We start from the raw sequence: 57,671 nt of genomic DNA, 5'->3' as shown, positions 1-57,671 counted from the left end.
ATTCCATCTGTAATTTCACGTCGAAGGGGATGCGGCTATTTTGTCAGAAGTGAGGACGGTTGTCAGTCGCCGCTTACGGTCGCGGCAGTTTTTGACAGGAATCAGGCCGCTCTTGAGGTGAACGGCGGCGGTTATGCTCATAACTCAAGCAGTTGAAAGGAAAGCCATTGACCACCAGAGTGGTGAACGTATAATACCGGGCAGTTTTATGTCAGTTTGTTTTCTCTCGATGCTCCCTTAGCTCAGTTGGATAGAGCAACGGCCTTCTAAGCCGTCGGTCGCAGGTTCGAATCCTGCAGGGGGCGCCATTTCCTGGCGCGTTTACCTGGCGGTATTCAGGCCGGACCGCACAAAGCCGCCATCCGGCGCGAATATCTTCCTGTCACTCTTTATAAAAACTGGCCAGGTCGATGGTATTTTCTTTTACCGCATCCATGGCGCTGATAAATTCATTTTTTTGCGCTTCTTCGTCGCTGCGCGGTAAAGAGTTACCGTAAAAACGGCCATTTTTATGAATGGCCAGTGAGTCACTTTTTACCTGACCATTTACCATTCCCTGCGCATTAATGCTGACTTCGCCGCCGATACAATTGCCATTCAGAACGCCGTCGACGGCAATGGCATAGGCTATAATATCCCCTTCAACGTGACCGCTTTTCAGAATATGAACGGTTTTTTCAGAGCGAATAACACCGTCAATGCGGCCATTTACGTGAATATCGCTGGTGGAGTTAAGCTCGCCCTTAATAATACAGGTTTCCGGGATAACGGCGACCGACGGTTCCAGCGGGCTTTGCTGCGTCGGTTTTACCGTCAATTCCACATCGTCGCCGAGGTAAGAAACCTGAGAAGGGTTAAGAGAAGAGGCGATGTTGATGTCTGCATGAGTGTCGGCAAACGTGGTGTTTTGCTCTTTACGTTTGAACATGGTTCTGATCCCCGTCGATGATAAAATTAAATAAACAGCATAAAATAAACCACAGGTTAAAATAATTATGGCAATCACTTTCCATCGCGATTTTATCGTCAGGTAAAAATGTTGATCACCTACGCCATAATGAATAATGAGATAAAGCCAAAGCCCCCAAATAAGCCACAGGAGGTTATAATGCATAGACCTTCACCGAACCTCCCTTATTATCCTGATCGCTGTTCATCGGTGTCAGGACGGTAACATTCAGTGAATTAATGCACAATAAAAAATAAGAATGACCTTTTTTGCTTTGCAATAATTTGAATTCTATCGATTTAAAAAATGACAACGTGCGATTAACAATAATGACCGTGATCGGACACGCACAAAATTCTGACGGTAATAACGCTATTCTGTTAATAATTTGCCGGATAAATAGTCAGCGGCCAGACATGCCTTTTTTTCGGATTTTTTGTTTCAAAGAAGAATAAAAATTGTGCGCCAGGTGGAATTATTTAGCGTAACCGCATTGGCGTGGTCATAGGTTGACGAAAAGGCGGGCGGAGGAAAAACCGTGACGTCAGGAGCCGTGACGTGTTGGACATCGCCCGCCGGGCAATATCACTATGTGTATGAAATGTTAAAATTTTGTGTGGGTTAAAAATTCACCGCCATTGCCTCCTTTGATTTAGGAGGATTCTTAGCGCTGACGCCACCGGTAGCGACCTGTCAGCGCAGCGCTTTCGGTAAACTCAGCGTAAAGCGGGTCGCGCGGGCGTCAGACGTCACCGACACTTTTCCGTGATGCGCCGTTACAATCGACTTGACGATCGCCAGGCCTATGCCGCTGCCTTCGCCCTTGCGCTGGCGGGAGGGGTCCACGCGATAGAAACGATCAAACAGACGCGGCAGATGTTCCGCCGCAACCGGCGTTCCCGGGTTTTCAACCTCAATGCGCACCCGATCGTCAATCTCTTTTAGCCTGACGATGACGGTTTCGCCGCCAGGCGTATGACGCAACGCGTTTGATAATAAATTGCTCAGCGCTCTGCGCAACATTCCCGGATCGCCGAAAACATGGCACGGGCAGCCCTCAAGGCGCAGCGTGACGCCACGCTCCTCTGCCAGCGCTTCAAAAAAGTCGAACACCTTACTGACTTCCTCGGCCAGATTAAGCGCTTTTTTCTCTGGAATAAGCTGGTGGTTATCCGCCTGGGCCAGGAACAGCATGTCGCTGACCATTTTTGCCATATGGCTCAGTTCCTCAAGGCTGGAATAGAGCACCTCTTCCAGTTCCTTTTGAGTTCGCGGCTGGCTAAGAACAATCTCCGTCTGCGTCACCAGGTTGGTGATGGGCGTGCGGATCTCATGCGCGATGTCGGCAGAAAAATTAGACTGGCGGGTAAAGACATCTTCAATACGTTCCAGCATGTGGTTGAAAGAGAGCACCAGTCGTTCCAGCTCAATGGGGACATTTTGCGGGTCAAGGCGAACGTCGAGATCTTTCGAGGTAATGTTCTGGATCTGTCGGCTAACGCGGCGAATCGGCGCGTGTCCTTTATAGACCGCGAATAAAACCAGAAAGACGATCACCAGGCTAATGATCGACGCGGTCATGATCAGCTTGTTTTTCAGATCGTTAATGTAATGGAGGTGAAAGTCGATCGACAACGCCATGTACAGAGTATATGCCGGTTTACCGTCAATCTGCGGACCGACCGGCAGGCGGATCATGCGCCAGCTGGCGTGGGTGCCGTGTCCGGTCATTTGCTTCGCTGGCTCGTTGATCAGCCAAACGTTGCCGCCGGGAACGGTGGTGTCCGGCTCGGCGGTGGCGAGAAATTGCCGGATGTCCGGCGCGCCAGGCGAATGCAGAAGCGCGCGCCCGCGGGTGTCCTCCAGCGCAATGAGGACGTTTGAATAACCGGCAACCACATTTTGCACAATCTCCAGCCGCCGGGATTCCGGTTCATCGGAATGGCTGAGTATGCGCTCCAGCGTGGCGCTAATTTCATTGAGATCGTTCATGTCCTGTTCGGCAAAATGGACTTTTACCGACTGGATCATGATCCAGGCGAAGGCAAAGAAAGCGGCGACTGTGGCAAGGCTGATGAAAAAAGTCAGGCGTGTCGCCAGGGAAAAAGGTCGCTTACTGCGCATCCGGCACCTCAAGCACGTAGCCCACGCCGCGCACGGTCTGAATCAGTTTGGGTTCGAAGTCATTATCAATCTTGCCGCGCAGACGTTTCACGGCGACATCGATGGCATTGGTGTCGCTGTCGAAATTCATATCCCACACCTGGGAGGCGATCAGCGAGCGCGGCAGTACCTCGCCCTGGTGACGGAGAAAGAACTCAAGCAGGGTAAACTCTTTGCTGGTGAGAGTGATCCGCATTCCGCTCCGGCTGACTTTGCGACTGACCAGATCGACATTCAGGTCCGCCACCTGAAACTGACTTTCAACAATCACCGCGGCGCCGCGCCGCAGCAGCGTTCTGACGCGCGCCAGCAGCTCGGCGAAGGCGAACGGCTTAACCAGATAATCGTCCGCGCCTAATTCCAGTCCCTTCACCCGGTGTTCAATGGTGCCGAGCGCCGTGAGTAACAGAATCGGCATCCCTTTTCCGCCAGCGCGCAGCATACGCACAATATCCCAGCCGTTAACGTCGGGCAGCATAATGTCGAGAATGAGCAGGTCGTAGTCGCCGGTCATCGCCAGGTGATAGCCATTCAGGCCGTTATCCGCAAGATCGACCACAAAGCCCGCTTCCGTCAGCCCTTTGGTCAGATACTCCCCGGTTTTTTTCTCATCTTCGACGATCAGTATCTTCAACGCATCCTCCTTCCGTCGCCTGTTGACGTGGCGTCTCCCAATTCTAGAGAAGTCAGATCGGATAGCAATCGCCTTCCGGGAAAATGACAGCTTTGTCATTTTGCTGTCACCGACTGAACAGAGAGCGCCAGGTAAAGTTACCCGCATCTTTCCTTATGTTAATCAGGCTTATGTGCACATTCAGGTTTTTTACCCTCAGCACGGCGCTGCTGCTGGCAGGATGCTCGCTGGCGCCGGACTACCAGCGCCCGGCCTTACCGGTGCCGCAGCAGTTTTCGCTGAGCCACAACCGTCTGATGACCGCGCCTGCGAACTATCAGGACAGCGGCTGGCGGCAGTTTTTTGTTGATCCTCAAGTCAAAACGTTTATTAGCGAAGCGTTGCGTAATAACCGGGATTTACGCATGGCGACGCTGAAAGTGCAGGAGGCGAGGGCGCAGTACCGGGTCACCGACGCCGACCGCTATCCGCAGTTGAACGCAGAAGGCAGCGGAAGCTGGAGCGGAAATCTCAAGGGCGACAGCGGAACCAGCCGCGAATACGACGCGGGACTGAATCTCAGTGTTGATCTGGATTTCTTTGGTCGGCTGAAAAACATGAGCGAAGCCGACCGGCAAAACTTTTTTGCCAGCGAAGAAGCCCGTCGGGCGGTCCATATTTTGCTGGTTTCGAACGTGGCGCAAAGCTATTTCAGTCAGCGTCTTGCGGCGGCTCAACTTCGGGTTGCCGAAGAAACGTTAGGCAATTATCAGCGTTCTTATGCGCTGGTGGAAAAGCAACTGGTCACCGGTACCAGTAATGTGCTGGCGCTGGAACAGGCGCGCGGCGTTATTGAAAGCACCCGCAGCGACATCGCCAAACGTCAGGGGGAACTGGCGCAGGCCAATAACGCGTTACAGCTTCTGCTGGGCGCCTATGCCCGGCTACCGGAGGAAAACGCCGCTGGCGAGGGCGATCTCCATGCTGTAACTCTGCCGCCTGCGCTGTCGTCGCACATCTTATTGCAACGACCGGACATTATGGAGGCAGAGCATACGCTGATGGCGGCGAACGCCAATATTGGCGCGGCGCGGGCGGCGTTTTTCCCCTCCATTAGCCTGACCAGCGGCATTTCCGGCAGCAGCAGCGATCTGACGAACTTATTCAGCGCGGCGGGCGGCATGTGGAGCTTCATCCCAAAGGTGGAGCTGCCGATTTTCAATGCCGGTCGTAATCAGGCCAGTCTCGATCTGGCCGAGATCCGTCAACAGCAGTCGGTGGTCAATTACGAGCAAAAAATCCAGAACGCGTTTAAAGAGGTCGCTGACGCGCTGGCGCTGCGCCAGAGTCTGGCCGGGCAGATTCGCGGCCAGCAACACTACCTCGCGTCGCTGCACATTACCCTGCAACGCGCCAGAGCGCTCTATCGCCACGGTGCGGTGAGTTACATCGACGTGCTGGACGCGGAGCGTTCGTTGTTTTCAACCCAACAAACGTTGCTGGACCTCAATTACGCCCGCCAGGTTAACGAAATCAAACTGTATACCGCCCTCGGCGGCGGCTGGGTGGAATAAATCCCCCGGCAGCGGGCCAGGCCTCCTGTAGCCGGTTCAGGCGCCAGTCGCCGTCCGGCAAAATTCACTCCTTCTGAAAGGTGACTTATGAACAATCTCTTTAAAGCAGTCGTCATAACGGTTTTCTCTGTGCTGGCAGCCCATGTTCAGGCCAGTGAACATCATCATGACGGGATGATTGCCGCTGAACACAGCCCGGTGGTGAGCGCAACGGGAGTCGTCAAAGCCATAGACGGGGAAAGCAAGAAGGTCACCATTGCGCACGAGCCGATCCCGGCGCTGAACTGGCCGGCCATGACCATGCGCTTTACCCTCACGTCGCAAACGCAGCTTAACGGGATCACGCCTGGCGATAGCGTCACCTTTCATTTTGTCCAGCAGGGGAATCTTTCGTTATTGCAGGACATTAAGCGTCAGTAATTTTTCTTTATTTCAACGTTGGGCATGACCTCATGAAAAATATCGCGCTGATTATCGGCTGCATGGTGGCTGGCGGACTTATCGCCGTGGGCGGTTACGCGTATTTCACAGCCGATCGCGGGCCTGACGATGCGTCGTCTACCGCACAAAACGACGCCCGCAAGGTGCTGTTCTGGTACGACCCGATGTACCCGAATACCCGCTTCGACAAGCCGGGAAAATCGCCCTTTATGGATATGGACCTGGTGCCGAAATACGCCGATGAAGAAAGCGCAAACGCCGCCGCGCCGGGCGTGCGGATTGACCCCACACAGACGCAAAACCTCGGCGTGAAAACCGGGGTCGTTCGCCGGGGGGCGCTGACCTTTGCGCAGACTTTCCCGGCGAACGTCAGCTACAACGAATATCAGTATGCGATTATGCAGGCGCGCGCCGCCGGGTTTATCGAAAAAGTCTGGCCGTTGACCGTCGGCGATAAAGTGAAAAAGGGCGCGCCGCTGCTTGAGCTGACCATTCCTGACTGGGTGGAAGCGCAAAGTGAGTATCTGCTGCTGAAGGAGACTGGCGGAACCGCCAGCCAAGTTGAGGGGATCCTTGAACGCCTTCGGCTGGCCGGCATGCCGGAAGCGGATCTTCGCCGCCTGATTACCACCCGCAATATTCAGACCCGCTTCACCCTCACCGCGCCGATCGACGGCGTGATTACCGCCTTTGATTTACGCGCCGGAATGAACATCAGCAAAGATAATGTGGTGGCGAAGATTCAGGGAATGAATCCGGTCTGGGTAACGGCTGCCGTGCCGGAGTCCATTGCGTGGCTGATTAAAGACGCCTCGCAGTTTTCACTGACCATACCGGCCCGTCCCGACATGCATTTCACCTTCCGCAAATGGACGCTGTTGCCGAGTGCGGATGCCTCAACCCGTACCCTGCAACTGCGTCTGGAAGTGGACAACCCCGACGAAGCGCTGAAGCCAGGCATGAACGCTTTTCTTAGCCTCAACAGCCAAAGCGAGCCAATGCTGCTGATCCCGACAAAAGCGCTGATCGACACCGGCAGCGAACAGCGGGTGATTACGGTTGATAATGAAGGGCGCTTTGTGCCGAAACGGGTGTCGGTATTCCAGTCATCGCAGGGATTAACGGCAATCCGTTCCGGCTTGCAAGAAGGGGAAAACGTGGTTTCCAGCGGTCTGTTTTTGATTGACTCCGAAGCGAATATCGCTGGCGCGCTGGATCGAATGCGAGCGGCGTCCACTCCTGACACATCCACGCCCGCCGCGCATGCGCACTGAGGAGAACGCAGATGATTGAATGGATAATCCGCCGCTCGGTCGCCAACCGTTTTCTGATCGTCATTGGCGCGCTTTTCCTTGGCGTCTGGGGAACCTGGACCATTGTGAATACGCCAGTGGACGCGCTACCCGATCTCTCCGACGTGCAGGTGATTGTCAAAACGCGTTACCCAGGGCAGGCGCCGCAAATCGTGGAAAATCAGGTCACGTATCCGTTAACGACCACGATGCTGTCCGTGCCGGGCGCCAAAACGGTGCGCGGCTTCTCGCAGTTTGGCGATTCGTATGTGTACGTCATTTTTGAAGACGGCACCGATCCGTACTGGGCGCGTTCGCGAGTGCTTGAATATCTTAATCAGGTGCAGGGAAAACTTCCCGCCGGAGTGAGCGCGGAAATGGGACCGGACGCCACAGGCGTTGGCTGGATCTTTGAATATGCGCTGGTCGACCGCAGCGGTAAGCACGATCTGGCCGAATTGCGTTCGTTACAAGACTGGTTTCTGAAATATGAACTTAAAACGATTCCCGACGTGTCGGAGGTGGCTTCGGTCGGCGGGGTGGTGAAAGAATATCAGGTGGTCATTGATCCGATGAAACTTGCCCAGTACGGCATCAGCCTGGCGGAGGTAAAGGCCGCGCTGAGCACGTCAAATCAAGAGGCGGGCGGGTCGTCGGTCGAACTGGCGGAAGCGGAATACATGGTGCGCGCCAGCGGCTATCTGCAATCGCTGGAGGATTTCAATCATATCGTCCTGAAGACGAATGAAAACGGCGTGCCGGTGTATCTGCGCGATGTGGCGAGGGTGCAAATCGGTCCTGAAATGCGCCGGGGGATCGCCGAACTGAACGGCGATGGCGAAGTGGCGGGCGGGGTGGTGATCCTGCGCTCCGGGAAAAATGCGCGCGAGGTCATCTCCGCCGTGAAGAACAAGCTGGACACCCTGAAACGCAGTTTGCCGGAAGGGGTGGAGATCGTAACAACCTACGATCGCAGTGGGCTGATTGACCGCGCCATCGACAATCTTAGCGATAAGCTGCTGGAAGAGTTCATTGTCGTGGCGCTGGTCTGCGCGCTGTTTCTCTGGCACCTGCGTTCCGCGCTGGTGGCGATCATTTCTTTGCCGCTGGGGTTGTGTATTGCTTTTATTGTGATGCATTTTCAGGGGCTTAACGCCAATATCATGTCGCTTGGCGGTATCGCTATCGCCGTTGGCGCAATGGTCGACGCTGCGATTGTGATGATCGAAAACGCCCATAAACGGCTGGAGGAGTGGGCACATCAGCATCCGGGGAAAAACATCGATAACGAGACGCGCTGGCAGGTGATTACGCAGGCCTCCGTCGAGGTGGGACCTGCGTTGTTCATCAGTCTGTTAATTATTACCCTTTCTTTCATCCCTATCTTTACCCTGGAAGGCCAGGAAGGGCGTCTGTTCGGGCCGCTGGCGTTCACAAAAACCTGGGCAATGGCCGGTGCGGCGCTGCTGGCGATTGTGGTGATTCCTGTGCTGATGGGGCTGTGGATCCGCGGCAATATTCCGGCGGAAAGCCGCAATCCCCTGAACCGCTTGTTGATCCGTCTTTACCATCCGCTGCTGCTGAACGTGCTGCGCTGGCCGAAAACCACGCTGCTGTTGGCGCTACTTTCTGTCCTGACGGTTGCCTGGCCGCTCGGCAAAGTGGGCGGCGAGTTCTTACCGCAGATTAACGAAGGCGACTTGCTGTATATGCCTTCCACGCTACCGGGGATCTCGGCGGCGGAAGCGGCCAGCATGTTGCAGAAAACCGATAAGCTGATTATGAGCGTGCCGGAAGTGGCGCGGGTTTTCGGCAAAACCGGCAAAGCAGAAACCGCAACGGATTCCGCACCGCTGGAAATGGTGGAAACCACCATTCAGCTTAAGCCGCAGGATCAGTGGCGTCCGGGGATGACGATGGAAAAAATCATTGAGCAACTGGACCAGACCGTTCGTCTGCCGGGGCTGGCAAACCTGTGGGTGCCGCCGATTCGTAACCGCATCGATATGCTTTCCACCGGCATCAAAAGTCCCATTGGCATCAAAGTGTCCGGCAACGTGCTGGCGGATATTGACGCGATGGCCGAACAGATCGAGAACGTCGCGAGAACTGTACCGGGGGTAACCTCTGCGCTGGCGGAACGTCTGGAAGGCGGACGTTATCTCCATATCGACATCGATCGGGAAAAAGCGGCGCGCTACGGGATGACGGTCGGCGACGTACAGCTGTTCGTCTCCTCTGCGATCGGCGGGGCGATGGTGGGGGAGACCGTGGAGGGCATCGCCCGCTATCCGATTAATCTGCGTTATCCGCAGAACTATCGCGACGGCCCGCAGGCGCTACGGCAGTTGCCGATTTTGACGCCGTTAAAACAGCAAATCACGCTGGCTGATGTGGCGGAGGTCAACATCACGTCCGGCCCGTCGATGTTAAAAACGGAAAATGCGCGCCCCACCAGTTGGATCTACATCGACGCCCGCGACAGGGATATGGTTTCCGTGGTGAACGATCTCAAGCAGGCGATTGCGAAAAACGTGCAGATGAAGCCCGGCACCAGCGTCGCGTTTTCCGGACAGTTTGAACTGCTGGAGCGGGCGAATCATAAGCTTAAAATGATGGTGCCGATGACGCTGATGATTATTTTTGTTCTGCTGTACCTGGCGTTCCGTCGCGTTGGCGAGGCGCTGTTAATCATTACCAGCGTGCCGTTTGCGCTGGTGGGCGGGATCTGGTTTCTTTACGGGATGGGGTTCCATTTGTCGGTGGCGACGGGGACCGGGTTTATCGCCCTTGCCGGCGTCGCCGCTGAGTTTGGCGTGGTGATGTTGATGTACCTGCGTCATGCCATAGAGGCCGAGCCAGCGCTGAATAATCCGCAGACTTTCACGGCAGAGAAGCTCGACGATGCGCTTTATCACGGCGCGGTACTCCGGGTGCGGCCGAAAGCGATGACCGTGGCGGTTATCATTGCCGGTCTGCTGCCTGTTTTATGGGGCACAGGGACCGGGTCAGAGGTGATGAGCCGCATCGCCGCGCCAATGATTGGCGGGATGATTACCGCGCCGCTATTGTCGCTGTTTATTATTCCCGCCGCCTATAAGCTGATGTGGTTGTGCAGGCATCATGCCGCAGGGAGGAGATAATCTTATTCACATTATCCGGCCTGGTGTCACCGCACCGGTCGGATACCTTCATTTCGTTTGAATGAAATCCCTCGCCGTTTTTCCTCTCCTGTAAGCGTTTTTTTCATCATTTTTTGTATTTATTTTCTCCTGAAAGAGCGGATTAATTCCGCTCGACGTGACTGAGGACATATTCAACAGCGTGTTGCGCAGAAAAACAGCGATGTTTATCGCGTACTGAAAGCCCTTCCTCTCGTCCATTTTTTTATTTCATGGTGCTTCGTTTTTTAGCCGAATTATCCCTTTTTGTAATGAAATTTTCGTTAAGTTGGGATTTTTGCACGCATAAAGTGGGCCAGTTTTACACTTCACTGAATGTTTTTACAAATCAATTAATCAATAAAAATAGCTAAAAACTTAATATCGTGCGAAATATCTGAAAGAGAATCCCTTATGGTAAACAAAAACTATCAGTCAGGAAAATTCTCCTTCTTTTTTATTTTAATTAAATGAGAAGTATCTGGATTACGAAAAATAAGGATTGACTATGGGATTTGGAATGGCAAAGGAAAATAAATTTGAAATCGTGGCCATTATTCGTGAAGAACTTCTCAGAAAAACCAAACTGGAGTTGAAATTCAAGGAAAACAGTGTGGTCACGCAGCTGGAAAAGGTGGACTTCGATTATTTCGTTATTGTTGAACGCAGCGAGGTTATGCCTTCTTCGATCCAGCATTTCATTCTGCATAGCGAAAGAGGCATTATTAAGTTTAACGCCAGGTTTAGTCCCTCGCTGACGGCTAAAATGAAGGGCGGACTGGCGTATTACATTCCTGACGTCATTTTTTTTGTGCAACGTCGGCAACATCAGCGCTTTTCCTTTCTGAAAGGCCAGCATTTTTATTGTCTGGGTCGTTATAAAAACGGCGAAAATTACAGTCTACAAATCAAAAATATCTCCCGCGGCGGCTGTGCGCTAATGTCACCGAGTGTGAATACGCGATTTCTGTATAAAGACGCGCTAATCAAAGGGGCATTACTTGAATTTGAACAGTTCGGTTCGCTCCACCTGGATCTCAGAGTGGTCAACGTCGTACCCATACAAGAATTTGACGAAAATAATCAGCTTTATGCCAGTCAACAAATCTCCTGCAAATTTCAATTCAAACATCCTCGTGAGGAGTGCGGGGTCGAAAAAGTCATCATTAATATTTTGTTGAGTAATAAGCTTAAAAGTTTATAAAAATTTAAACCAGAAGGGAGGCTCTCATGTTAATGAGTGGATGTGGAGATTTTGTGGGTCAGGGCATCTCTGACTATTTAAAAAGTAAACATGTTGAAGTCACGCCTGTCCCCTGGCGGGTTATGGTCAATAACGCCGCGCGTTATCGCCATCGTACGATGATTTTTAATCTCACCAGCCATAAACACGCCTGTGCGGACTTTGTGAATTATTTAAATAAAAACAGATTTAACGTTCACGACAATACGGTGGTGGTTATCGCTGACAGTCGTCTGGCAAAACTGTGCACCGAGTTATTGTATGTTGAAAAGGCCATCGTATTGACAGATAAATCGCCGCTGCGGGATTACCGACGACTGGCCACACTGGCGAGCGAGTACTGGAGCCCGCAGTTATTTCGTTCACAAAAAAGACTCACCGACCGCGAGCGGCAGGTTCTCCGTTTACTGGTGGGCGGTTATTCACCGCAGGAGATCTCAAGCCTGGTCAGCCTGAATTACAAAACCATCCAGACGCATAAGATGAAAATTATTGAGAAGCTGGGTTTGGCAAACTCTGCGGAACTGAATAAATTGATAGTCAGATTCAACCATCGCTTATCCTTCCTGTCGTAAGTTTGCCTGTAATATTTCTGGTTCAGGTACGACTTCGCGAGGGCGATGCGCGCGGCGTGGTACCCAATGGAAGGATAACATCAGGAGGGAAAAGTGGCAGATTCCGGCGCCGTGCTGAAAGCGTTAAAAGGCGCGAAACAGACTCAGCAGCTTTATATGGTATATCAGCCGATCCTTAATTTGCGCACCGGACGCATTTGCGCATTCGAGGCGTTGATGCGCTGGAACAGCCCGGAAATGGGAATGGTGCCGCCGGATATGTTTATTTCACTGTTAGAAAACAGCGGTCAGTTCCTGGCCGTGGAAGAGATGGTGACGAAAACGCCGTGGGAGACGGCGGCAGGCTGGCCTGAATACCTGTCATTGTCGATCAATTTCTCGGCCCTTGAACTATGTGACCCGCAATTACCCGCGCGGGTCCAGCATAATCTTGCGAAATACGGTCTGGACCCGCGGCGCTGTGAAATTGAGGTCACGGAAACACAGCCTCTGTACGAATGCCAGATCGCGGCGAAAAATATGCGTGAGCTGAAGGCGCTGGGGATCACCTTCGCGCTGGATGACTTTGGCACCGGACACGCCAATCTTGACTATTTGCTGCGCTATCCCTTTGACACCTTAAAGATGGATAAATCGTTTCTTGCGGCGGTGCCGGAAGGGGCGAGATCGGCGCAACTGGTGGAGGGGATAATTTCTCTGGCGCATAACGTTGGGGTTGAGGCTCTGGCGGAAGGCGTCGAAGAGGAAGCGCAAAACGATTGGCTGATTGGGATGGGCTGCGATAAAGCCCAGGGATTTTATTTTTCACCGCCGATCCCGCCGGAGGCGATCCCGGCCTTATTAAAACGTTATTCATAGTACAGAGTAAATGGCTGTGCGTTCAGATGACTCCACGGGAAAAAAAATCCCTCTGCATCACTGAGGGATTCTGCGTAGAGTTGCGCTAAGCCGTATGCCGCTTAAAACGTTTTCTTAATGCCAATTGAGGCGTTTATCGGGGCTTCAACCCAACAGCAGGGATTTTGTAACACACCGACAAAACGTTGCGGTTAACCTGCCAGCAGTTCCTGCTCGACGTGTTTTACCTGCACTTCCAGCGTATCGCGAAGCGCAGCTAATGCGCGCTCCTGCTCAGCGAAATACGCTTCTTTGTCCTGTACCGATGTCGCCAGACGCCAGGCGTTTTCCGCTTCCAGTTCCGCAATCTCTTTCAGTAACGCTTCTATCTGGCTGCGCAACTGGCGAATTTTTTTCTGCAAATGTTCCAGATTATTCAGCCTGTCGCTGGCCATCATCGGCTCCAGACCGCTTTGCAACTGCGAAAGCAGCGAACGAATTGCCGCCAGATCGGCATTCTGCCGCGCAAGGTTAAGCTTCACCATCATCTGATGCGCCTTCTCTTTAAGATCATCGGCGACCACGTCAGGATGACACAGGCGGCTGGCTTGTCGCCACAGGCGCTTAAGCTCACTGCGTTCGTCTGCGGAAAGACGCTGGTCGCGGGCAAAACGGTGCAGGGCGTCCTGCTGCTGTTCCTGGTATTCCTGATATTCATGGGCCGCGTCTTCCTGCGCCTGACGGGCCGCGCCGTCATCATGGTGGGTGGCGTCGCTTTCCAGCTCGCGGATTTCAGCGAGCAGATCGGCAATCAGTTCCGTTTGCTGCTGAATACGCTCTCGCACTGTTACGGCTTCGCGGGAGGTTGAACTTATCGCCATCCATTGCAGTTTGAGCTGCGCTAACCTTTCGATAGCCAGCGAAATATACTGCTGGCAGGCACGATAATCCTTTTCACGCCGTTGACGTTCCACTTCCTGTTTGCGCCGGGCGCTGGCCGCCAGTTGTTGGCGCAACGCCAGAATCCGGCTCATCAAGGGGCCAAGACGCAGGTGATACTGGTCATTAAATTCGTCGAGGATCTGAATGCGGGTATTACGGGTGTCGATCAGCTCGCGCAACTGGGCTTCCAGCGCCTTAAGCTCCAGCTTGCTGGCGGCAATGGCCGGGTCCTGCCAATGGGTGAGGGCACGTTGATTTTGCAGCCAGGCGGCGATGTCGCGCATGGCATCGCTGAATCGACCCGATTCAATGGCGAGGGCAATGGCGTAAAGAGCAGGATCGCCAGCCTCTTGTTTTAAATGCACAAGCTGCTGCTGGATAATCTGCTGATCTTCAAGTTCGATAGCGCTTTTAACGATTTCGAGTCGTTTAATGATCTTATTCATGACACCCGTAGCCTGGCGTAACCATCCCAAGAATGACGCGATTTAGGTTAAGTCATACTTTTGATATTTATGGAAAAAACAGCAATCTGCATTTTGTGGTCTGTCATGCCTTTTCGTCCAGAATAATTCGCAGAAATTCTCGATTCGCCCATTTTTCGGTGGGACTCCTCACATTCCGAACCCCTGTTTCAAAAAGGGTCTTTTTTAAGCGAAATTTGCTTGCGATGAAAAAGAGAATAAGTATAGTTCTCATTCTCTTTATTATTTTAATGCATTACCTCTTTCGGTAAGGAACCCGGCATGAAAAAGACCACCACCGTCCTCGCGCTGCTGATCGCGGCGGCGTTAACCGGCTGCGCCACGACGCCGTCGGCCACCGCGACCCCGGCAACGACAGAAAATGTGGCCGCGTCAGCGGCTGCGACGGATCTTATTAAGCGCGATCTGGCGGATGGCCTGTACGAAATGGCGCTAAACCCGGCAGGCGATGCGCTGTACGTCGCCAGCGCAGAAGGCTTTAAGGACGTGCAGGGCGGCGTGGTCTATAAGCTGGATGCTAACACTCTGCAAACTCTGGGTCGCAGCCATACCGATCTGAAAAACTTCGGTATGGCGATGTCAGCGGAGGGGAAAACGGTTTATGTCACAAATTCGCTGGACGGCGGGCTGAGCGCAATCAATACCGCAGACGGCAAAGTCAAAAATCGGATTCTGTTCCCGGAGCGTAACCCGGAAGGCTTCCCTTACGGCGCCCGTCAGGTGCTACTGCATAACGGGCTGCTGTATGTGGGCGCGGTTGCCGATCCGGCAGTGATTTGGGTGGTGGACGCCGGTACGCTGAAGCTGAAAACCCGCATCAAAAACACCGGTAAATGGATGACCGGATTGCACTACTCAGACACCACGCAGCGTATTTATGCCGCGAACGGCGGCGGCGAGATCCTGGTGATCAACCCACGCAATCAGCGCGTCGAGAAGCGCTGGAAGCCACTGGGCGACAAACCGGCTCTGCTGCTGAATATGGCGGAAGATCCGCAAACCGGTCGTCTGTTCGTTACCGACAACTCGAAAGCCAAAACCACGCTGGTGCTGGATATCCACAGCGGCAAAGTGCTGAAGCAACTGGACGTGGGGGATTCCTTAGCCGTGACGTTCAACCCGAAACGTAACGAGATCTACATTACCCAGCGTGAATCCGGAAAATTGCTTAGCCTCAACGCGACTGATTACCGCCTGAAAAAAAGCTGGGATCTGCCGCCGAATCCCAACAGCCTGCTGCTTTCTGCGGATGGTCAGACCCTCTACGTCACCGTAAAGCAAAAATTCAATAAAGACCATTCCACCGACGCGCCGGACAGCGTGGTGCGCATTGCGCTGAACAAATAATAACAAGGCCGGGCAGGATGCTGTCCGGCACCGTTTTTTCTTATTTCTATGGCATTCACATGAACAACACCAAAACAGCTCTGGCGCTGACGGTCAGCGCGCTCTCAGTCTCCGCATGGGCGGCAGAAAAGGCGGTTAACCCGGAAGACACCATCGTAGTGCAGGCGGCCACGCGCGGCGACTTCGTTCCCGGTGGCGACACGCCGATGCCTGCGTTTCTTGACGGTCAGGTTGCTAACGGCGGCAGGCTGGGGATGCTCGGTCAGCAGAACGCCATGGATGTGCCGTTCAGCATCATCAGCTACACCGCGAAGCTGGTGGAGGATCAGCAGGCAAAAACCATTGCTGACGTGGTGGCTAACGACGCGGGCGTACAGTACGTTCAGGGGTACGGCAACAGCGCCGAAACCTTCCGCATTCGCGGCCTGAAGTTTGACGGCGATGACATGACCTTTGGCGGACTGTCCGGCGTGCTGCCGCGTCAGGTAGTGGATGCCCAGATGGTCGAGCGCATTGAAATTTTCAAAGGGGCAAATGCCCTGATGAACGGCGCGGCAAGCTCCGGCGTGGGCGGGATGATCAACCTTGAGCCAAAGCATGCGGGCGACGCGCCGCAGGCGAAAGTGGGCGTGGACTACACCTCCGATTCACAGATTGGCGCCACGCTCGATGCAGGCCGTCGCTTTGGCGACAACGACCAGTTCGGCGCGCGCGTGAACCTGGTTCACCGCGAAGGTGAAACGACCATTACTGATGACCGCCGCCGTACCACGCTGCTTTCTTCCGGTCTGGATTACAAAGGCGACAATTTCCGCACCTCGCTGGATCTGGGCTATCAGAAAAAAACCTTCCACGGCAGCCCGACCAGCGTCAATATCTCCGTGGTCGATTTCATTCCTGCCCCCCCGAACAATAACCGCAATTTCTCGCAGAAGTGGGCCTACAGCGATATCGACAACACGTTCGGGATGTGGCGTAGCGAGTACGACATCACCGACAGCTGGACGGCGTATACCGGTCTCGGCGCGCAGCACGCGCACGAAGAAGGCATCTACAGCGCGCCGAAGCTGTTGGACAAGAGCGGCAGGGCCATGGTCAGCCGACTCGACACCAATCGCATTAGCGACACAGTGAGCGGAATGGCTGGCCTTCGCGGGCAGTTCGACACTGGCTTTGTTTCGCACAAGGTGAACGTTGGTTATTCGGCGCAAAGCAAAAACGAAAAGATCGCGTGGAAAATGTCGAAAACGGCGGAGAATCCGTACACCAATATTTATCACAACGGCGGGGTGGCCGCTCCGGACAGCACAAACTCGAACGGGAAGGGGGGAGATTATAGCGACCCCCGAACCAGCGGGCGTACCCGCACACAAGGCTGGTTGCTGAGCGATACGCTGGGCGTATTCGACGTCAAACTGTTGTTCACCGTCGGTGCCCGCCATCAGAAGGTGGTGATTCGCGGTTATGACAAAATGACAGGGGCGGAAAACCCCGCTGACGGTTTTGACGGCAGCCGCTGGATGCCAACCTATGGCGTGGTTTATAAACCGTGGGAGGAAATCTCGCTCTACGCCAACCATACCGAAGCGCTACAGCCGGGAAAAACTGCGCCCAACACCGCCGTTAACTACGGTCAGAGCACCGGCATCGTACATTCTAAGCAAAATGAGGTCGGCGTGAAGGCGGACTTTGGCCGCGTGGGCGGCTCGCTGGCGCTGTTTGAGATAAAAATGCCGACGGCCATCCTCGACAGTGAAACCAAACATTACGGGCTGGATGCAGAACAGCGTAACCGCGGCGTGGAGCTGAACGTATTCGGCGAACCGACGCTGGGGCTGCGTCTGAACGCCAGCGCCACCTGGCTGCAGGCAACGCTGACCAAAACCAACAACGGGGTGAATCAGGGGAATGAGGCGATTGGTGTTCCGAACTTCTATGCGGTACTCGGCGCGGAGTATGACATTAAACCGGTTGAAGGGCTTACCGCCACCGCGCGGGTGAATCATTCCGGTTCGCAGTATGCCGATCTGGCCAACAGCAAAAAGCTTAATGACTACACCACGCTGGATCTCGGCGTGCGCTATCGTTTTGCTGTCAACCAGAGTCAGAATCAAATGGTGGTTCGTGCCGGTATTGATAACGTCACCAACGAGAACTACTGGGCGAGCGTGGACGATTCCGGCACCTATATCACGCAGGGCGAACCGCGAACCTTTAAGGTTTCGGTGGGCTACGAGTTCTGAGGTTCCACCTCGTTATCCGGGGCAGGGATGCCCCAACCCCATCTCATTGTTATGAAAATGTAACAAAAGCTTCTTACACTGGTCGCCAACTCTTTACCTCTTGACCAATGACAGGAAGCCGCTATGGGCAGACCCCTCAAATCCGTTTTTAAAAAAGAACATCGTGACGATATCAACAACCGCAGCGCTAACCCGGTATTCTCTGAGGTGGCGGAGGTATTTCTCTCCCGTCGCCGTTTTTTACAGGCGGGCGCCGTTGCGGGAGCTGCCGTTTCATTCCCCTTTCTGATCAAACCCGAAAATGCCGTTGCCGCGGTATCGAAGCCTTCCGCGCTGGCCAAAGCCGTGTCGCTTGGGTTTACCAGTATCGCTGTCTCAACGGAAGACACGGTAAGGGTACCGGAAGGCTATATTGCCCGCCCGTTCTATCGCTGGGGAGACCCGACGGGGATCAAAAACAGTATGCCGGCATTTAAGCCGGATGCCAGCAACACCACGGACGAACAGGCCGTGCAGGCGGGCATGCACCACGACGGCATGGCGTGGTTCAGCCTGCCGCAGGGGGAGCAAAACCCGGAGCATGGCCTGCTGGCGATGAACCATGAATACATCGACAACGGAATGCTGTTTACCGACGGTACGGCGAACTGGAGCCTCGACAAGGCCCGCAAGGGGCAGAACGCGATGGGCGTGTCGGTGGTGGAAGTGAAAAAAGCGGGCAGCGGCTGGGAGGTGGTTCGTCCGTCTTCGTTCGCGCGCCGTATTACCGTCAATACGCCAATGCAGCTTACCGGCCCGGCGCGGCATCAGGACTTAATGAAAACTGCCGCCGACCCGCAGGGGGAACGCGTGCTGGGCACGATGCAAAACTGCGCCAACGGCCATACGCCGTGGGGCACTTATCTCACCTGCGAGGAGAACTGGTCGGATATTTTTGTCAAAAAAGCCGACCTCAACCCGATGGAAAAACGCTACGGCATCAGCGACAGCGATGAATCCTACCGCTGGAACGAGGTGGATGACCGCTTCAGCGTCGATAAAACCCCTAACGAGCCCAACCGTTTCGGCTGGGTGGTAGAAATTGATCCCTACGACCCCACCTCCACGCCGCGCAAGCATACCGCTTTGGGCCGCTTCAAGCATGAGGGCGCTGCCGTCACGCTCGCCGCCGATAACCGCGTGGTGGTCTACATGGGGGACGACCAGAAATTTGAGTACATCTATAAATTTGTCTCGGACAAAAAATACGATCCCGCGAACCGTGAAGCCAATATGAACCTGCTGACGTCCGGCACGCTGTACGTTGCCCGGTTCAACGAGGAGGGGAGCGGCGACTGGCTGCCGCTGATCTTCGGGCAAAATGGGCTGGATAAAAGCAACGGTTTCGAAAGCCAGGGCGATCTGCTGATTAAAACCCGCCTGGCGGCCGACGTGGTGGGGGCGACGAAAATGGATCGCCCCGAGTGGATAGCCGTCGATCCGCACGCCAGCGGCAGCGTCTACTGTACGCTCACCAACAACAGCGATCGCGGGAAGGAGGGCAAGGCGCCGGTCGATGCCGCCAACCCGCGCGCCAACAACGTGTTTGGTCATATTATGCACTGGCACGAAGACGGCGCCGACCCTGCTGCCGCTCGCTTCAGGTGGGATATTCTGGTCATGGCAGGACGCACCGACGGCGACGATCCTAAGTCTAAAGGCTCCATGCAGGGCGCGGCGTTCGGCAGCCCGGATGGGCTGTCGTTCGATCACCAGGGCGTATTGTGGATCCAGACCGATGTCTCCTCCAGCACCATCAATAAGAAAGCGTACGAGGGGATGGGCAATAACCAGATGGTGGCAACCATTCCGGGCACCAATGAGTATCGCCGCTTCCTGACCGGCCCGCGCGGGTGCGAAATCACCGGCATTGCGTTTACGCCGGACAACCGCACGCTGTTTATTAACATTCAGCATCCGGGAGAGGGCGGGGATGATATTACCGATCCGGCCAATCCGCGCGCCGTTTCTAACTGGCCTGACGCCAGCCCGAACGGCCGCCCGCGATCGTCAACGGTGGTGATTACCAAAGCGGACGGTGGGATCATCGGGTCGTAACGTTTATCCGCCGGGCGCATGCGGTAGCCCGGCGTTAAACTTGCTACCTCCAGCATGAAGTGTTAAAACGTGCCCCTTCTAAAAAAGAGACAGGGGTAGGGCGTGAAAGACGCGTCATCCGCTTCAGGCCGTGGTTGCGCTGAAGCCGCGTCGGATCAGAATCCGACGCTGCAACGTGGTTTGCAAAATCGACATATTCAGTTAATTGCTCTTGGCGGCGCGATCGGTACCGGGCTGTTTCTCGGTATCGGCCCCGCCATTCAGATGGCCGGCCCGGCGGTTCTGCTTGGTTACGGTATCGCCGGGATCATCGCCTTCCTGATCATGCGCCAGCTCGGCGAGATGGTCGTTGAAGAGCCGGTGTCAGGCTCGTTCGCTCACTTTGCGTATAAATACTGGGGCCCGTTCGCAGGCTTCCTTTCCGGCTGGAACTACTGGGTAATGTTTGTGCTGGTGGGAATGGCCGAGCTGACCGCCGCAGGCATCTATATGCAGTACTGGCTGCCGGACGTGCCGACATGGATTTGGGCCGCGGCCTTCTTCATCATTATTAACGCCGTTAACCTCGTGAACGTGCGCCTGTATGGCGAAACCGAGTTCTGGTTCGCGCTGATCAAGGTGCTGGCGATTATCGGCATGATCGGCTTTGGCCTGTGGCTGCTGTTCTCCGGCCACGGCGGCGAGCGGGCGACCCTCGACAATCTGTGGCAGCACGGCGGCTTCCTGGCGACCGGCTGGAAAGGGCTGATCCTCTCGCTGGCGGTGATCATGTTCTCCTTCGGCGGGCTGGAGCTGATTGGCATCACCGCGGCGGAAGCGCGCGACCCGCACAAAAGCATACCGAAAGCGGTCAACCAGGTGGTGTACCGTATTCTGCTGTTCTACATCGGCTCGCTGGTGGTGCTGCTGGCGCTCTACCCGTGGGTGGAAGTGAAATCCGACAGCAGCCCGTTCGTGATGATTTTCCACGATCTGAACAGCAACGTGGTGGCGTCGGCGCTGAACTTCGTTATCCTGGTGGCATCGCTGTCGGTGTATAACAGCGGGGTGTACTCCAACAGCCGCATGCTGTTTGGTCTTTCGGTGCAGGGTAACGCGCCGAAATTCCTCACCCGCGTCAGCCGTCGCGGCGTGCCGGTCAATTCGCTGTTCCTTTCCGGCGCGATTACCTCGCTGGTGGTGTTGATCAACTACCTGCTGCCGAAAGAGGCCTTTGGTCTGCTGATGGCGCTGGTTGTCGCCACGCTGCTGCTGAACTGGATCATGATCTGCCTGGCGCACCTGCGCTTTCGCGCCGCCATGCGCCGCAAGGGACGCGAGACGCAGTTTAAATCGCTGCTCTATCCGGCGGGGAACTATATCTGTATCGCGTTCCTGGCGCTGATCCTGGTGCTGATGTGCACCATGGATGAGATGCGTCTGTCAGCGATGCTGCTGCCGGTGTGGGTGGTGTTCCTGTTTGTGGCGTTTAAATTATCCCGAAAAAAGTGATCTGCTTTTCTCCCTCTCCCTCAGGGAGAGGGGCGGGGTGAGGACACCCAGCCGCACCCGTTTTAAGCCTGGCGGTACTGCGCCTGCCGGGCCCTTAATGTACCGCTCCACCTTTATCGTGACCCCCCTCTCAATTCTGTTTCGATTCGCAGGAACTTTAATTTGTAATCGATTACTTTTTATTTGTTGCATTTTGTAATCGATTACTTTTAAGGGTGAGGCTTATCATGGTGTCAACTGAAAGTAGTGAAAAGGCGATAACACAGCACCGGCTGCTGGTGCCGCGTCTGTCGCTAATGATGTTTCTGCAATTTTTCATCTGGGGGAGCTGGTCGGTCACGCTCGGCCTGGTAATGACCCGGCACAACATGTCTTTGCTGATTGGCGATGCGTTCTCCGCCGGGCCAATCGCCTCCATTCTTTCGCCGTTCGTGCTCGGGATGCTGGTGGATCGCTTCTTCGCCTCGCAGAAGGTGATGGCGGTGATGCACCTGGCCGGCGCGGCAATCCTGTGGTTCGTGCCGGGCGCGCTGATTGCCGAAAACGGCGCGCTGCTGATTAGCCTGCTGTTTGGCTACACGCTCTGCTACATGCCGACACTGGCGCTGACCAACAATATCGCCTTTCACAGCCTGGCGAACGTGGATAAAACCTTCCCGGTGGTGCGCGTGTTCGGCACCATCGGCTGGATCGTGGCGGGCATTTTTATCGGCGTCACCGGCGTGGCGTCCAGCGTCACCATCTTCCAGGTGGCGGCGGCAAGCTCCGTGCTGCTGGCGATCTATAGCCTGACGCTGCCGCACACGCCAGCCCCGGCGAAAGGCCTGCCGGTCAGGGTGCGGGATCTCTTCTGCGCGGATGCCTTCGCGCTGCTCAAAACCCGCCACTTTTTCGTCTTCTCCGTCTGCGCGATGCTGATCTCCGTCCCGCTGGGAACCTACTACGCCTACACCGCCTCGTATCTGGCGGATGCCGGCATTGCCGACGTCAGTACCGCCATGTCCTTCGGGCAGATGTCCGAAATCTTCTTCATGCTGGTCATCCCGCTGCTGTTCCGCCGCCTGGGCGTGAAGGTGATGCTGCTGATCGGCATGCTGGCGTGGTTCGTGCGTTATGCCATGTTCGCGCTGGGCGTCAGCGAGGAGGGGCGCATCCTGCTCTATCTCGGCATCCTGCTGCACGGCGTCTGCTACGATTTCTTCTTTGTCGTCGGCTTTATCTATACCGACCGGGTCGCCGGTGAAAAGGTCAAAGGTCAGGCCCAGAGCATGATCGTAATGTTTACCTACGGCATCGGCATGCTGCTCGGCTCGCAGATTTCCGGCGCGCTCTATAACCGCCTGGTGGCCGGGCAGACCGTGCCGCAGGCATGGGTGACATTCTGGTGGATCCCGGCGGTGGCTGCCGCAGCGATCGCGCTGATTTTCCTTCTCACGTTTAAGTATGACGATGACAAGGCGTAATGTTCAGGAGGGGGTATGAGGACGATAAAAGGGCCCGGCATATTTTTGTCGCAGTTTATTGGTGAGAACGCGCCGTTCAACACGCTCGACGGGCTGGCCGAATGGGCAGCGGCGAAGGGCTACAGGGCGGTGCAGATCCCCTGTAACCATCCGCACATTTTTGATGTCGAGAAAGCCGCAGAAAGCCAGGCCTACTGCGATGACATCACCAGTAAGCTTGCCGCGCATGGGCTGGTCATCAGCGAACTGTCGACCCATCTGGAAGGGCAGCTTGTGGCGGTAAACCCGGTTTACAGCGAGGCGTTTGACCACTTCGCGCCCGCGTCCGTGCGCGGTAACGATGCGGCGCGCCGGGCGTGGGCAACAGAAAAGCTGAAGCAGGCGGCGGTGGCGTCCGCCCGGTTAGGCCTGAAAGCCCATGCCACCTTCTCCGGCTCGCTGGCGTGGCCGTTTTTCTACCCGTGGCCGCCGCATAACGAGCAGCGTTTTCAGGAAGCGTTTCAGGAACTGGCAGACCGCTGGCGGCCAATTCTGGACGCCTTCGACGAGCAGGGCGTTGACGTCTGCTTTGAGCTGCATCCGGGGGAAGATCTGCATGACGGCGTGACCTTCGAGCGTTTTCTTGCGCTGGTGGATAACCATCCGCGCTGCAACATACTCTACGACCCAAGCCATATGCTGTTGCAGCAGATGGATTATCTGGCTTTTATCGACATCTACCATACGCGTATAAAAGCGTTTCACGTTAAGGACGCCGAGTTCCGCCCCAACGGGCGCAGCGGCGCTTACGGCGGCTATCAGCCGTGGATCAACCGCGCTGGCCGCTTCCGGTCGCTCGGCGACGGGCAGATTGACTTTAAAGGTATCTTCAGCAAGCTGACCCAGTACGACTACGACGGCTGGGCGGTGCTGGAGTGGGAGTGCTGCCTGAAGGAGGGCGATACCGGCGCCAGGGAGGGCAGCGCGTTTATCCGCCGCCACATCATTCCCGTTTCCGGACGTGCGTTTGATGATTTTGCCGCAGGGGGCAACGATGATTAATGTCGGCATTATCGGCAGCGGGTTTATCGGCCCGGCGCATATCGAGGCGCTCAGGCGCCTCGGGTTTGTGCAGGTGGTGGCGCTCTGCGACGGTGTGTTTGCCGGGGCGCAGGAGAAAGCGCGCCAGCTTAACGTGCCGCACGCCTGCGCCAGCGTGGAGGAACTGCTCGCGCACCCTGATTTGCACGTGGTGCACAACTGCACGCCGAACCACCTGCACGCGGAGATCAACCGCAAGATCCTGCGTGCGGGTAAGCACGTATTTTCAGAAAAACCGCTGTGCATGACCCCGGACGAGGCGCGCGAGCTGGTGACGCTGGCGGAGCAGGCGGGCGTGGTGCACGGTGTGAGCTTCGTCTATCGCCAGTTTGCAATGGTGCGCCAGGCGGCGAGTATGATGCGCGCGGGCAGCATTGGGCGGCTGTTTGCTTCGCACGGCAGCTATTTGCAGGACTGGATGCTGCTGGAAACCGACGACAACTGGCGGGTGGATGCCGCACTGGGCGGCGCATCGCGGGCGGTGGCGGATATCGGCTCCCACTGGTGCGACACGGTGCAGTTTGTCACCGGCAGGCGCATTACGGAGGTGATGGCCGATCTCGCCATCGTCTGGCCGACGCGCAAGTCTAACGTAGCGGGTAATCAGACCTTCACTCAAGACGAAAACGCGCAGTACGAAGACAAGCGGGTCACCACCGAAGATTATGGTTCGGTGCTGTTCCGCTTTGACGACGGCAGCAAAGGCAGCTTTAGCGTCTCGCAGGTGAGCGCCGGGCGCAAAAACCGCCTGACGTTTGAGGTAAATGGCAGCGAGCGGTCGGTGGCGTGGGATCAGGAAATCCCGCAGCGGCTGTGGATCGGCCATCGCGCGCAGGCCAATCAAACGCTGAGCGACGATCCAGGGCTGATGACCCCTGACGTGGCCGACAGCGCCCACTTTCCCGGTGGACACATTGAAGGCTGGCCGGATGCCTTCAAAAATATGCTGGCGCAGTACTACCGGGCAGTGCAGACGGGAGCGATGCCGGAGGCGCCGCAGTTCGCAACCTTCCATGACGGCGCTAACGTGATGTATATCATTGACGCCATTGTGAAAAGCCATCAGCAGCAGCGCTGGATGCGCGTTGAACAATGACTCGTCGCCCGGTTCGCCGGGCAATAAATTTATGATAGCCTGCACAAAACGCTAACCGCAGGATGTGTCGTCGTTATGTCTATTCAGAAAATCGCCAGGCTGGCTGGCGTGTCGGTGGCTACGGTGTCGCGCGTGCTCAATAACAGCGATACGGTGAAGGCGAAAAACCGCGAGCGGGTGCTGCAGGCGATCAAAGAGAGTAACTATCAGCCAAACCTGCTGGCGCGGCAGTTACGCACCGCACGAAGTTATATGATTCTGGTGATGGTCTCTAATATCGCGAACCCGTTTTGCGCTGAAGTGGTCAAAGGCATTGAAGAAGAGGCGGAGAAAAATGGCTACCGGATTCTGTTGTGCAATTCCGGTTCCGATATCGAACGTTCCCGTTCGGGCCTGAGCCTGCTGTCCGGCAAAATCGTCGACGGCATTATCACCATGGATGCCTTCTCGAAACTGCCGGGACTCGCGGAACTGATTGGCAACGCGCCGTGGGTACAGTGTGCGGAATACGCCGATGCGGGCGCGGTTTCCTGCGTGGGAATTAACGACGTCGATGCCTCGCAGCATGTGGTCAGTCAGCTTGCCGACAGCGGACGGCAGCGTATTGCGCTTATCAACCATGACCTGAGCTATAAATACGCCCGCCTGCGTGAGCGTGGCTATAAGAGCGTTATTCACCTTCGCGATCTCGATTACCAGGCGGTGGAATACGCCAGCGATCTCAGCTCCGGCGCGGGCAGGAAGGCGATGCAAGCGTTACTCCAGAATACCCCGCCGGATGCGGTATTTGCTGTTTCCGACACGCTGGCGGCAGGGGCGCTACGCGCCATTGAACAGGCCGGGCTGCGGGTGCCGGAAGATATCGCCGTGGTAGGGTTTGACGGCACGGAAGTGGCGGAAATGGTCTCACTGACCACCATCGAACAACCGTCGCGGGATATCGGGCGCAAGGCGGTCGAGCTGCTTTTAAATAAGATCGATAATCCGGATGCGCCGACGGAAAGGGTGATGATGAACTGGCGCTATGTTTCGCGCGCCAGTACCTGAGTTATTTCGGCAATGCGCTGGCCAGCGAGCGAATATCGTTGCCGGTCGGCGACTGATGAATGCGTAAACCAAACTCTTCCACCACCGAAAAAATGTGGTCGAAAATATCGGCCTGAATACTTTCATATTCCAGCCAGACCACGGTATTGGTGAAAGCATAAATTTCCATCGGCAGTCCGTGATCGTCCGGGGCGAGCTGGCGCACCATTAACGTCATATCCTGGCGAATGCGCGGATGGTTACGTAAATACTCGTTCAGATAGGCGCGGAAGGTGCCGATATTGGTCATCCGGCGATGGTTTAATACGGATTCCGGCGCCTTGCGCTGCTGGTTCCAGGCGTCAATTTCCTGATGACGGGTATCTAAATAGGGTTTCAGCAGTTGCGCTTTATACAGGCGCGCTTTTTCATCTTCATCAAGAAAATGAATGCTGGTGGCGTCAATGTTGATGCTGCGCTTAATACGCCGACCACCGGAAGCCGACATGCCGCTCCAGTTTTTGAACGAGTCAGAGACCAGCGACCAGGTCGGAATGGTGGTGATGGTGTTATCCCAGTTACGCACTTTTACGGTCGTCAGTCCGATGTCGATCACCGCGCCGTCCGCGCCGTATTTCGGCATCTCCAGCCAGTCGCCCAGCTTAAGCATGTCGTTGGCGGACAGTTGGATCCCGGCGACCAGCCCCAGGATTGGATCTTTAAACACCAGCATTAACACCGCCGCCATCGCGCCCAGGCCGCTTATTAAAATCGCTGGCGACTGGCCAATTAACAGCGAAATCATCAGAATGCCAACGATAATCGCGCTAATCAGTTTGATTCCCTGAAAGATGCCTTTGAGCGGAAGCTGAGATGCCGCCGGTAATTTCTGCGACAAATTAAAAATCACGTCCAGCAGGGAGAACAGCGACAGCAGGGCATACATCATGATCCACAGCTGCGCGCAGGTGGTTAACATTTCTGCCGCCTCGCTGCCTTTTTGCAGCCACAGCGCCGCCTGGATATTGACGATGATCCCCTGAAGGGTAAACGCCAGGCGGTGGAATAATTTATTTTGCGTAATAATTTGCAGCCACAGGCGCGAACTGGCGGTGGCGCGTTTTTCGAATGTGCGTAGAACCACCCAGTGCAAAATGATATGCACAATCACGGCGGTAAGGAAAATAATGCCAAAAATCATCACCAGCGACGTGGTGTGATTCATCTCTATACCCGCTAAATCTTCGACCTGGGTAATTAAATCCTGCATAACGTCTCCTTTATAAAACAGCGGCCTATGATGACCGCTGTACGGAGTTTATGCAAATTTTGCCAGCTTCAGGCTCCCGCGATATCAATTCTGGCGAAAAAGAGAGTGAGTGGGGAACATGATATAACCCCGGAATAAATCATAAGTGTATTTATTCGCCATTACGGGTGCGAGTAAACTCTGATCCAGTTCAGGACTTATGGCGCGGGGAAGTAATGAGGAATGTCCTGATAATTTGCCAGCCAGCAACGGACTGCTGCCTGGCATTCTTATCTCAATAGTTACACTTCCGTCAGGGTAGTGGATAACGGCAGGCGGGATTTCGGCAGTGAAGCATTGAAATCTTCGACGCTGTGATGACCGACAGGGACCACGACCACGCTGGTGAACCCTTTATCTTTCAGGCCAAATTCGGCGTCAAGGATCTCAGCGTCAAAACCTTCGATAGGTACGGCGTCCAGCCCCAGCGCGGCGACGCCGAGCAGGAAGTTCCCCACGTTCAGGTAAACCTGTTTTGCCATCCAGTGCGCATCATCGTGAAGGGTTTTACGGTGCATATCGGCGAAGAAGGTGCGGCCTTTGTGGTTAGCCGCTTTTGCTTCGGCGTTCGGGAAGCGACCATCCGCCTCCTCCTGATCGACCACGCGCTCCAGCCAGGCGTCGTCCATCGCCGTTTTGGCGCAGAACACCACCACGTGTGAAGCGTCGAGCATTTTGCGTTCATTAAACACATAGTTTCCGGCGGCAGACTTCGCGACGCGCGCCTTGCCTTCGTCGGTGCTGGCGATAATAAAGTGCCACGGCTGAGAGTTGGTGCTGGACGGGCTGTATTGCAGCAGCGTTTTTATCTTTTCTGCCTGTTCAGCGGTCAATTTTTTGCTGGGGTCGAAGGCCTTGGTGGAATGACGTTTTAAGGCAACTGATACGATATCCATAACTACTCCCGGTTTGTTTTATTACCCCGCAGGGTACAAGGTTCTCCGGCAGATGATAAGTGAGAAAATGCGAAAACAGTTATCGTCTGTCACGACCAATCAGCGCGGGCGGATCCGTTTTTGGTCGCGCTTCGTCAGACCGTCAACTACCAGATTCCACGAATCGTTAACCAGTTCTTCCAGCAGCGACTCGCTGATATCGTCGCCGGGCGTGACGGAAATCCAGTGCTTTTTGTTCATGTGGTAACCAGGCGTGATGCTCGGGTATATCTGCTGATTTAACAGCGATTTTTGCGGATCGGACTTCAGATTAATCACTCTGCGATTGTTCACGTCGGTGGCAATCATGAAGATCTTACCGCCCACTTTAAAGACGTCATATTCTGGGCCAAACGGCCAGCAATGTTCGGTAAACGGAAAAGCCAACGCCAGACGGCGCGCGCAATCATACAGCGTTTTATCATTCATCAGAATTCCTCGCGGGTGAGGGCGCGCCACATCGCTTCAAAACCGAGAGAGATAAACTCACTGGCGCGAGCCGGTTCGCGAGTGGCAAACTCCATGGTGGTTTCGGCCAGGGTTAAAAACAGCGCGTCGCCGAAGGCGCGATATTCGTCTGACATAAAGACCGGCAGGACCGCACGATGGCAAAGATCGTGCAGCTCAGGAAACATGGCGTCGGCCTTTTGTTCTGTCTCTTTGGTGATTTTCTCGCTGACCGCCAGTTGGCGTATCGCGCGGTGCCCGTGCGTCTGTTCCAGCCCCCAGCGGATATAGCTGCTCCAGATATAAAAGGTCATCGCTTTGGCGTCGGTCAGCGAGCGATCCAGCCTGGCGATCATTGACTGACACAGGCTGTGCTTAAGATGGAGGTAAAGTTCGTTAATTAACTCGTCTTTGGTCGCGAAATAGCGAAACAATGTTCCTTCCGCCACGCCTGCATTGCGGGCAATCACGGCGGTAGAAGCCGCGATCCCGGACTGCGCGATTGCCGTGGTTGCTGCCTCCAGTAATGCCAGTTTTTTGTCTTCACTCTTCGGACGAGCCACTACATTTTACCCTTATCAGTCTAAAACCCGAATTGAAACACGGCCTTTGCAGCGCCGCAACGGGGAATGTCAAAGATTGAAAAACGTCTTGACGCGAAATTTCCGATTTCTATAATGAGTGCTTACTCACTCATAATCAAGAGTCAGCCGCGCAGACTACCGGACGGGAGCGCGTTTTCAGGTCAGGATATGAAGCGTCTCACAGTTTGTGTGGTTGTTATGATGATCATTGCCAGTGCCGCAACGTTACCGTTTGTCCTCAATGCTGGCTTCGGTCAGGCGCCGCAAGGGGCTCAGCTCAGCCAGTTTGAACAGTCCGTCAATTATCGTGATGGGCAATTCCATAATCAGGTGCCAGGGCCGGGCTATACCGGAAATAAAAGTCTGCTGGCGGCCTGGTGGGAATTCCTGGTCGCAAAGCGAGAGAACGCGCGACCGGCGCAGCCGTTGCCGCTGGTAGCGACCGATATTGCAGCTCTGCCCGCGGACAGGGACACGCTGATCTGGCTCGGCCACTCGTCGTGGTATTTGCAGCTCGGCGGAAAACGCATTCTGATCGACCCGGTCTTCAGCCGTTACGCGGCGCCGTTTTCTTTTCTCAACAAAGCGTTTGTCGGCGATTACCCCTGGACCGCCCAGGCAATGCCGGCGATCGATCTGCTGATCATTTCTCACGATCATTATGACCATCTGGATTACGCCACCATCAAGGCGTTGATGCCAAAAGTGAAGCGGGTGATTACGCCGCTCGGCGTCGGTTCGCATTTGCGGTACTGGGGTATGAACGGCGACATCATTGAAGAGCGTGACTGGCACCAGTCTGTGCGGGTGGATGACGGGCTCTATATTCACGTACTGCCCGCCCGCCATTTTTCCGGACGCGGCATCAAGCGTAACCAGACGCTGTGGGCCAGTTTTCTGTTTGAAACGCCGGAACAGAAAATTTACTACAGCGGCGACTCTGGCTACGGCCCGCACTTTCGGGCGATTGGCGAACAGTTTGGCGCGATCGATCTGGCGATCATGGAAAACGGTCAGTACGACCCGGACTGGAAATACATCCACATGATGCCGGAGGAAACCGCTCAGGCGGCACAGGATCTGCGCGCCAGAGCCATCTTACCGGGGCATGCCGGACGTTTTGTGCTGGCGAAACACACCTGGGATGATCCTTATAAGCGGCTGGCGCTGGCCAGCCGTCATAAACCCTACCGCCTGCTCACTCCGACGCTGGGCGAACCGGTAAAGCTCGACGATCCGGCGCAACAGTTCACGGCATGGTGGGAGAACACGAGCAATTTGCAGGAGAGGAGTGCTGAATGACCATTTCTGCTCAGGTAATCGACACCATTGTCGAATGGATTGATGAAAATTTGAATCAACCGTTGCGTATTGACGATATCGCCCGCCACGCGGGGTATTCCAAGTGGCATCTGCAGCGTCTTTTTATGCAGTACAAAGGGGAGAGTCTCGGACGCTACATCCGCGAGCGCAAGCTGCTGCTGGCGGCGCGGGATTTGCGCGAATCCGACGAAAAAGTATACGATATCTGTTTGCGCTACGGTTTTGATTCGCAGCAGACGTTTACCCGCATCTTTACCCGCACGTTTAATCAGCCGCCGGGCGCCTACCGCAAAGAGAACCACAGCCGGACACACCCGGCATAGTGTTATCAGGCCGCGACAGGCAGAATAACATTCCGCTTACAAATCTTATTGCAAATCATTCCCATTTACATTAGCGTGGCTGACACATTTCTTCAGGAACGGTTAGCCAATGAAAATGGCGTGGAGTGGTTTGCTCCTGGGGCTGGGAACCCTGTCGGCTCAGGCGATGTCCTGTTCGACTCCCTCGCTCCACGGCGAGCAGCAGGGAAAATTTGATGCCAGCGGCGAAGTCTGTTTTGTCCTTCCTCCGCTAAACGAAAACTATGTTTCCGCAACGCTGTCCGGCGTCACCGATGCCCGTCTGCTCGACGGTCAAAACCGGCGTATCCGCACATTACTGGAAGACGGCCCCGACGATGGCGAGCATCATTTGCTGTTTTCGTTACCCGTACAGCAAACTACCTCGCTGGTGCTGCATGGTAACGAAGGCGCGCGCTGGCAGTTTAGCTGGCAGATGAAAGAGACGACGCCGCTGCCGCGCACGCAGCGAATTTCCCCGGTCAGCCCGACGCTACAGCGGCTGGAAAAAGCGATTGCCGCCGGGGCGGGAACCGCGGATTTCTGGCAGGATCGGCAGCGTTACGGTACGCCGCTGGTCGAACCTGTCGACGCTAACCATAAACGGATCACCTTTCTCTGGCGCGGCGCGAAGCAAAACGTTTTTCTGTTTGGCTCGCCGGCAGGCGAGCACGATCCGCTGTTTCGACTCGGCCATTCCGACGTCTGGTTTCGCAGCTATGTTGTGCCTGCGGATACGGTTATGCAGTACAAACTGGCGCCGGATGTGCCAAAAGTCAGTGGTTCGCCCCGCGATCAGCGACGCGCGATTCTGGTCAGCGCGCAGGCCGATCCTTATAACCCGTTGCGGATCGGCGATAAGCATGCAGATCGCTGGAACCAGTCGTCGTTAATCGATCTTGGCCCGCCGCGTTTTTGTTCGGCGCAGGCCGCTGCACAGCCGTTGACGCACGGCGCGCTAACCCGTCAGATGCTGAAAAGCGAACGGTTAGGCAATCGCCGGGAAATCGCTCTCTACCGTCCTCGAGTGGCGCAGCCGGCGCGTTGGACGTTGATCCTGTTTGACGGTAAAACCTACCTTGATGACTACCATATCGACCGGATAGTTGACGGTCTGATTGCCCGCCATCAGCTTCCGCCGATCAATGTGGTATTTGTGGACTCGCTCGATCATCCGCGTCGTGGAAAAGAGCTGCCGCCAAACCCGGACTTTGCCGATTTCATGGCGCACGAGCTGACGCCCTGGCTGGCGCAGCGGGGCATATCCCTCCAGCGGCAGAAAACGGTGCTGGCCGGGTCCAGCTACGGGGGACTGGCGTCGTCGTGGGTGGCGCTGCGCTACCCACGGCTGTTTGGCAATGTGCTGAGTCTTTCCGGCTCCTACTGGTGGGCGCCGCACGGGGAGACGCCCGCCTGGCTGACGCGGCAGTATCAGAACTCGCCGCGCTACCCGATTACCTTCTGGCTACAAGCCGGGCGTTTTGAACAGGAAGGGCCGAACGGCGGCATCTATCGCAACACGCTGGCGTTTGAAAAGGTACTCAAAGAAAAGGGCTACACGGTCAGTTTTCATCCGTGGTCGAGCGGGCATGACTACACCGCGTGGTGCGAAGCGCTGGTGCACGGCATGCGCGACTTCACGGGCTTAACCGGCCAGCGAAAACCAGCGACGCCAGACGTAGCGGAGCACAAAATATTCGACAGCGCCAAGCGCTAAAAACCACAGGCAGAACAGCAGCGTATAAAGCTGGTTGAGATCCATCAGATGAAAGGCGTCAACCAGCTTTTGCGCCAGCGTCAGTCCCAGAGACGGGGCGGGCAGCAACAGGCAGGACAGAAAAGCCATCAGCAAAATACCGGCGGCAGTCATCAGCGATTCAAGCGGGTGTTTCATGGCATTGTTAAATGTGAGTTAAAAAAGCCATTGTCCGGGATTACGCCGGACAACGCAAACGCCGTCCTGTTACCCCGCCCAGATCTCGCAATGTTTTTTCACCAGACCAATCAACGACCCGCCATCGGCGACAAATTCCCGCATCTTTTGCGCTTCGCTGCCGCCGTTTCTCACCTGACGGGTCAGGGCCTCGATCGCGCTGCCTGCGCCCACTTTATCCGCCGAGGGGGCGACTTTCTCCAGCAGACGCAGGGTGTCCTCTGACAGTTTATGATGATCGCCGGTATGTACGTCGGTCAGAATGCCGTCCAGCCCGTAACGGCAGGCCTGAAAGCGGTTGAACTTATACAGCAGGTAATCGCGTTCCTGGTGTTTAAATGGTCGCTCGGTCAAAAGCCAGTGCGCGGTCGCCTGAATCAGTCCCGCGATGTTGACGGCATGAGACAGGGTGAGCGGCGTATCCATCACCCGCACTTCCACGGTGCCAAAATGCGGACTCGGTCGGATATCCCAGTGCAAATCTTTAATACTTTCGATCATGCTGGTGTAACTGAGCCGACGGAATAGCCCCTCAAATTCCTGCCAGTTACTGACCCACGGCATCGGACCGTTGTCCGGAAAACCGGAGAAAATATTCAGCCGCGATGAGGCGAAACGGGTGTCAGAACCCTGCATATAAGGCGAAGCGGCAGAGAGCGCGATAAAGTGCGGCACGAAGTGTGACAGCCCGTGCAGCAGATAGATCGCGTCGTCACCGCTGGCGCAACCGACGTGTACGTGCTGACCAAACACGGTCGCCTGCTGAATGAGGTAGCCAAAATTCTCCAGCGTCCGCTGATAGCGCTCGTTATCGCACACTTCCTGCCGCTGCCATTTTTGAAACGGATGGGTGCCCCCGCCACAAATCTCAATATGGTGCTCCGCCGCGGCGTGGAGAATCACCTGCTGCATGGCGGAAAACTGTGCGGCGGCCTGGTCGATGTTGTGACACACATCGGTCGCCAGTTCCAGCATGCTTTCGGTGATGTCATGTTTGACTTCACCGGCGGTGACCCGGTCTTTCACGGCGGCAATCAGCCGCGAAGAATCCTGGCTCAGGTCATAGCCCGGTGGATTAACCACCTGCGTTTCCAGCTCAATGCCGAGGGTGTAGGGTTCGGAGACGTGAAAATCGGGTAACGGCATAACGTTCTCTTTTAAAGGAATGTCTTTTCAGTATAGAAGCGTTATGGGTATTCGGAAGCGGCCTGATACGCGCCGCGTTATCAGACCGTACAGACCGTTACCGCCGTGGCGCCTGGCGCACCGGCGTGTCGCCCGCCACGTAATAGCTGGCTGTGCTTTTTGCCAGCGGGGCGCGACCGCGAATAGCATCGGCAAGCTTTTCGCCAATCATGATTGTGGTCGCGTTCAGGTTGCCGGTGATGATTTGCGGCATGATTGAAGCGTCCACCACGCGCAGGTTTTCCACGCCGTGAACCCGGCCTTCGCCGTCCACGACCGCCATTTCATCAAAGCCCATTTTGCAGGTGCCGCAGGGATGAAACGCCGTCTCGGCGTGCTCGCGCACAAACGCGTCCAGTTGTTCGTCGCTCTGGCAGTCGCTGCCAGGGCTTATTTCCCGTCCGCGAAAGGGATCCAGCGCGGGCTGGTTGATGATTTCACGGGTAATGCGAATGGCGTCGCGAAACTCCTGCCAGTCCTGGTCGGTCGACATGTAATTAAACAAAATTGCCGGGTGCTCGCGCGGATCGCGTGATTTAAGATGGACGTGGCCGCGGCTTGGCGAGCGCATAGAGCCGACGTGGCACTGGAAGCCATGTTCTTTAACCGCGTTCGAGCCGTTGTAATTGATCGCGACCGGCAGAAAGTGATACTGAATGTTTGGCCAGGTAAACGCGTCCCGGCTGCGGATAAAACCGCCCGCTTCGAAATGGTTGCTCGCGCCAATACCGGTGCCGCCAAACAGCCATTCGGCGCCGATCTTCGGTTGATTCCACCATTGCAGAGCCGGGTACAGTGAGATCGGTTTTTTGCAGGCGTATTGCAGGTACATCTCCAGATGATCCTGCAGATTTTCGCCGACGCCGGGCAGGTGATGAACCAGCGGAATAGCAAACGCTTTCAGCAACGCCGCGTCGCCAACGCCGGAACGCTGCAGAATCTGCGGCGAAGCAATCGCCCCGGCGCATAACAGCACCTCTTTTTCCGCTGTGGCGGTGGTCGGAATGGTGCCGTCGCCTTCCAGCCACTCCACGCCCACCGCCTTTTTGCCATCAAAGATGATGTGATCGGTCAGCGCGTGGGTGATTATCGTCAGGTTAGGACGTTTTCTTGCCTGGTCGAGATAGCCGCGCGCGGTGCTGGCGCGACGTCCTTGCGGCGTTACGGTGCGATCCATCGGGCCAAAGCCTTCCTGCTGGTAACCGTTAAGATCGTCCGTGCGCGGATAACCGGCCTGTACACCCGCCTCGATCATCGCGTCGAACAACGGATTCACATGGGGTTTCGAGGTGGTCACGCAGACCGGGCCGTCGCCGCCGTGATAGGCGTTTGCGCCGATATCGCGCGATTCCGCCTTACGGTAGTAGGGCAGGCAGTGGAGATAGCTCCAGTGTTCGAGTCCGGGTTCGTTTGCCCAGTTGTCGAGATCCATCGCGTTGCCGCGAACATAGCACATGCCGTTAATCAACGAGGAACCGCCCAGTCCTTTGCCGCGTCCGCACTCCATCCGGCGATAATTCATGTGCGGTTCCGGCTCTGTTTCATACGCCCAGTTATAGCGTTTCCCCTGAAGGGGATAGGCCAGCGCCGCGGGCATCTGAGTGCGAAAATCCGTACGGTAGTCCGGGCCGCCCGCCTCTAAAAGCAGAACGGTGGTATTGCTGTCTTCTGTCAGTCGTGTTGCCAGTACGTTGCCGGCAGAACCGGCGCCAATAATGATATAGTCAAAATGCAATGAGACCTCCTGGTTAAAAGACGGACTGGAAGGGGGCCATCTCGATCTGGATGGATTTTACCTGGGTGTAGTTTTGCAGCGTCATCACGCCGTTTTCACGACCAATGCCAGAGTGCTTATAGCCGCCGACCGGCATTTCCGCCGGGGATTCCCCCCAGGTGTTGATCCAGCAGATCCCGGCCTCGAGCTGGTGGATAACCCGATGCGCACGGTTGAGATCCTGCGTGACCACGCCTGCCGCCAGACCATAGTCGGTCGCGTTGGCGCGGCGAATTACCTCGTCTTCGCGTTCATAGGTGAGAATTGACATGACCGGGCCAAAAATTTCTTCCCGTACGATGGTCATCTCGTCGCGACAGTCGGTGAACACCGTTGGCGCAACCCACGCGCCATGTTCAACGTCGCGGCCTTTCAGTGCGCCGCCGCCGCACAGTAGCGTTGCCCCTTCGCGCTTGCCGCTTTCGATATAGCGCAGAACGTTTTCCCGATGCGCGAAGCTGACCAGAGGCCCGAAGTTAGTCGCCGGATCAAACAGATCGCCTGCGCGAATTCGCGCCACGCGGGAGAGGATCGTCTGTTCAAAGGCGCTTTTCATCTTTGTCGGGATAAACACGCGGGTGCCGTTGGTACAGACCTGCCCGGCGCTGTAGAAATTCGCCATCATGGCGATGTCGGCGGCCAGATTAACGTTGGCGTCCTCGAAAATAATCAGCGGCGATTTACCGCCCAGCTCCATCGTGACCTCTTTCAGTGAGGAGGCCGCGGAATGCGCCATCACTTTTTTGCCGCTGGCAACCCCGCCGGTAAACGACACTTTGGCAATGCCGGGATGTTCGGTCAGATACTGGCCCGTTTCCGCACCCGCGCCCGGCAACACGTTAAATACGCCGTCCGGCAGACCCGCTTCGCTGTAGATTTCCGCCAGCTTTAACGCGGTGAGCGGCGTCACTTCGCTGGGTTTGAAGATCATCGCATTGCCCGCCGCCAGCGCCGGAGCAGACTTCCACAGCGCGATTTGAATCGGGTAGTTCCATGCGCCGATCCCTGCCACCACGCCCAACGGCTCGCGGCGAGTGTAAACGAAAGCGGACTCGCGCAGCGGGATCTGGCTGCCTTCCAGTGACGGGATCAGCCCGGCGTAATACTCCAGTACGTCCGCGCCGGTCACGATATCCACGCTGGCGGTTTCGCTGAACGGCTTTCCGGTATCCAGCGTTTCCAGTCTGGCCAGCTCGTCATTGCGTTCGCGCAGAATATCCACCGCCCGGCGAAGAATGCGCGAACGTTCCATCGCGGTCATCGCCGCCCAAATTTTTTGTCCGCGTTGGGCGCTTTTTACGGCGCGATCAACATCGTCACGCCCTGCGGCGTGAACCGTCGCCAGAATATCGCCATTGGCAGGATTGATGGTATCGAAGGTGTGACCGCTGGCGGCGGCGGTATAACCACCGTCTATATAAAGCTGTTGTTCTGCCATTCGCGACATGCGTTCTCCTCGTTTAGTCAGTGGCTTTCGGCAAATGCTGACTGATGAAATGGGTGGTCAGCGCCTGGGCGAGACTCAGATTAAACGGTTCGCCGCTCAGCGCGGCGCGTAGCCAAAGTCCGTCAATCAGCGCCGCCAGTCCGTAACCCGCCTGCTGCGCCTGTTCGCGCGGCAGTTCACGCTTAAATTCGTAGACGATATTCGACAGCAGGCGCTTACTGGCAACCTGCTGAAGGCGATACAGCATCGGCTGATGCATACTGCTGGCCCAGAAGGCCAGCCACGCTTTCATCGCCGCGTGGCTTATCTGCGTGTCGTCAAAATTCCCCGCGACGATGGCCCGCAGGCGCAGTTCGGCACGGGCGCCCTGGAGCGCACGCAGCCGATGCAAAACCGCATGGCGGAGCTGGCTGGTGATGTCGCGCATCGTCGCCTCCAGCAATCCATTCTTATCCCTGAAGTAATGGCTGATGATGCCGGTCGAAACCCCGGCGCGACGGGCGATCTGCGCGATCGTCGCATCGTGCATTCCCACCTCATTGATCGCTTCCAGCGTGGCGTTAATCAGCTGCCGTTGCCGAATCGGTTGCATCCCCAGTTTGGGCATTTTCGGACTCCATTCATCAGTTTTGTTTATCTATTAGAACGGTTTTTGATTGAACGTTCAATATAAATGTGTATTAATTGTTACGTTTTTGATTTCAAATAGTTGCAATAAAAGTGAGGATACTGGATGTCAGACCTTCCCTCGTGCAGAGAAAAAGACAAAATCAATCCGGTTGTTTTTTATACTTCCGCCGGGCTGATTTTGTTGTTTTCCCTGACCACGATCTTCTTTAGTGATTTCTCCGCCGCCTGGATCGGCAAGACGTTGAACTGGGTATCGAAAACCTTCGGCTGGTATTATCTGTTGGCCGCCACGCTGTATATCGTCTTCGTCATTTTTATCGCCTGTTCGCGCTTTGGCTCAGTGAAGCTCGGACCTGAGCAGTCCAAACCAGAATTCAGCCTGTTAAGCTGGGCTGCGATGTTATTTGCCGCCGGGATTGGTATCGACCTGATGTTTTTCTCGGTCGCGGAACCGGTCACGCAGTATATGCAGCCGCCGGAAGGGGTGGGGCAGACGGTCGAAGCGGCTCGCCAGTCGATGGTCTGGACCCTGTTTCACTACGGTCTGACCGGCTGGTCGATGTATGCGCTGATGGGCATGGCGCTGGGCTACTTCAGCTATCGCTATAACCTGCCGTTGACCATTCGTTCGGCGCTCTATCCCATCTTTGGTAAACGAATCAACGGACCGATAGGACACAGCGTGGACATCGCGGCGGTGATTGGCACTATCTTCGGCATCGCCACCACCCTCGGGATTGGCGTGGTGCAACTGAACTACGGGCTTAGCGTGCTGTTTGATATCCCGGACTCAATGGCGGCAAAGGCGGCGCTGATAGTGCTGTCGGTGATTATCGCCACGATTTCTGTCACCTCGGGCGTCGATAAGGGCATTCGCGTGCTGTCCGAACTGAACGTTGCGCTGGCGCTGGGGCTGATTCTGTTTGTGCTGTTTATGGGCGATACGTCATTCCTGCTCAATGCGCTGGTGCTTAACGTGGGTGATTACGTGAATCGCTTTATGGGCATGACGTTGAACAGCTTTGCTTTTGATCGCCCGGTCGAGTGGATGAACAACTGGACGCTGTTCTTCTGGGCGTGGTGGGTGGCGTGGTCACCGTTTGTCGGCCTGTTCCTGGCGCGTATTTCGCGCGGGCGTACGATTCGTCAGTTCGTTTTCGGCACGCTGATTATTCCGTTCACCTTTACCCTGCTGTGGCTGTCGGTGTTTGGCAACAGCGCGCTGTACGAAATTATTCACGGCGATGCAGGCTTTGCATCCGAAGCGATGGCGCATCCGGAGCGTGGATTTTACAGCCTGCTGGCCCAGTATCCGGCGTTCACCTTCAGCGCCTTGGTGGCGACAATCACAGGCCTGCTGTTCTATGTGACCTCCGCAGATTCCGGCGCGCTGGTGTTGGGTAACTTTACTTCAAAGCTAAAAGACATTAACAGCGATGCGCCAAACTGGCTGCGCATTTTCTGGTCTATCGCCATCGGCCTGCTGACGCTCGGCATGTTGATGACGAATGGTATTTCCGCGCTGCAGAACACCACGGTCATCATGGGGCTACCGTTTAGCTTCGTCATATTCTTTGTCATGGCCGGGCTGTATAAATCGCTGAAGGTCGAGGATTATCGCCGGGAAAGCGCCAGCCGACACACCGCGCCGCGTCCGATGGGCGTACAGGATCGGCTGAGCTGGAAAAAACGCTTATCGCGGCTGATGAACTATCCGGGCACGCGCTATACCCGCCAGATGATGGAGACGGTATGCTTCCCGGCGATGGAAGAAGTGGCCCAGGAGCTCACACTGCGCGGCGCCAGGGTAGCGCTAAAAAGCCTGCCGCCGGAAGAGGGCGAAAACCTCGGCCATCTGGATCTGCGGGTATACATGGGCGACGAACGGAATTTTATCTACCAGATCTGGCCGCAGCAGTACGCAGTGCCAGGTTTCACCTACCGTGCCCGCAGTGGTAAATCGACCTACTATCGTCTGGAAACTTTCCTGCTGGAAGGCAGTCAGGGTAACGACCTGATGGACTACAGCAAAGAGCAGGTAATTACCGATATTCTCGACCAGTATGAACGCCATCTGAACTTTATTCATCTGGATCGCGAAGCGCCGGGCAACGGCGTACTGTTTCCCGGCATGTAGATCTAAACGTTATCTGAAAAAAGGACGCCTACTGTTTACATACACAGTAAGAAGAGATGAGAAGAGTCGGGTAACCGCGGCGCCTGACGCTTTCCGGCTTCAGGCCATTGCTGAGATTCAGAAAAATGAAAGCCCGCAGTCTTCACTGGCTGCGGGCGAATGTTTACCAGCAGATAAACCCGCCATCCACCACCAGATCTACCCCCGTGCAAAACGACGCGGCATCGCTGGCGAGAAACAGCGCCGGACCGGCCATCTCTTCCACCTTCGCCATACGTTGAATCGGCGTCTGGCTTTCAAATTCCCGCGTCTGATGCACCATTTCCGGGCGGGTATTCATTGGCGTGGCGGTATAACCCGGGCTGATGGAGTTGACCCGAATCCCTTTCTCAATCCACTCCATCGCCAGACTTTTCGAAAGATGGATCACGCCGGCTTTCGAACTGTTGTAATGCGCCTGATCAAGGCCCCGGTTCACGATGATCCCGGACATAGAGGCGATATTAATAATGGCGCCGCCACCGCTTTTCAGCATCAGTTCCGCTTCGGCTTTGCACGAGTTCCACACGCCCGTCAGGTTGATATCAATCACCCGCTGCCACTGCTCGCTTTCCATTTCCAGCGCCGGGTTAGCGTTCGCGATCCCGGCGGCGTTAACCGCGATATCGAGGCGACCAAAACGTTCGTGGGTGAAAGCGATGGCCGCGCGCAGGTCGCTGAGTTGCCGGACATCGCCCGCGTAGAGGGCGGCCTGCCCGCCGATGGCCTCGATATTCTGTACGGTCTCTTTCAGCCCGCCGTCTTCCCGCAGGTCAAAACCGACCACGCGCGCGCCCGCGCTGGCAAGGGCCCAGGCTATCATTTGGCCGATACCGCTACCCGCGCCGGTAACGAAGGCGACGCGCCCTTCGAGGTTAAATAACTGCCGGGCAAAATCTTTTGCGATCATAGTGATTTCTCTCCACATAGTCCCCGGCGGGGATTACGACATGATCAGGCCGCCATCAATATTAATGGTCTGCCCGGTAAGGTAACGCGCATCGTCAGAGGCAAGGAAAGCCACCAGCCCGGCGACATCCTCGGGTTTCCCGGCCCGTTTCATCGGGATCCCTTTCACCCATTCCGCCATCAGTTCCCCTTTGCCGTAGCGTTTTTCTTCGCTGCTGAGAATCTCGCCCCATACGCGATCGTTGTAATCCCACATTTCGCTTTCGATAATGCCCGGACAGAAGGCGTTGACGGTGATATTCCACGGCGCCAGCTCGTGCGCCAGGCTCTGGGTGATACCGATAACACCCATCTTGCTGGCGGCGTAATGCGGGGTATAGATAAAGCCCTGCCGCCCCTGACCTGACGAGGTGTTGATCAGGCAGCCCTGATTCTGTTTAACCATGTATTTTGCCGCTTCACGACAGCACAGCCATACCCCGGTAGTGTTTACCGCCAACACTTTTTCGAAATCCGCCTTCGGCATCCGGTCGAAATAGTCGATGGTGATGACTCCGGCATTCTGGATGGATACATCGATAGTCCCGAAGCGGGCGGCGGCCTGCTCGTACAGCGACTGCACCTGCGCCTCATCGGTCACATCGACCTGCAGTGACAGGATATCCGCCTGATAGCGCTGGCGCAGTTGCTCTGCGGTGTCGTGGACGCGCTCCGCGTTGGACACCATCACCAGATTTGCGCCGTCGCGGGCGAAGCGTTCGGCGATGCCGGCGCCAATTCCCCGACATGCCCCGGTGATAACCACGGTTTTCCCCTGAAAATTGCGTTGCATATTTTTTCTCCTGTTTAAGCCGGGCAGCCTCCGCCCGGCGGAATGATGCGGTTTAGCTTGATGCGGTTTTTGCCGAGGGCGCCGCCGCCAGCTTTTCTTCATGGCGGCGCATCAGAATGACCTTGTTCTGGAGCTTTTGCTGGAACTGATCGACCACCACGGCGGTGACGATAACCACCCCTTTAATGACCATCTGCCAGAAGTCACTGACGCCCATCATGACCATCCCGTCGGCGAGAAAGACGATGACGAAAGCGCCGATAATGGAACCGGAAACCCTGCCGCGCCCACCTGCCAGCGCGGTTCCGCCCAGTACGGTGGCGCCAATGGCGTCCATTTCAAACATATTGCCGGTCATCGGATGCGCGGTTTGCAGCTGCGAGGCGACAATCAGTCCGACAAAGGCCGCGCACAGTCCGGAGAAGGCGTATACAAAGACTTTTGTTTTAACGATCGGCACGCCGGCAAGGCGCGCGGCGGACTCGTTGCCGCCGATGGCGTAGATATAGCGGCCAAGCGGCGTTTTGGTGGTGATCCAATAACCCAGCAGCAGGAAGCCAATCATCAGCCAGATAGGCAGATAAATGCCCAACAGGGTGCCGGAGCCCAGCGTGGCGAAACCGGTGTTGCCCAGCGCCTCCATCCCGTTGAGGTTGGGGTAGGTGCTGCCGTCGTTAAACAGCAGGGCGGAGCCCCTGGCGACATACATCATGCCGAGGGTGCAGATAAACGGCGCCACGCCGAAGCGGGTAATTACCGCGCCGTTGATGAACCCGACGAGGATGCCGAACAGGGCGACGCAGAGGATCACCTCCGGCACGTTAAAAAAGAGGATATTACCGCCCCAGATGGGCAGGCCGTTGGTCAACAGCGCGCCCGCCACCATGCCGCAGATCCCGGCAACGGCGCCCACGGACAGGTCGATGCCGCCCGTCAGGATCACCAGCGTCATGCCAATGGCCAGAAGCCCGGTGATTGCCACATGCTGCGTCATAATCAGCAGGTTAGACGTGGTCAGGAAATTCGGTACCATCACGCTAAAGAACGCAATCACCAGCAGCAGCGCGATGAATGTTCTGGCCTTTAGCAGGTACATATAAATCATATATTTCTGGTTCATGATGGATTCCAGCCTGATTAATCTTGTGGGGTAGACGCGGCGATTAACGCCTCGCGCGTGACGGCATCGCGGGGGACATCGGCGGTAATGCGGCCATCGGCCATAACCAGAATGCGATCCGCCAGCGCCATCACTTCGTCGAGTTCAGATGACGAAAACATCACTGCCAACCCTTGCTGCGCCATTTTGCCGATAAGGTGATAGACGTCGGTTTTCGCGCCCACGTCGATGCCGCGGGTCGGTTCATCAAGAAACACCACCTGAGGCTGCGTCATCAGCGCCTTGCCCAGTACCACTTTCTGCTGGTTGCCTCCGCTCAGGGAAGTAATGGGCAGTTCGGGATCGCTGACCTTAATTGCCAGTTGCTGGATCATCTCCTTCACGCTGGCCTGCTCTTTATGCGGGTTCAACCATTGCCAGGCCCGACGAAACCCCTTCAGGCTGAAGTCTGACAAGGTCATGTTGGACTGGATCGACATCATCTGCACCACGCCTTCACCCTGTCTGTCCTCTGGCACCAGCGCCAGCCCTTTTTTCAGTCGCGACTGGAAGTGGGCGTTATCAATGCGTTCGCCGTTGAGGTCTATCTTTCCACTCTGGCAGGGCATCAGGCCTACCAGCCCCTTAAACAACTCAGTGCGCCCGGCGCCCAGCAGACCGTAAATGCCGATCACTTCGCCTTTGCGTAAGCGAAACGAAACGTCATTGAGTTTGTAGCCACCGCTGGGGTGAAGCGCGGTCAGGCCTTGTACGGCAAGCACGGTGTCGCCGTGTGGCGCGGCCTGGTAATCGAAATGTTTTTTCTTGTCGCCCACCATCTGTTCGATGATCCACGGAATGCTGGCGTCACGAACGGGGCGTTCGCTGATAAACCGACCGTCGCGGAAAATGGTGATGTTGTCGCCAATTTCCATCAGTTCTTCCAGACGGTGGGAGATATAAATAATGGTCACGCCGCGCCGCTTCAGCTGTTCGATCACGTTGAACAGCACTTTCACTTCAGACTGGCTGAGGGCGGAGGTGGGTTCATCCATGATCAGCACTCGCGTGTCTTTAGACAGCGCGCGGGCGATTTCCACCAGTTGCTGGTGGCCGATGCCGAGTTCCCCTAGCGGCGTATAAGGGTCAACGTCCAGCTCCAGTCTTTCCAGTAAAGATTTCGCCAACGCATACTGATATTTTTCGTTGATTCGTCCTTTCTGGAAAAATTCGTTAGCCATGAAAATATTATCCATGACGTTCATATTGGGAAATAAATTCAGCTCCTGAAAAATAATGCTGATCCCCAGTTTCTCCGCCTGATGTGTCGAATTTAGCGAGACAGGTTGACCATCAAGAAACAGTTGCCCGGAGGAGGGCGTTTCCACCCCGGCGAGCATTTTCATCATGGTCGATTTACCCGCGCCATTTTCGCCAATCAGTACATTGACCTTATTCCGGTAGACCCGATAATTCACATTATCTAACGCCACCACCCCGGGATAAACGCGCGACAGCGCACGGGTTTCAATAATCACTTCAGACTCAGCGCAGTCGGGCGCGACGCGATTATGCGGCTGCATATTATTCCCCTCCTGCCAGGTCGATTTTGGCGGGCGTAATCGCAGGCAGTGTTTGGGGAATATCCCAACTGGAAAATACGCCATACACCTCGACGGATTCGCCGGTTTTCAGCGGCGCCGCCTGGATCATGTTGACGGCCTGCTCGTTAATTGCCCGGCCATATTCGCCGAACAACACCTGGTCGTTGAAATCACCGTAGCTGGCCCCTTTATACGCATCGCGCAACTGCGTGCCGCGCAGCGTCGGACCGATCTGGACGACCACATCGCTGCCGCTCTTATCCGCGACCGTCATCTTGCCGCTGCGTGACGCCGTGTCGAGTTGGCTGATCTTTCCTGCTACCTTGACGTAAAAGAGGCAGGGATTCTCATCCTGAGAACGAAAGCCCAGCTTTTGACAGGCGCTGTCAATGTCTTTTTCCGCGCCCAGCGCCGCCATCAGTTCGGCGACGGGACGCGCCTGCCCGACAATCTGCGGGACAATCTGGTTTTGCCACGTTTGGTCAATGTTGGCCATATGGGGGTTGGGGGGAGATTTAAGGTCCGCCAGTTCCTGTTGCGAGACGATGCGGCACCCTCCCATGGTCAATACGGCCAGCGCCAGCCAGGCTTTTTTAGACATAATGTTCTCCTCTGCGCCTCGTGAGAGGCGCAACTCCCCGGGATCAGGACTTGATGTTGAAATCCTGGACTTTATCTGCGTTATCTTTAGTGATGAGAATGCCGCGGAACATCACGCGCTGTTTATCGGGCTTCACGCCGTTTTGCAGGTAGTTATCCAGATCGGTCACCCCCTGCGCCGCGATGGCCTGAGCCTGAAGCATCACGGTAGCCTGCAGCGAACCCGCTTTCACCGCGTCGCGTTCGTCGTTGCTGCCGTCAATGCCGACGACAATGACGTCGCTGCGGTTAGCGGCTTTCAGGGCGGCGATAGCGCCAAGCGCGACGGGGCCGTTTCCGCAGATTACGCCTTTCACGTCAGGGTGCGCTTGCAGAATGCTGTCCATGATGCGTTTGCCGTCAATCAGCGTGCCTTTAGCATCCTGTTTCGCGACGCTGACCATATCCGGGAACTGGTCGATGACCTGGTGGAATGATTTGGAACGGGTGACGCAGTTATTATCCGCGAGGTTACAGGTCAGCTCAGCGTATTTGCCTTTTTCACCCATTTTTTCCACAAATACGTTGGCGACTTCCGAACCGGCCTGGAAGTTATTATGGGTAATCTGCACCAGCGCCACATCATCTACCGGAATTTCACGGTTGATTAAGACAATCGGTATTCCCGCTTTTTTCGCTTTTTCAATTGCCGCAACGCTGGCCGTTGAGTCAGCGTTATCAAGGATAATGCCCTGAACTTTTTTACCGATGGCGGTATCGATGAGCTCATTTTGTTTTTTCACATCTTCGCTGTGCGAAAGAATTGTGGTCTTGTAACCTAATTCTTGCGCTTTTTCGCTGGCGCCTTTCGCTTCAGAGGCGTAATACGGATTATCCAGCGAGTTGACCATAATCATAATTGTCCCTTTTTCGACGGCATGCGCGGCAAAGGACAACGCGGTCAGGGTAGCAGCGGTTAACAGCGTTAAACGTAATTTCATGACAATGTTCTCTCTGTGTTGTTATTGTCGGGTACGGTGAAACAACGTAAAGCCAGATTTGTTATGGGCCGGAGTCCTCCTTTGTTGAGTGAATGTATTCAGTCAGCCGTTATTCCCTGGTAAGGCGTCAGACCGACGAGGCCGGTTTCCATAATGTTCTGTTCACCGCATGGCGCCATGCCTGCCATCGTTGTTGCAGTCGACGGTGGCGCGCCATGTCGGGCTGAAAAGTACTGTGCTCGGTTAAGAGGTCTTTAAGATCGCTCAGCGAGCCGGGGTGAAGCGCTTTGCGCGCCAGCAACGCTGCGCCGATGGCGGAAAGTTCCGGCACATCGCTGCGCATCACCGGACAGCCCAACAGATCCGCCTGGTATTGCATCAACCAGTCATTTTTTGTTGGACCGCCGTCAACCATGAGCGCCGTTAAGCTGAAATCGTCGTGCTGTTGCATGGCAACGACCACGTCTGCAATCTGATAGGTAATAGACTCGAGGGCGGCGCGGATCAGATGCGCCCGCTTTACCCCGCGGCTGAGTCCGCAGATCACGCCCCGCGCGCTGTCATCCCACCAGGGCGCGCCTAGCCCGGTCAGCGCCGGGACAAAGTAAACGCCGAGGGTCGATTCAACGGAAGCGGGAAGGGTGTTAAGTTCATGCGCCAGCTCGTCGTCAGGCAGTTCGCTCAGTCCGGTGCTGTCCGCCATCCAGGCAACCGCGTCGCCGGTATGCGGAATGTTGCCTTCCAGACCGTAAATAATGCGTTCGCCATCATGCCAGGCGATGGTGGTCGCCAGCGCGTGGATAGCGCACTGCGCCGACTTCACTGGCGCCATGACTGAGGAACCCGTGCCGTAGGTAGCTTTAACACACCCCAGTTCGCCAAGCGCATGACCAAACAGGGCGGCGTGAGAATCGCCAACCATCGACATCACCGGAATACCATCCGGGATCCCGGCCAGCCCACGGGTATGACCAAACAGGCCGCTGGAGGGTTTGATTTCCGGCAGCGCGACGCGGGGGATCGCGAACAGCGCCAGCATCGCCTCATCCCATTGCCCGGTTTGCAGGTTAAGCAGTTGGGTGCGGGCGGCGTTGGAGTAGTCGCAGGAGAAGGCCTCGCCGCCGGTTAAGTTCCACAGCAACCAACTGTCGATGGTGCCCAGGCAAATTTTTCCCTGTTCCGCCAGTCGCGCACCGTCAGGTATCGATTCCAGAAGCCAGCGCATTTTAGAGGCCGAGAACAGCGGGGCGATGGGCAAGCCGGTTGTGGCTTTAATCAACGGCTCCTGGTTATCCTGGCGCAGCGCCTCACACCAGGCCGCGCTGCGCGTACACTGCCAGGTGATCGCGGCATTCAGCGGCTTACCGCTGTCGCGATACCAGCCGATGGCGGTTTCACGCTGATTACTGATCGCCAGCGCAACGACGTTGTCTGCGCCGACATGCTGAATGGCCCTGGCGATCACGTCCAGGGATGCCTCAATCAATACCTCGCCGGATTGTTCCACCCAGCCTTCCCGCGGCGTTTGAATCGCCAACGGCTGAGAGTATTTCGCGACCACGTTGCCCCTGTCGTCTAGCGCGACCGCTTTCGCGTTGGTGGTGCCTTCATCCAGCGCGATAATGAACCCTTTCTTCGCTGTACACATAGATTGTCTCCTGAGTCACATTGCGTCCCGGCGTAGAAGGCAGAATGGCATCCCTCGTTGTCGCGTTTTACTTCATCAGGCTGGCTGTGACGTCGCGTATTTTTGTTTGTGAATATATATTCGATATTGATTATTTATTTAATACCTTAGCCACAATCGTTGGGCTGAGCTACCGAAAAAATCATCAATTGTGCTGAGAATCACACTTAGAGAGTGGGCAGAATAGCAAAGACCGGTGAAAATTACGTGGAGGTGAATCCTTTCAGTTTATTGAAATTTAAAGATTTTTAATGCCTTTGCGCACAAGAAACGCAACGCAAAGGCAGTACAGTGAGGCGGAATTCAGGCGGTGACCAACTGGCGAGCGGTGGGATAGTCGGTGATCAAAACGTCAATATAGCCGCCGTTCAGCGCCCCCTTAATGGCCGCGACTTTGTCGGTACCGCCAGCCAGCGCCACGACGTTTGGGCATTTTTTCACTTTGTCGAGCGCCATGCCGATCACCGGATCTTCGTCGTCCTGTAAAACAGGTTGACCGTTTTTGTCATAGTAGTGCAGGCAGATATCCCCAACGGCACCGCGATCGGCCAGCACCTGGAGCATATCTTCGTGATAATAGTTCCCGGAGGTTTTGAGGAGCTGCGACGGTTCGAGAATGCCGATGCCGACAATGGCGATATCAACGTTATCGAAGCGTGAGATCACATCGGCGACGTCTTTGCTGGCGATAAGCCGGTTTTTCTCTTCCACTGAACCTTCGATACTTTGCGAGGGCAGAAGCCAGGCATCGCAGTTCAGGTGCTGCGCCAGCGTTTGGGTGAGGATGGTAGCCTGCACGTTGCCGTTTGGTCCGACGCCGCCGAGAAGTTGAATGACGCCGCCCGCCTTCAGATTTTGTGTATGGACTTCGTCGACCATTGCGCGGATGGTTGAACTCCACGACGAGACGCCAACCAGATCTTTAGGCCGCAGACGGGTTTCAAGATAGTGGGCCGCGGCGGAGCCTATGGCGCGTTTAAGGGCGTGATCGCTGGCATCTTCTTCCGTATCCACCACGATGGCTTGTTTCAACCCGTAGCGTTCTTCGATGCCTTTCTCAAGATTAAGAAAAATATTGGACGGTTGAACGACGCTGATTTTCACCACGCCCTCTTTTTGACAGCGGGTGATTGCGCGGGAGATAAACGACTGAGAAAGCGAGAGAAGCTGAGCAATATCGGACTGTTTGCGACCCTCGAGATAGTAAAGGGTTGCGATTTTAACCAATAGCCGTTGTTCATCCTGCTTTGCCATAGTATTCCCCAAAAAAATTCATCATAGCCAGACACATACGTTCCGTACCGCCATTATCTTAGAGGGTATTATCATACGCGAAAAGACAAAGCTGGTAAGTGTGACAAAGCTCTAAGTTTAACCAATCCTCAAAAACAGCATTGGACAAAGCTGAGAAAAAGGTCGCATAATTGAATAAAGAATCAAGTATGAATATATATTCAGTGACGCATTAAGTCAATTGAATATGTCATTCGTTAATCCAGTTGCGGTAAGGAGACAGAATGTTCCTGAGTATCCTGCAGCGGCACAAGCCATGTCATGCAACGCCTGGGGATGTCTGGTTTTTTTAGTTCCTGGTGGAATAAATATTCCATGTTGAAAATAAATTCAGAGGTATTAAATGAATCCCTACAATTACGATATCCAGACGCTTGAGCGCAAGGCGCGAGCCGTGCGCCGCCACATTGTCAGACTCAACGCCAACAGTCCCGCAGGCGGCCATACTGGTGCCGACTTGTCTCAGGTTGAACTGCTGACCGCGCTCTACTTCCGTATTCTCAACGTTGCGCCGGATCGCCTGGACGATGACCAGCGCGACATCTACATCCAGTCTAAAGGGCACGCGGTGGGGTGCTATTACTGCGTGCTGGCAGAAGCGGGATTTTTCCCCGTCGACTGGCTGGAAACCTACCAGCATGCCAACTCCCATCTTCCCGGACACCCGGTTCGCCAGAAAACCCCCGGCATTGAGTTGAACACGGGCGCGCTGGGCCACGGTTTGCCTGTTGCGGTGGGACTGGCGCTGGCAGCCAAAAAAAGCAACAGCGCCCGCCGCATTTTTTTGATTACCGGCGACGGCGAGCTGGCAGAAGGCAGTAACTGGGAAGCCGCGCTGGCGGCAGCGCATTACGGGCTGGATAACCTGATCATCATTAACGATAAAAACAATCTTCAGCTTGCCGGGCCGACCCGCGAAATCCTGAATACGGACCCGCTGGCCGATAAATGGCGGGCGTTTGGTATGGCGGTAACGGAGTGTGAAGGCAATGAGATGGCGTCGGTGGTTGCCGCGCTGGAAGGGCTGAAACAGGCGGGTAAACCCAATGTCATTATCGCCAACACCACCAAAGGCGCAGGGATCTCCTTTATTCAGGGACGTCCGGAATGGCACCACCGCGTACCGAAAGGCGAAGAAATCGCACTGGCACTGGAGGAACTGAAAGATGAGTAATGCAGAACACCTCGCGAACGTGATGGTTCAGGCGTTTATTGATGCCGTGGAAAAGGGCGTCGACCTGGTGCCGGTGGTGGCGGACTCCACCTCGACGGCGAAGATTGCCCCGTTTATCAAACAGTTTCCCGGCAGGCTGGTTAACGTGGGGATCGCCGAGCAAAGCATGGTCGGTACGGCGGCAGGGCTGGCGCTGGGCGGGAAAGTCGCCGTCACGTGTAACGCCGCACCGTTCCTGATTTCCCGGGCTAACGAGCAAATCAAAGTCGATGTTTGTTACAACAACACGAACGTGAAGCTGTTTGGCCTGAACGCCGGGGCCAGCTATGGGCCGTTGGCCAGTACCCACCATTCGATCGACGATCTCGCTGTTATGCGGGGGTTTGGCAATATCCAGATATTCGCCCCTTCGTCTCCGCGCGAATGCCGTCAGATCATCGACTACGCCCTCGGTTATGTCGGTCCTGTATATATCCGTATGGACGGCAAAGCGCTGCCGGAGCTGTATGGTGAGGACTATCGCTTTGCGCCTGGCGCGGTTGTGACGTTACGCGAAGGTGACGATCTGGCGCTGGTGGCGACAGGGTCGACGGTGCATGAAGTGGTGGATGCCGCCTCGCTGTTAGCCGACGCCGGTATCCATGCGACGGTAATTGGCGTGCCGTCAATCCGCCCTTGTGATACACAGGCCCTGTTGGCTGCGCTGAAAGGGTGCAAGGCGGTAATAACCGTTGAAGAACATAACGTTAACGGCGGGCTGGGCAGTCTGGTGGCGGAGGCGCTGGCAGAAGCGGGCAGCGGCGCGGTACTGAAGCGGTTGGGTATTCCGGACGGTGAATACGCTGCGGCGGCGGATCGGCGCTGGATGCGACAACACCACGGCTTTGACGCGCAGTCTGTGGCGAATCAGGCGCGCGAGTTGCTCAACGGTTAACCGCGGGCCAGCGTGATCAGATGCTGTTGGGTGAGATGCCACTGCACGCGCCAACGCAGCGCGCGGTGGCGCAGACGCAGCAGGTTTGCCTGCACGTCGACAATCTCATAGTGGTGAAACCCGGCGTGATGCTGCTCTGACGCTGGCGTGGCTTTAAAGGCGCTCTCTTTGGCGGAAAAGGCCAGCGTCAGCGCCTGTTCAAAGGGCAGGCGACACGCTTTCAGACGTTCCTGCTCAGTCTCCGAAACGAGACTTCTTACCAGTTCTTCCGCCGTCTGCGGCGAAAGCAAGGCTTCTGTATCAACCCCCACCGGCTCTCTGGCGACTACCGCCAGCGCGGTATTGCCGCAGTGGCTGATGCTGCCGAACAGCCCTTCCGGCCATAGCGGCTGACGCCGATCGCCGATGCCCGGTACGCTTTTGACGCCATACTCCCTTAACGCATGTACGGCGGCAATCCGGCCTGCCAGATGCTCGCTTTTACGCTTGCGTCCGGCGTTCATCAGACGCGTGTAGTGAGGGAGCCACAGCAGGTCGCTTTCCTGAAAGCTGGCGGGATCGAAAGTGACGACGTGCAGCGTAAGGTCGGCGAAGGGGAGACGAGAATGGGTGATTTGCATGGGGTGATAATAACACCCTTCCGCCCGCGCGGAAGGGTGTGCTGATATCAGAAGTGGGTGTTTACGCTCATATACCACGTACGACCCGGTTCGTTATACGTGTACGCGCCTGCGCCACGCATATACGAGACGTCAGTCGTGCTGCCGGTAGTCTGGGCATTCCCCTCACGCCACAAACGCTTGTCGAAGACGTTATCCACACCGCCGGTCAGGCTGACGTTCTTGGTCACGTCCCAGGTGGCGCTCAGGCCAACGATGCTGTACGGGCTGACGGACTGTTTGTCTGAACCCGTCACCGGTTTACCCTGGTAGTCGTATTTCTTCGGCTCTTGTTTGCCGTACCAGGTGAAGGTGGACTGCAGCGAGACGTCCTGATGCACCTGCCAGCTCAGCGTTGAGTTCAGCGTGTACTCTGGAATAATCGACAGGCGCTCGCCGGTCTCTTTGTTCTTACTCTGCAGCATGTACGTGATGTTGTTAGTCCAGTTCACCGTTTCACTGACCGGCACGTTTAACGTTCCTTCCAGACCTTCAACCACGGCTTTGGGTACGTTCTCCCACTGGTAAATATCGGTGTAAGTGGTTTTCCCTTTGCTGGTGATGGACGTGCGGTTCATCGGCGCGGTACCCGCCTCAATCTTATTGCGGTAATCATTGCGGAACCAGGTAATGCCCGCCAGCCAGCCGTCGCGTTTGAACTCAAGGCCGATCTCTTTGTTAATGCTGGTTTCAGCTTTCAGGTCATCGTTACCCATCATGTAACAGCCGATGCCGGACGCCGCGCCCGTGGCGTAACAGCCCTGGCCTTTGCTGTACAGAATGTAGTTCGGGTTGGTCTGGTACAGGCTCGGTGCTTTATAGGCGCGGGCGATCCCCATTTTCAGGGTAAAATCGTCGCCGAGGCCCTGTGACAGGTTCAGGGACGGACTCCAGTTGTTGCCGACGATGCTGTGATGATCGAAACGCAGCCCCGGCGTCAGCATGGTGGTGTCGGACAACTCCATGTTGTTCTCAGCGAACAGCGAGAAGATTTCCGCTTTTGAATACGGGCTGCGATCGGTACTGCTATAGCCCGGAATATCGCCGCCCATAAAGGTTTGCGAGTTGGAAAGCATGTCCTTCATGCGCTGTTGGGTCCACTCGGTGCCCAGCGTCAGGTTCTGGTTTACCAACAGATCCAGTGGAATACTGACTTCACTGTGCAGGGTCACGTCGTTCAGGTCGGCATCAACATATTTCTGTGCGGCCTTCGGATCGAAGATCCCTTCGGTACCGCCCGCCAGACCTTCCGGTGTCCGGGAGTTACGGGTATGTTCATACTGCACCCAGTTGCTGGTGGTGACGCCGTTGTCCCAGCCGCCGTTCCAGGTCAGCGAGTAGTTTTGACGGTACAGACGGTTAGTCTCTTTGCCGTAATTATCTTTCACCAACTGGTTCGTGTTGGTATTTTGCGTATCCCCGGCGTACAGGTTGCCCTGACGACTGTAGCCCGCTTCCAGTTCGAGGGACTGCATCGGCGCGAAGTCCCAGCGCACCACGCCGTTAATATCTTTGTTGATGACCCCTTCGCGCCCGGCGGGCAGGGTGTCTGCATAGGTGCCGGTACGCTCTGATTGATGGCCCTGGTTAATGTTGCGCGCGTCAGCCTGGGTCTTATCGAGGTTACCGTACAGACGGAAGCTGAAATCCCCGCCGAGCGGGCCGTTCAGGCTGAAGTTGGTGCGCTTGGTCGCGCCTTCGTCTTTGTGCTCCGGCGCGTTGAAATAGGTGTTCCACGAGCCGTGCCACTCGCTGCTGCTTTTCTTGGTGATAATATTCACCACGCCCCCGGCGGCGCCATTGCCGTAGCGCGCTGCGGCAGGACCGCGCAGCACTTCAATGCGTTCAATCATTTCCGGCGGTACCCAGGCCGTATCGCCACGGGTGTCACGTTCGCCGCGCCAGCCAAGTCGCACTGAGTTACGGCTGGTGACGGGCTTACCGTCGATCAGAATCAGGGTGTTTTCCGGCCCCATACCGCGAATGTCGATCTGGCGGTTGTTGCCGCGCTGACCGCTGGTCGAGTTACCGGTCAGGTTAACGCCCGGCATCGTACGGATAATTTCGGCGACGTCGCGAGCGGGCGGGTTTTTGCGAATTTCATCGGCGGTAATGGTCGACACGCCGGGGGCCTGCAGGTTTTGCTGGGCGGCGGTCACGACGATGGTGTCTTCATGAGAGGCGGTTGTGCTGTCGGTTGTCTCTTCTGCCATGGCGGGCAGCGCGACCCCGTAAATCCCTAAATTGACCAATAAGGCCAGTGAATGAATCTTCTTGTTCATTGTTTATCCTGCTTTTCTTTAGCCACGTGTACCAGTTGCCGGAAAGACGCATCTGGCCCGATATCGCCCGCGTCTGCGAAAACCCTCCATTCCAGAAAAGCACGCAGTGCGGTTGGTTAAAACGTGTTCGCGCTTCCCACAGCGCGACAATACGCTATTGCAAATGCAAATAGTTATCAATAATATTATCAATATATTTCATCAATCAATGAAAAATTTCACAATAAACATGGGGTTAAGACGGTGACGGCGTTAACGGTTGGGAGCGAGGCCTGGTGGCAGTCAAAAAACGGTCCTGAATGGACACGCGATGCCAACGGCAATTACCAGGTCACCTTCTGGTGGCGCGATCCGCAGGGCGACGAAACCTACTCCCCCATTCAGCGCGTGTGGGTCTATATCACCGGCGTGACCGACCATCATCAGAACCAGTTGCCTCAGTCGATGCAGCGCATTGCCGGAACGGATGTCTGGCAATGGCGAACAGTTCTTGGCGCTCACTGGCGCGGCAGTTACTGCTTTATTCCTACCGCGCGTGACGATGTGTTTGCCGGTCTGGCGGCCGGTGAAACGCCCGATCGGACCATGTTGCGCGAAGGCTGGCGGCAGTTGTTGCCGCAGGCGATTGCCGACCCGCTCAACCCGGTAAGTTGGCAGGGCGGGCGAGGACATGGCGTGTCGGCGCTGGAAATGCCCCAGGCGCCAGCGCAGCCCGGCTGGGATCGCCCGCAGCCGCCCCGTTCTCTGCCAGCTGTGGTGCAATGGCGCAGCAAACGCCTCGGCAATACGCGACGGGTGTGGGTTTTTACTACCGGCGACGATCGGCCGCAAACGCGTCCGTTGGCTGTGTTGCTCGACGGCCAGTTCTGGGCGCAAAGTCTGCCGGTCTGGCCTGCGCTAACGTCACTCACGCAGCAAGGGCTGCTTCCGCAGGCGGTGTACGTGCTGATTGATGCGATCGATACCGCTCACCGCAGCTGCGAGCTTCCCTGTAATCCCGACTTCTGGCTGGCCGTGCAGGAAGAATTATTGCCGCAGGTTTACGCCGTTGCGCCGTTCAGCGACCGCGCCGATCGCACGCTGGTGGCCGGACAGAGCTTCGGCGGCTTGTCATCGCTCTACGCCGGACTGAACTGGCCCGGGCGCTTCGGCTGCGTCCTCAGTCAGTCCGGTTCGTACTGGTGGCCCCATCGCGGCGGCCATCAGGACGGGTTTATCACAGAACAACTCAAAGCCGGGCTTCTTCAGGCCAACGGTTTGCGCATTGTGCTGGAGGCCGGGGTCCGGGAGCCGGTGATTTTCCGGGCGAACCAGGCGCTTTATGCACAACTAAAGACAACACAGCAGTCGGTTTTCTGGCGTCAGGTTGACGGCGGACATGATGCGCTTTGCTGGCGCGGCGGGCTGATGCAGGGGCTTATCGACCTCTGGCAGCCGCTGCGTTAAGCAGGCGATTTTCCACGACAGGAGTTGAGTATGGAATTCACGAATCCCTTCGATAACCCGCAGGGACTGTTTTACATTCTGCAAAATGGTCAGCATCAGTTTAGCCTCTGGCCGCAGCAGTGCGCGCTGCCCGCTGGCTGGCAGGTGGTAGCCGGGCCTCAGTCCCAGGCGGCGTGTCAGCAGTGGCTGGAAACACACTGGCGTACTTTGCTTCCTCACCATTATGCCGTTTCGCAGGAGGCGCTATGAGCCAACGTTTACCGCTGGTCGCCGCTCAGCCCGGCATCTGGATGGCAGAAAAACTGTCAACGCTGCCGTCGGCCTGGAGCGTCGCCCACTATGTGGAGCTTACTGGCCATCTGGACGCGCCGTTGCTGGCGCGCGCGGTGGTTGCCGGAATGGAACAGGCCGACACGCTGCGGATGCGCTTTACGGAAGATAACGGCGACGTCTGGCAGTGGGTGGATGATTCTCTGCGCTTTGCCGGGCCGCAGATAACCGATCTGCGTGATGCCGTCCATCCTCATGACGCTGCGCTGGCGCTGATGCAGGCGGATCTGCAACAAAATCTGCGCGTGGACAGCGGTAAACCGCTGGCGTTTCATCAGTTAATTCGGGTAGCGGATAACCGCTGGTACTGGTATCAGCGCTATCATCATTTGCTGGTCGATGGCTTTAGTTTCCCGGCCATTACCCGTCAGATCGCGGCGATATACCGCGCGTGGCAGCGTGATGAACCCACGCCCGCCTCGCCGTTTACGCCGTTTGCTGAGGTTGTAGAGGAATATCAGCAGTATCGCCAGAGCGACGCCTGGCAGCGCGACGGCGCGTTCTGGACTCAGCAGCGCCGGGAATTGCCGCCGCCCGCGTCGCTGTCTTCCGCGCCGTTGCCGGGACGCGCGACAACGGCAGAGATCGTCCGCATGAAGCTGAACGCGCCGGAAGGGGCGTTTCGCCAGCTGTCGGCGCAGTTCCCTGACGTGCAGCGCACCGATCTGGCGCTGGCGCTGGTGGCGCTGTGGCTCGGCAGGCTGTGCAGCCGGATGGAGTACGCCGCGGGCTTTATCTTTATGCGTCGGATGGGTTCGGCAGCCCTGACGGCGACCGGACCGGTGCTTAACGTGTTACCGCTTGGGGTACGCATTGATGCCGCAGAAAGTCTGGCGGATCTGGCGAAACGACTCTCGGCGCAATTGAAAAAAATGCGCCGTCATCAGCGCTACGACGCAGAGCAGATCGTTCGCGACAGCGGGCGCGCCGCCGGAGAAGAGCCGCTGTTTGGTCCGGTACTCAATGTTAAAGTTTTTGATTATCAACTGGATATTCCGGGCATTCAGGCACAGACCCATACGCTGGCGACCGGTCCGGTCAACGATCTTGAACTGGCGTTGTTCCCCGATGATGACGGCGGCCTGAGCATCGAGCTGCTGGCTAACAGCCAGCGTTATGATGAAGCGACCCTGACGAAGCACGCCGCGCGTCTGACGGCGATGATTGAACAGTTTGCAGAAAATCCTGCGCTACGCTGCGGCGATGCCGACATGCTGCTGCCGTCAGAGTGGCGGCATCTGGAGAGCGTCAACGCCACGGAGGTCGCGATCCCTCGGACGACCCTCAGCGCGCTGGTGGCGGAGCAGGCGAAAAGAACGCCGAATGCCCCGGCGCTGGCGGATGCGCGTTATCAGTTCAGCTACCGTGAAATGCGCGAGCAAGTGGTGGCGCTGGCGACGCTGCTGCGCGAGCGCGGCGTGAAACCGGGTGACAGCGTCGCGGTGGCGTTACCGCGCTCTGTTTTCCTGACTCTCGCTCTGCATGGCATTGTCGAAGCCGGTGCGGCCTGGCTGCCGCTGGATACCGGCTATCCGGACGATCGTCTGCGGATGATGCTCGAAGATGCCCGACCTAAACTGCTAATCACCAGTGAAGAACAGCGTGCTCGCTTTAACGACCTGCCGGGGCTGGAAAGCCTT

The 57,671-nt window shown here is 56.1% G+C and carries 47 protein-coding genes and 1 tRNA gene (1 of these 48 cut by a window edge); 25 read left to right on the top strand and 23 right to left on the bottom strand.

The genetic code is table 11. From position 1 onward, the window contains the following. Positions 1-231 precede the first annotated feature (231 nt). A tRNA-Arg gene (locus tag CSE01S_RS06260) sits at positions 232-308 on the top strand. Positions 309-382: 74 nt separating this feature from the next. Here CSE01S_RS06260 and CSE01S_RS21935 read toward each other — a convergent pair. The 3 genes from CSE01S_RS21935 to cusR all read right to left on the bottom strand — a co-directional run bounded on the left by CSE01S_RS21935 (position 383) and on the right by cusR (position 3,746). Next, on the bottom strand, positions 383-928 hold the full coding sequence (locus CSE01S_RS21935) for a bactofilin family protein (protein WP_157845128.1): 546 nt from the start codon (positions 926-928) through the stop codon (positions 383-385). A 714-nt stretch (positions 929-1,642) separates the two neighbouring features. Then, positions 1,643-3,073 (bottom strand): Cu(+)/Ag(+) sensor histidine kinase, encoded by a 1,431-nt coding sequence (locus CSE01S_RS06250; protein ID WP_042285737.1) that lies wholly within the window; start codon positions 3,071-3,073, stop codon positions 1,643-1,645. Beyond that, complete coding sequence (gene cusR / locus CSE01S_RS06245; RefSeq protein ID WP_042285734.1) at positions 3,063-3,746, bottom strand: copper response regulator transcription factor CusR; 684 nt, start codon at positions 3,744-3,746, stop codon at positions 3,063-3,065. The genes CSE01S_RS06250 and cusR overlap by 11 nt, the downstream gene beginning before the upstream one ends. Before the next feature lie 170 nt (positions 3,747-3,916). On the opposite strand from cusR, the gene CSE01S_RS06240 reads away from it, so the two are divergent. The 7 genes from CSE01S_RS06240 (at position 3,917) to CSE01S_RS06205 (ending at position 12,869) form a co-directional block, all read left to right on the top strand. Next, the gene (locus CSE01S_RS06240; RefSeq protein ID WP_042285731.1) at positions 3,917-5,299 is read left to right on the top strand and encodes an efflux transporter outer membrane subunit; all 1,383 of its coding nucleotides are present in this window, start codon (positions 3,917-3,919) and stop codon (positions 5,297-5,299) included. Between the two features lie 87 nt (positions 5,300-5,386). Beyond that, positions 5,387-5,719: a cation efflux system protein CusF gene (gene cusF, locus CSE01S_RS06235; protein WP_042285728.1), complete on the top strand. Its 333-nt coding sequence runs from the start codon at positions 5,387-5,389 to the stop codon at positions 5,717-5,719. Positions 5,720-5,751: 32 nt separating this feature from the next. Continuing rightward, positions 5,752-7,014, top strand: a complete 1,263-nt coding sequence (locus CSE01S_RS06230) for an efflux RND transporter periplasmic adaptor subunit (RefSeq protein ID WP_042285726.1) — start codon at positions 5,752-5,754, stop codon at positions 7,012-7,014. A gap of 11 nt (positions 7,015-7,025) precedes the next feature. Further along, positions 7,026-10,175 carry a CusA/CzcA family heavy metal efflux RND transporter gene (locus tag CSE01S_RS06225; RefSeq protein ID WP_042285722.1) on the top strand — a complete coding sequence of 1,050 codons (3,150 nt, stop codon included), beginning with the start codon at positions 7,026-7,028 and terminating at the stop codon, positions 10,173-10,175. Positions 10,176-10,701: 526 nt separating this feature from the next. Beyond that, the gene (locus CSE01S_RS06215; RefSeq protein WP_042285717.1) at positions 10,702-11,397 is read left to right on the top strand and encodes a flagellar brake protein; all 696 of its coding nucleotides are present in this window, start codon (positions 10,702-10,704) and stop codon (positions 11,395-11,397) included. A gap of 26 nt (positions 11,398-11,423) precedes the next feature. Further along, the gene (locus CSE01S_RS06210; RefSeq protein WP_042285715.1) at positions 11,424-12,011 is read left to right on the top strand and encodes a helix-turn-helix transcriptional regulator; all 588 of its coding nucleotides are present in this window, start codon (positions 11,424-11,426) and stop codon (positions 12,009-12,011) included. A gap of 93 nt (positions 12,012-12,104) precedes the next feature. Then, positions 12,105-12,869 carry an EAL domain-containing protein gene (locus CSE01S_RS06205; RefSeq protein WP_042285713.1) on the top strand — a complete coding sequence of 255 codons (765 nt, stop codon included), beginning with the start codon at positions 12,105-12,107 and terminating at the stop codon, positions 12,867-12,869. 191 nt (positions 12,870-13,060) lie between these two features. Here CSE01S_RS06205 and CSE01S_RS06200 read toward each other — a convergent pair whose 3' ends face one another. Continuing rightward, positions 13,061-14,236: a coiled-coil domain-containing protein gene (locus CSE01S_RS06200; RefSeq protein WP_042285712.1), complete on the bottom strand. Its 1,176-nt coding sequence runs from the start codon at positions 14,234-14,236 to the stop codon at positions 13,061-13,063. A 300-nt stretch (positions 14,237-14,536) separates the two neighbouring features. Between CSE01S_RS06200 and CSE01S_RS06195 the strand changes: the two genes are divergently transcribed. The 8 genes from CSE01S_RS06195 (at position 14,537) to CSE01S_RS06160 (ending at position 26,139) form a co-directional block, all read left to right on the top strand. Further along, complete coding sequence (locus tag CSE01S_RS06195) at positions 14,537-15,622, top strand: YncE family protein (protein WP_042285711.1); 1,086 nt, start codon at positions 14,537-14,539, stop codon at positions 15,620-15,622. A gap of 59 nt (positions 15,623-15,681) precedes the next feature. Next, positions 15,682-17,865 (top strand): TonB-dependent receptor, encoded by a 2,184-nt coding sequence (locus tag CSE01S_RS06190; RefSeq protein WP_042286204.1) that lies wholly within the window; start codon positions 15,682-15,684, stop codon positions 17,863-17,865. A gap of 123 nt (positions 17,866-17,988) precedes the next feature. Continuing rightward, positions 17,989-19,962, top strand: coding sequence for a PhoX family protein (locus CSE01S_RS06185; protein ID WP_042285709.1), 1,974 nt, complete (start codon positions 17,989-17,991; stop codon positions 19,960-19,962). 102 nt (positions 19,963-20,064) lie between these two features. Beyond that, positions 20,065-21,453 (top strand): phenylalanine transporter, encoded by a 1,389-nt coding sequence (pheP, locus tag CSE01S_RS06180; RefSeq protein WP_042285706.1) that lies wholly within the window; start codon positions 20,065-20,067, stop codon positions 21,451-21,453. Positions 21,454-21,680: 227 nt separating this feature from the next. Next, positions 21,681-22,916, top strand: a complete 1,236-nt coding sequence (locus CSE01S_RS06175; protein WP_042285705.1) for an MFS transporter — start codon at positions 21,681-21,683, stop codon at positions 22,914-22,916. Between the two features lie 15 nt (positions 22,917-22,931). Beyond that, positions 22,932-23,957, top strand: a complete 1,026-nt coding sequence (locus tag CSE01S_RS06170; RefSeq protein WP_042285702.1) for a sugar phosphate isomerase/epimerase family protein — start codon at positions 22,932-22,934, stop codon at positions 23,955-23,957. Beyond that, positions 23,950-25,092, top strand: coding sequence for a Gfo/Idh/MocA family protein (locus CSE01S_RS06165; protein ID WP_042285700.1), 1,143 nt, complete (start codon positions 23,950-23,952; stop codon positions 25,090-25,092). Before CSE01S_RS06170 ends, CSE01S_RS06165 begins: the two co-directional genes overlap by 8 nt. A gap of 75 nt (positions 25,093-25,167) precedes the next feature. Continuing rightward, a complete protein-coding gene (locus tag CSE01S_RS06160) occupies positions 25,168-26,139 on the top strand; it encodes a LacI family DNA-binding transcriptional regulator (RefSeq protein ID WP_042285697.1) in 972 nt (323 codons plus the stop codon). Between the two features lies 1 nt (position 26,140). Here the strand turns inward: CSE01S_RS06160 and CSE01S_RS06155 are convergent, their stop codons facing one another. From CSE01S_RS06155 to CSE01S_RS06140, 4 genes are all read right to left on the bottom strand, one after another. After that, the gene (locus CSE01S_RS06155; protein WP_042285694.1) at positions 26,141-27,388 is read right to left on the bottom strand and encodes a mechanosensitive ion channel family protein; all 1,248 of its coding nucleotides are present in this window, start codon (positions 27,386-27,388) and stop codon (positions 26,141-26,143) included. 281 nt (positions 27,389-27,669) lie between these two features. Further along, positions 27,670-28,323 (bottom strand): oxygen-insensitive NAD(P)H nitroreductase, encoded by a 654-nt coding sequence (nfsB, locus tag CSE01S_RS06150; RefSeq protein WP_042285692.1) that lies wholly within the window; start codon positions 28,321-28,323, stop codon positions 27,670-27,672. 99 nt (positions 28,324-28,422) lie between these two features. After that, entirely contained in the window at positions 28,423-28,791 is a 369-nt protein-coding gene (locus tag CSE01S_RS06145; protein ID WP_042285689.1) for an MmcQ/YjbR family DNA-binding protein, read from the bottom strand. After that, entirely contained in the window at positions 28,791-29,372 is a 582-nt protein-coding gene (locus CSE01S_RS06140; RefSeq protein WP_042285688.1) for a TetR/AcrR family transcriptional regulator, read from the bottom strand. The genes CSE01S_RS06145 and CSE01S_RS06140 overlap by 1 nt, the downstream gene beginning before the upstream one ends. A gap of 189 nt (positions 29,373-29,561) precedes the next feature. On the opposite strand from CSE01S_RS06140, the gene CSE01S_RS06135 reads away from it, so the two are divergent. The 3 genes from CSE01S_RS06135 to CSE01S_RS06125 all read left to right on the top strand — a co-directional run bounded on the left by CSE01S_RS06135 (position 29,562) and on the right by CSE01S_RS06125 (position 32,774). Continuing rightward, positions 29,562-30,695, top strand: coding sequence for an MBL fold metallo-hydrolase (locus tag CSE01S_RS06135; protein WP_042285686.1), 1,134 nt, complete (start codon positions 29,562-29,564; stop codon positions 30,693-30,695). Further along, complete coding sequence (locus CSE01S_RS06130) at positions 30,692-31,039, top strand: RamA family antibiotic efflux transcriptional regulator (RefSeq protein WP_042285684.1); 348 nt, start codon at positions 30,692-30,694, stop codon at positions 31,037-31,039. Before CSE01S_RS06135 ends, CSE01S_RS06130 begins: the two co-directional genes overlap by 4 nt. 109 nt (positions 31,040-31,148) lie before the next feature. After that, positions 31,149-32,774 carry an alpha/beta hydrolase-fold protein gene (locus CSE01S_RS06125; protein WP_042285682.1) on the top strand — a complete coding sequence of 542 codons (1,626 nt, stop codon included), beginning with the start codon at positions 31,149-31,151 and terminating at the stop codon, positions 32,772-32,774. Here the strand turns inward: CSE01S_RS06125 and CSE01S_RS06120 are convergent. The 5 genes from CSE01S_RS06120 to betI all read right to left on the bottom strand — a co-directional run bounded on the left by CSE01S_RS06120 (position 32,703) and on the right by betI (position 38,003). Then, positions 32,703-32,951 carry a DUF1158 domain-containing protein gene (locus CSE01S_RS06120; RefSeq protein WP_042285680.1) on the bottom strand — a complete coding sequence of 83 codons (249 nt, stop codon included), beginning with the start codon at positions 32,949-32,951 and terminating at the stop codon, positions 32,703-32,705. The two genes, CSE01S_RS06125 and CSE01S_RS06120, sit on opposite strands and share 72 nt — an antisense overlap. 69 nt (positions 32,952-33,020) lie before the next feature. Then, positions 33,021-34,136, bottom strand: a complete 1,116-nt coding sequence (locus tag CSE01S_RS06115) for a YbdK family carboxylate-amine ligase (RefSeq protein WP_042285676.1) — start codon at positions 34,134-34,136, stop codon at positions 33,021-33,023. A gap of 97 nt (positions 34,137-34,233) precedes the next feature. Then, on the bottom strand, positions 34,234-35,910 hold the full coding sequence (gene betA, locus CSE01S_RS06110) for a choline dehydrogenase (RefSeq protein WP_042285673.1): 1,677 nt from the start codon (positions 35,908-35,910) through the stop codon (positions 34,234-34,236). Between the two features lie 13 nt (positions 35,911-35,923). Continuing rightward, positions 35,924-37,396: a betaine-aldehyde dehydrogenase gene (gene betB, locus CSE01S_RS06105; protein ID WP_042285671.1), complete on the bottom strand. Its 1,473-nt coding sequence runs from the start codon at positions 37,394-37,396 to the stop codon at positions 35,924-35,926. Between the two features lie 13 nt (positions 37,397-37,409). Continuing rightward, positions 37,410-38,003 (bottom strand): transcriptional regulator BetI, encoded by a 594-nt coding sequence (gene betI, locus CSE01S_RS06100; RefSeq protein ID WP_042285669.1) that lies wholly within the window; start codon positions 38,001-38,003, stop codon positions 37,410-37,412. A gap of 126 nt (positions 38,004-38,129) precedes the next feature. Here betI and CSE01S_RS06095 point away from each other — a divergent pair, with 126 nt between their 5' ends. Then, on the top strand, positions 38,130-40,163 hold the full coding sequence (locus tag CSE01S_RS06095; protein ID WP_042285667.1) for a choline transporter: 2,034 nt from the start codon (positions 38,130-38,132) through the stop codon (positions 40,161-40,163). Between the two features lie 163 nt (positions 40,164-40,326). On the opposite strand, the gene CSE01S_RS06090 is transcribed toward CSE01S_RS06095, so the two are convergent. From CSE01S_RS06090 to CSE01S_RS06055, 8 genes are all read right to left on the bottom strand, one after another. Further along, complete coding sequence (locus CSE01S_RS06090; protein WP_042285664.1) at positions 40,327-41,112, bottom strand: SDR family oxidoreductase; 786 nt, start codon at positions 41,110-41,112, stop codon at positions 40,327-40,329. Between the two features lie 33 nt (positions 41,113-41,145). After that, positions 41,146-41,943: a glucose 1-dehydrogenase gene (locus CSE01S_RS06085; protein ID WP_042285661.1), complete on the bottom strand. Its 798-nt coding sequence runs from the start codon at positions 41,941-41,943 to the stop codon at positions 41,146-41,148. 52 nt (positions 41,944-41,995) lie between these two features. After that, entirely contained in the window at positions 41,996-43,063 is a 1,068-nt protein-coding gene (locus tag CSE01S_RS06080; RefSeq protein WP_042285659.1) for an ABC transporter permease, read from the bottom strand. 17 nt (positions 43,064-43,080) lie between these two features. Then, the gene (locus CSE01S_RS06075) at positions 43,081-44,625 is read right to left on the bottom strand and encodes a sugar ABC transporter ATP-binding protein (RefSeq protein WP_042285657.1); all 1,545 of its coding nucleotides are present in this window, start codon (positions 44,623-44,625) and stop codon (positions 43,081-43,083) included. 1 nt (position 44,626) lies between these two features. After that, positions 44,627-45,247: a DUF2291 family protein gene (locus CSE01S_RS06070; RefSeq protein ID WP_042285655.1), complete on the bottom strand. Its 621-nt coding sequence runs from the start codon at positions 45,245-45,247 to the stop codon at positions 44,627-44,629. 43 nt (positions 45,248-45,290) lie between these two features. After that, positions 45,291-46,226 carry a D-ribose ABC transporter substrate-binding protein gene (locus tag CSE01S_RS06065; RefSeq protein WP_042285653.1) on the bottom strand — a complete coding sequence of 312 codons (936 nt, stop codon included), beginning with the start codon at positions 46,224-46,226 and terminating at the stop codon, positions 45,291-45,293. Positions 46,227-46,353: 127 nt separating this feature from the next. Next, positions 46,354-47,874, bottom strand: coding sequence for an FGGY family carbohydrate kinase (locus CSE01S_RS06060; RefSeq protein WP_042285650.1), 1,521 nt, complete (start codon positions 47,872-47,874; stop codon positions 46,354-46,356). Between the two features lie 342 nt (positions 47,875-48,216). Next, positions 48,217-49,167, bottom strand: coding sequence for a sugar-binding transcriptional regulator (locus CSE01S_RS06055; protein WP_042285648.1), 951 nt, complete (start codon positions 49,165-49,167; stop codon positions 48,217-48,219). 382 nt (positions 49,168-49,549) lie between these two features. On the opposite strand from CSE01S_RS06055, the gene CSE01S_RS06050 reads away from it, so the two are divergent. Together CSE01S_RS06050 and CSE01S_RS06045 are read left to right on the top strand one after the other, a co-directional pair. Then, positions 49,550-50,380 (top strand): transketolase, encoded by an 831-nt coding sequence (locus CSE01S_RS06050; RefSeq protein WP_042285644.1) that lies wholly within the window; start codon positions 49,550-49,552, stop codon positions 50,378-50,380. After that, the gene (locus CSE01S_RS06045) at positions 50,373-51,314 is read left to right on the top strand and encodes a transketolase family protein (protein WP_042285642.1); all 942 of its coding nucleotides are present in this window, start codon (positions 50,373-50,375) and stop codon (positions 51,312-51,314) included. Before CSE01S_RS06050 ends, CSE01S_RS06045 begins: the two co-directional genes overlap by 8 nt. On the opposite strand, the gene entD is transcribed toward CSE01S_RS06045, so the two are convergent. Next, positions 51,311-51,934: an enterobactin synthase subunit EntD gene (gene entD, locus CSE01S_RS06040; protein WP_042285639.1), complete on the bottom strand. Its 624-nt coding sequence runs from the start codon at positions 51,932-51,934 to the stop codon at positions 51,311-51,313. The two genes, CSE01S_RS06045 and entD, sit on opposite strands and share 4 nt — an antisense overlap. 47 nt (positions 51,935-51,981) lie before the next feature. Continuing rightward, entirely contained in the window at positions 51,982-54,255 is a 2,274-nt protein-coding gene (locus tag CSE01S_RS06035) for a TonB-dependent siderophore receptor (protein WP_042285636.1), read from the bottom strand. A gap of 243 nt (positions 54,256-54,498) precedes the next feature. Between CSE01S_RS06035 and fes the strand changes: the two genes are divergently transcribed. The 3 genes in view from fes to entF are tightly spaced (at most 30 nt apart) and all read left to right on the top strand, a layout consistent with a single transcriptional unit that may run on beyond the window. Continuing rightward, entirely contained in the window at positions 54,499-55,701 is a 1,203-nt protein-coding gene (gene fes, locus CSE01S_RS06030) for an enterochelin esterase (protein ID WP_042285634.1), read from the top strand. Positions 55,702-55,731: 30 nt separating this feature from the next. Continuing rightward, positions 55,732-55,950, top strand: a complete 219-nt coding sequence (locus CSE01S_RS06025) for an MbtH family protein (protein ID WP_042285631.1) — start codon at positions 55,732-55,734, stop codon at positions 55,948-55,950. Further along, on the top strand, positions 55,947-57,671 hold the 5' end (the start) of the coding sequence (gene entF / locus CSE01S_RS06020; protein WP_042285630.1) for an enterobactin non-ribosomal peptide synthetase EntF. Its footprint extends 2,175 nt past the window's final position; 1,725 of the gene's 3,900 nt are visible here — the first part of the coding sequence; it begins with the start codon at positions 55,947-55,949; the stop codon falls past the right edge of the window. The genes CSE01S_RS06025 and entF overlap by 4 nt, the downstream gene beginning before the upstream one ends.

The organism is Citrobacter sedlakii NBRC 105722, from assembly GCF_000759835.1.
Taxonomy (GTDB): Bacteria; Pseudomonadota; Gammaproteobacteria; order Enterobacterales; family Enterobacteriaceae; genus Citrobacter_A; species Citrobacter_A sedlakii.
This window is presented reverse-complemented; position numbering and strand designations above follow the sequence as displayed.

What these genes read in the sequence shown, in the direction of transcription:
- CSE01S_RS06065 (WP_042285653.1), bottom strand. Translation starts at nt 46,226, where the DNA reads ATGAAATTACGTTTAACGCTGTTAACCGCTGCTACCCTGACCGCGTTG.
- CSE01S_RS06240 (WP_042285731.1), top strand. Translation starts at nt 3,917, where the DNA reads ATGTGCACATTCAGGTTTTTTACCCTCAGCACGGCGCTGCTGCTGGCA.
- entD (WP_042285639.1), bottom strand. Translation starts at nt 51,934, where the DNA reads ATGCAAATCACCCATTCTCGTCTCCCCTTCGCCGACCTTACGCTGCAC.
- CSE01S_RS06085 (WP_042285661.1), bottom strand. Translation starts at nt 41,943, where the DNA reads ATGCAACGCAATTTTCAGGGGAAAACCGTGGTTATCACCGGGGCATGT.
- CSE01S_RS06035 (WP_042285636.1), bottom strand. Translation starts at nt 54,255, where the DNA reads ATGAACAAGAAGATTCATTCACTGGCCTTATTGGTCAATTTAGGGATT.
- CSE01S_RS06045 (WP_042285642.1), top strand. Translation starts at nt 50,373, where the DNA reads ATGAGTAATGCAGAACACCTCGCGAACGTGATGGTTCAGGCGTTTATT.
- nfsB (WP_042285692.1), bottom strand. Translation starts at nt 28,323, where the DNA reads ATGGATATCGTATCAGTTGCCTTAAAACGTCATTCCACCAAGGCCTTC.
- CSE01S_RS06115 (WP_042285676.1), bottom strand. Translation starts at nt 34,136, where the DNA reads ATGCCGTTACCCGATTTTCACGTCTCCGAACCCTACACCCTCGGCATT.
- CSE01S_RS06200 (WP_042285712.1), bottom strand. Translation starts at nt 14,236, where the DNA reads ATGAATAAGATCATTAAACGACTCGAAATCGTTAAAAGCGCTATCGAA.
- CSE01S_RS06055 (WP_042285648.1), bottom strand. Translation starts at nt 49,167, where the DNA reads ATGGCAAAGCAGGATGAACAACGGCTATTGGTTAAAATCGCAACCCTT.
- CSE01S_RS06145 (WP_042285689.1), bottom strand. Translation starts at nt 28,791, where the DNA reads ATGAATGATAAAACGCTGTATGATTGCGCGCGCCGTCTGGCGTTGGCT.
- CSE01S_RS06195 (WP_042285711.1), top strand. Translation starts at nt 14,537, where the DNA reads ATGAAAAAGACCACCACCGTCCTCGCGCTGCTGATCGCGGCGGCGTTA.
- CSE01S_RS06050 (WP_042285644.1), top strand. Translation starts at nt 49,550, where the DNA reads ATGAATCCCTACAATTACGATATCCAGACGCTTGAGCGCAAGGCGCGA.
- CSE01S_RS06185 (WP_042285709.1), top strand. Translation starts at nt 17,989, where the DNA reads ATGGGCAGACCCCTCAAATCCGTTTTTAAAAAAGAACATCGTGACGAT.
- CSE01S_RS06095 (WP_042285667.1), top strand. Translation starts at nt 38,130, where the DNA reads ATGTCAGACCTTCCCTCGTGCAGAGAAAAAGACAAAATCAATCCGGTT.
- CSE01S_RS06190 (WP_042286204.1), top strand. Translation starts at nt 15,682, where the DNA reads ATGAACAACACCAAAACAGCTCTGGCGCTGACGGTCAGCGCGCTCTCA.
- CSE01S_RS06060 (WP_042285650.1), bottom strand. Translation starts at nt 47,874, where the DNA reads ATGTGTACAGCGAAGAAAGGGTTCATTATCGCGCTGGATGAAGGCACC.
- CSE01S_RS06175 (WP_042285705.1), top strand. Translation starts at nt 21,681, where the DNA reads ATGGTGTCAACTGAAAGTAGTGAAAAGGCGATAACACAGCACCGGCTG.
- betB (WP_042285671.1), bottom strand. Translation starts at nt 37,396, where the DNA reads ATGTCGCGAATGGCAGAACAACAGCTTTATATAGACGGTGGTTATACC.
- CSE01S_RS21935 (WP_157845128.1), bottom strand. Translation starts at nt 928, where the DNA reads ATGTTCAAACGTAAAGAGCAAAACACCACGTTTGCCGACACTCATGCA.
- CSE01S_RS06130 (WP_042285684.1), top strand. Translation starts at nt 30,692, where the DNA reads ATGACCATTTCTGCTCAGGTAATCGACACCATTGTCGAATGGATTGAT.
- CSE01S_RS06090 (WP_042285664.1), bottom strand. Translation starts at nt 41,112, where the DNA reads ATGATCGCAAAAGATTTTGCCCGGCAGTTATTTAACCTCGAAGGGCGC.
- CSE01S_RS06025 (WP_042285631.1), top strand. Translation starts at nt 55,732, where the DNA reads ATGGAATTCACGAATCCCTTCGATAACCCGCAGGGACTGTTTTACATT.
- CSE01S_RS06070 (WP_042285655.1), bottom strand. Translation starts at nt 45,247, where the DNA reads ATGTCTAAAAAAGCCTGGCTGGCGCTGGCCGTATTGACCATGGGAGGG.
- cusF (WP_042285728.1), top strand. Translation starts at nt 5,387, where the DNA reads ATGAACAATCTCTTTAAAGCAGTCGTCATAACGGTTTTCTCTGTGCTG.
- CSE01S_RS06170 (WP_042285702.1), top strand. Translation starts at nt 22,932, where the DNA reads ATGAGGACGATAAAAGGGCCCGGCATATTTTTGTCGCAGTTTATTGGT.
- CSE01S_RS06075 (WP_042285657.1), bottom strand. Translation starts at nt 44,625, where the DNA reads ATGCAGCCGCATAATCGCGTCGCGCCCGACTGCGCTGAGTCTGAAGTG.
- CSE01S_RS06250 (WP_042285737.1), bottom strand. Translation starts at nt 3,073, where the DNA reads ATGCGCAGTAAGCGACCTTTTTCCCTGGCGACACGCCTGACTTTTTTC.
- CSE01S_RS06155 (WP_042285694.1), bottom strand. Translation starts at nt 27,388, where the DNA reads ATGCAGGATTTAATTACCCAGGTCGAAGATTTAGCGGGTATAGAGATG.
- CSE01S_RS06210 (WP_042285715.1), top strand. Translation starts at nt 11,424, where the DNA reads ATGTTAATGAGTGGATGTGGAGATTTTGTGGGTCAGGGCATCTCTGAC.
- CSE01S_RS06080 (WP_042285659.1), bottom strand. Translation starts at nt 43,063, where the DNA reads ATGAACCAGAAATATATGATTTATATGTACCTGCTAAAGGCCAGAACA.
- CSE01S_RS06125 (WP_042285682.1), top strand. Translation starts at nt 31,149, where the DNA reads ATGAAAATGGCGTGGAGTGGTTTGCTCCTGGGGCTGGGAACCCTGTCG.
- CSE01S_RS06225 (WP_042285722.1), top strand. Translation starts at nt 7,026, where the DNA reads ATGATTGAATGGATAATCCGCCGCTCGGTCGCCAACCGTTTTCTGATC.
- CSE01S_RS06215 (WP_042285717.1), top strand. Translation starts at nt 10,702, where the DNA reads ATGGGATTTGGAATGGCAAAGGAAAATAAATTTGAAATCGTGGCCATT.
- betI (WP_042285669.1), bottom strand. Translation starts at nt 38,003, where the DNA reads ATGCCCAAACTGGGGATGCAACCGATTCGGCAACGGCAGCTGATTAAC.
- CSE01S_RS06230 (WP_042285726.1), top strand. Translation starts at nt 5,752, where the DNA reads ATGAAAAATATCGCGCTGATTATCGGCTGCATGGTGGCTGGCGGACTT.
- CSE01S_RS06160 (WP_042285697.1), top strand. Translation starts at nt 25,168, where the DNA reads ATGTCTATTCAGAAAATCGCCAGGCTGGCTGGCGTGTCGGTGGCTACG.
- CSE01S_RS06165 (WP_042285700.1), top strand. Translation starts at nt 23,950, where the DNA reads ATGATTAATGTCGGCATTATCGGCAGCGGGTTTATCGGCCCGGCGCAT.
- CSE01S_RS06135 (WP_042285686.1), top strand. Translation starts at nt 29,562, where the DNA reads ATGAAGCGTCTCACAGTTTGTGTGGTTGTTATGATGATCATTGCCAGT.
- CSE01S_RS06120 (WP_042285680.1), bottom strand. Translation starts at nt 32,951, where the DNA reads ATGAAACACCCGCTTGAATCGCTGATGACTGCCGCCGGTATTTTGCTG.